The following is a 57,671-nucleotide window of genomic DNA, read 5'->3' as shown; positions in this document are numbered from 1 at the left end:
ATCATTATTATGCCTCCTCTTTTTTCTCTTTACTTAGGGAATTCTGTTCTTCTATCGTCTTTGTCATCTGTGTTTCAATAACAAAACGGGCCATATCGATATGCGCTGCCGCAAGGCGTTTTGCCGCCTCATATCGATATGCCGTACATACACCATATGCATCACTGCGGCGGGCCGGTATACTGACTTCATATATAAACGAATTTCCCTCCATTTTGACCAATCCGCCAACACTTGCACCTTCTTCATGTACATCCGATCGTTTCGAAACAACGCTCAGCGCTTCCTGCAGAACAGACAATACGACATCAGGATCTGCACTTTGGCTGACTCCGATACGAATCGTTGCGACGTACATTCCTTTGGTATAATTACTGACAATGTCAATCAATCCATTGGGAATCGTATGAATAACTTTGTCAGGAGAACAAATCTTAGTCGTCCGCAGATTCACATCGGTAACCGTACCGCTATATCCTTTTACCGTAACGAAATCTCCAATGGAATATTGGCCTTCCAATATAATAAAAAAACCAGCAACAAAATCCTTAACCAAGCTTTGTGCCCCAACGCCTATAGCCAGACCGATAATGCTGGCACCAGCCAATAGGGAGGTTGTATCGACACGGAGCTCATTCAAGATCATAATAACGACCAAGAAACAAAAAATGACAAAAATAACACTGTGTACCAGAGAATGAAGTGTCGTTGATCTTCTTTCCTGTTCTTTAGATAATTTAACAAACCGTATATCAAATAATCGTTCAATAAGACGTTGAATAATAGTATATGCAATATAGGATACAGCAAGCAGTAATATAATACGTACTCCCTTTTCCAAAAGGGTAAGCGCAATATCTCTTGTTAAGGAATCTGTGAAAAGATTGTCCATAAAAGCTCCTTACATTATAATATGTATTAAAATCTTAGTAATTTTCTCTATTTTTTACTACTATGTTCATATTACAGCAAAGATATGGGTTCTGCAAGTAATACCGCTTGTATAAATTTTTACGTGCATAAGAGTATCCCTGCAACATATATCGCGGTATATTCTTGTAAGAGGCTTGACACATGTGGTACTATAATGGCAACAGCCATATATTTCATAATTTTTATTACTCATTCATTTTAAAGGAGATCGTGGACAATGACCGTATCTCAATCTAACAATAAATGGCGATATATATACATAAGTTTATATACTATAGGCGGAATTTTTTCTCTTCTTACTCTCTGTCTGTTAGCTTGGATCGCATATTGCATTGCAGTGGAAGCTGAACCGCTAGCCGCTATTTCTTTTTTGCCGCCTATGCCGACCGCCGCCGTATTTCTTCTTGTTCTTGGAATTATGCTGATTAGTATCATCGCATGGCAGTTAGGTGCCAAATGTCAAGGACAATATGAACAACATTTGAAATGAAAGGTAGTCCTTTATGAGAAAAACTGAATTTATGGATCTTCTAAAATATTATTTTCGCAAAAGCGACAAGGATGATTTGAAAGGAATTCTTGAAGATTGTGAAGAACAGTTCCGTATTGGCGCAGATGGAGGGAAATCAGAAGAAGAAATATGTTGTAAATTGGGACATCCGAAGAATATATACCGATATTATATCGGAAAACCCGTTGTACCCGAAGATAACCCGAAAATGCCTTACGCATATGATGATCCATCTGATACCGAATATATGGATGACAGAACACTACAATACAACGTTCCGCCCCGTGAAAAACAAAACAGGGCGTACGATTGGGAAAATGATTCCCAGCATCTCCGCCGGCGGGCAGAATCCGAACAATATTATCGTCAGCCCTATCCTGCACCAAACCGGCATAGTCCGGGAGAAGATTCTCCTTCGTACCGAGACTCACATGGGTACAGAACTTATCCGCAATCACGATACCGTGCAGCTCATCCTTATCCCAATGAATCAGATGGCGAAGAGTTTCAATGGGGAAAGGACAGCACACTGTCTCCCGCATCCATAATTGTAAATCCATTTTTGCAGATTATAGGAACTCTGTTTCATATATTAGGAGGATTCCTTTTCATCTTTTTTGCAGTTTCTATTATTGGCAGCATTGCAATTACCAGTATGCCTCTATATTTATATTCTGACTTGCTGCCGCTTCCGACAATTACCCCCAAAACATTGATCTTTGCTAACTTGGCAATTCTTTTTGCTGCCATGTCCGCTATGTATGCCGGCTCCGCTTGCCAAAATACGGGTAAATCTAATCAGCGCAAGAAAGGCAGGGGATAGTAATGTCGAAGGTGATAATCTGTCTGGTGTTATCTTGTATATTTTCCTTTTTAAGTTATACTTCCTTTATGACAAATGATTATCAGCCACTGCAAAACTGGATTACTTATTATAAGGAATACCAAGAATTACAGGGAGCTTTACATAAAGGAACTGCTGAAAAAGCAGAATTATTTGAAAAGTTAAAACGCATGTATCCAGAAAAAGCAAAGGTCTGGGAATCGCAATTACGCAGTAAATATGGCGATCTTCAGGAGGATGTTCACTCTGCAGAAAATGCTGCCTCATCACAGACACGCAGTGAAGATACTGCCGTCCCTCGTAAGCAGCCGGCCGTTAGTGCTTCTCAGAAACAATCATATACGGATTCAGCCCGCTCTAACAGTCAAAACAATCAGAATAACAAACAAAAACAAGAATAACAAAAATTGACTGTATTGCACACTTGTTTTTTTATACTACATGCGTTATAATTTTATTAATAAGTAATTGTTATTGTTTACTTTGTAATTATGTCAAGGAGGTAGTCCGATATGCAATTAAAAGGCAGTAAAACAGAAAAGAATTTAGAAACCGCTTTTGCCGGTGAATCTAAAGCTAGAAATAAGTACACGTATTATGCCAGCGTAGCAAAGAAAGCTGGTTATGAACAAATCAGCGCTTTTTTTGAAGAAACAGCGGGAAATGAAAAAGAACATGCCAAAATGTGGTTCAAACACCTCATGGATGGTATGCCGGACATCGATAGTGCATTGAAGGATGCAGCAGCCGGTGAACATTATGAATGGACCGAAATGTATCCTTCTTTTGCGAAAGTAGCAAAAGAAGAAGGTTTTAATGATATTGCTTTTGAATTTGAAAAAGTAAGTGAAATCGAAAAACATCACGAAGAACGATATCTGGCACTTCTAAATAATATCCAAAAAAAACAAGTATTCAACCATACGGGGAAAACAGTTTGGCAGTGTCGTAATTGCGGCTATATCTGCGAAAGTGTTGAAGCTCCGCAAAAGTGTCCTGTTTGTGCTCATCCCCAGGCTTACTTTGAAGTCCGTAAAATTAATTACTAATTGATTAATTTTCATAAACTATACTATCTATTTTTTATAATTTTCAAAAAGATCCTGCCAATATATAAATTGGCAGGATCTTTTTTAATATTCTCTATGCATTTTCATTGGCCCGAAACCGATATCCATTTCCCCATACCGTTTCAATTGCCGTAAACTCCGGTTTTACTTCATTTAACTTATCCCTCAGTCGATTTACATGCACTGTAACCGTAGCTAATTCACCTAGTGCATCCAAGTGCCATATCATTTCAAATAAATATTTTTTCGAAAAAACCTGATTAGGATGTTGTGCTAAAAACAACAGCAGATTGAACTCTTTACCTGTCAGAGATATTTCTATTTTTCCACGAAATACCTGATGACGGCTAATAAAAATTCGTAAATCACCAATATGAACATCAGGAGTATTAACATCAGATACTTGTTTCCGCTTACCCAATAATCGGTTATGCACTTCCAAATGAGCTTTTAATCGAGCAACCATTTCCGTCGGACTAAAGGGTTTAACGATATAATCATCGGCACCCAAACTTAAACCTTTAATTTTATCTACATCTTCCCGTTTCGCTGTTACAAATAAAATTGGGACATCGCTTTTATCCCGGATTTTACGACAAACAGTAAAACCATCTTCACCTGGAAGCATGACATCCATTAACACTGCATCAATATCTCCTTTTTCAATAGCTTCCAATCCACCAAGACCATTACTGGCAATAGTAACAACAAAGCCATTGGCTTCCAAAAAATCCCGTTCCAACGCCGCAATCAATTCATCATCTTCAACAACTAAAATATGTGCCATTATATTTTCCTCCCTACTGTCTATTATTCGTCTATTCTTTGTATAAAGGTAACGTAATGCAAATCGTCAACCCTCGATCATTATACGCGCGTATTGTTCCTTTATGAGCTTCTATTATCTTCTTGACAATAGCTAAACCCAATCCGCTCCCTTGATCTGTATGCGTTCGTGCCGCATCCAAACGAACAAAAGCTTCAAAAATATAATCCGTGTTGCTGGCAACGATACCCGGTCCGTCATCACTAAATAAGAAAACAAGAATATTGTCTTCTTTTTCCAAGTGCAGTCGAATATGTGAAACCGGACATACTCGATATTTTACAGAATTGTTAAATAAGTTATCAAAAATACGATGGAATTCCGTTTTATCAAGATACACCTTATCTTCGTCCGTTTCCATATTCCATTCAACAACAATATTATCTTTTTCAAAACGTTCTTTCTCTTCTATTATATACGTCTGGAGTATTTCAGAAAAAGAACAAATTTCCGGTTTTGCCATAAACATAGATGTATCAAAGTGATTATAGAGAGATAAATTATTTACTAGTCGTTCCAAATCATCAGCCCGTGTCTGTATAGCTCGATAGTAACGCTGCTGCTTTTCCTTTGTATCGGCGATACCCGTAAGTAATCCTTCCGCATACCCTTTTATCGACGTCAAAGGCGTCCGCAAATCATGGGATATCCCCGCTAATAATTCACGACGGTACTTTTCATATTCAGCTTGTCTTGCCATAGAATTTTTCAAATATGTCTGCATATCAGAAAAATCATGGCATACTTGAAGCAGTTCCTCCGTCTGCTTTCCTTTTAGATTTACGGGAGTAGTCAAATCTCCGGAACGTATCGCCTTTGCCGCCCTACTGATTTGCTGCAAAGGATCAAGAATAAGTTCCTTGGATTTATTATACATGATTGTGTTAACAATAACCATCGTAATAAGCACAAAAAAGAACATTATAAATAAAAATAAACTTACATAAGTATAAAAAAACGAAAAATGCACCGGTTCCATATCTTTTCCAGGATTAATAGCTCTGATAATAGCAACGTCATTTCCATTAATCCACTGGGTTTTTATAATATGCACGTTTCCCTTGCTTGCGGTAATATAATCCAATTTGCGCGCTTCTTCTCCCAGTATGCCAATACCTATCTGATCATCTTCCGGAGTAATATTGTTGAATTGTTCTTCACCATTTAAAGTATATTGCACATGGTATCCCAAGTCAGCCATTTGAATAACAAGACGCCGCACTGCTGCATCACGTTGTTCCACATGAGCCGGATCCGTATCCGTCAATGGTCCCTGTTCTTCATAGAGTAAGCTTTGTGCATATACCAACTCATCTCGGTCGGAAAACATATTTTCTACGGGATTCCAATAGGCATCATGCATCATAGCCGCAGCAAACAAACCTACCAAGCTGGAAATAACAAAAGGCAGTACTATCATGATTAAATTTGAAATAAGCATCCTTTGCTTCAGCGTCATAGAAAACCTTTCTGAATATTATTCCTTAGCAATGCGCCGGAATCCATAATCAAGTATATTAGGTGCATCTGTCCAACGATCATCATCATTAAACAATACAACTATCAACGTATGTCCATCCCTGGTCGCCGAAGCAACCAAACAATCTCCCGCGGCATCAGTAAAACCAGTTTTAATGCCGTCGGCACCGGCATAACCGCTCGTAAGAAAATAATTAGTAGTAGTAACATATTTAGGTTTGCGGGAATCCATATATTTCATATTATATTCTTTTAAGCTGACAATATATCGAAATTCCGGATAATGTTTCATTCCATAAGCTGCCATCCGTGCCATATCAATCGCTGTTGTATAATGTTTTATCGCAGTGAGACCGTTGGGATTAACGAAATGAGAATGCTTAGCTCCCATTTTAACCGCTTCCTTATTCATCATATCAGCAAATTCGCTCACAGAACCTCCCAAGGTTTGTGCTACTGCTACAGCAGCATCATTCCCTGATACAACCATCATGCCGCGTAATATTTCTTTTAAACTAATGGAATCTCCCGGGGCAATACCTAAGCAAGATGGTTCTGTATCGGCCGCTTCGCTTGTTATGTGAACCGCGTCATTCATTTTATTTTTCCCTGTATCAAGAGCCGTAATTAATGTTACTATTTTCGTTGTACTAGCTGGATTCATCCACTTTGTAGGATTGACTTGATATAAAATCGTTTCTGTATCTGCATCAATCATGCAGGCAGCCTCTGCTCCCGTTGATGGTACCGCTGCCTGCACAGCATTGATCATAAACCCGCAGGATAAAATCGACATACTCCATAAACCAATTATACATATCTTTTTCAATAAACGTGTCAATACACTTCACCTCTGGTAATTGATGTAAACATATACAAATAACTATAACCGCATACATTTTTTATTATATTATTATTAAACACTTTTAATTTGATGTCAACGTATTGATCATGAATACCTTCTTGATATATGATAGATGATTGAATTTCATAGAAAAAAATAGTATTATGATTATAATAATTGTGTTATCTGATGAGGAGATGGAATTATGTTTAATGATATCATGTTTTACGGTTTATTATTTATAATCTGTTTGTTTGCAATATCTGCAATCCGTTCTGTTTTAGCGATGGGACGATATAAAGATAAAAACATGACAAAATCGAAGCGTCAAAAACTAAATTTAATTCGTACCTTAGGTGTTTTCTGCGTAGTTGCTTTCATTTTCTACATGGGATATATTTTCCAATAGTATCGCACTGCAACCATATAGCTGCATAGTCTAGCCAAAACTTATATTTATACGCATCTATATTACCTTTTGTACACAAAAAAAGCCAGCATATATTGCTGGCTTTACACATCTATGGTGCGGTCGACTGGATTTGAACCAGCACGAGTTTTCACCCACTACCCCCTCAAAGTAGCGCGTCTGCCATTCCGCCACGACCGCGTGTTTTTGGTGCTTAGGGACGGAATTGAACCGCCGACACGGGGATTTTCAGTCCCCTGCTCTACCGACTGAGCTACCTAAGCAAATATGGCGACCTCGATCGGATTTGAACCGACGATCTTCGCCGTGACAGGGCGACATGTTAAACCGCTACACCACGAGGCCGCATAGTTATATAATCAAGCCTTAATGGCTTGAACACTTGGATATTATACCATACGTAATTATCTTTGACAAGAGTGCTTTTATATAATTCTGTAAAATTACGGATAAAATAATCATATATATTACTATGTAATCTTTTATTAATGATGTATAATAGATAAGTAATATGTAAATTTTTTATTAATAAAAGGGGTATGGATGTATGCCTAGGTCAACAATTGCACGAAGGATTTTTTATTTATTCTGTATTTTTCTTGTCATTTATGTTCTCTGTTTTCAATGGGAATTATTAATATCTTTGGGGCTGGGTGAAGATAATATTAAAGAATTTACATTTGGATTGATTCCTGCCGTAGCAGCCGTCACTTTAGCGCTGGCACTGTATTGGGAGAATATCTCTATCGCCTCGGTCATTCCTACCGCCATCATTGGTATTTCCTGGATCGTAACAGGACCCTTACTCAATTTTTCAACATTAATCAAAAGCAATACGATTTATTTGAATAATATCTATGATGTCTATGTTGGTCTCTATGTATTTGCTATCGTTTTTTGCATCAACATGCTCATTAAACAGCACCTTCCTCAAAGAACAGGAATTTTCTTAATGACACTGGTACAGTTGGCAACTTTACTGGTTCCGGCTGTGCAATGGGTATATTATGCATTGTACCAGTCTTGCATCACTACTTCGGGAGCATTACTGATTTATCAAACCAATCCGGCAGAAATGCTGGAATATTTTCATTCTCTAGGTTATTCAAAATTGTTTTTTATTATAATTGCACTTGCGATCATTATATCTGTGTTTGCAAAAGCAAATTGTCACCGGATTCATTGCTCCAGACTTTCTTGGAAACCGAAAATAATCGCGCTGTTGTCGCTTATTATTATTTTTCCTTCTTTTTACGCTTTAGGCAGTGAAATTTTCCCAGAGTGTTTTCCTATCCGCTTATTTCTTGATACGCGAGACTACATGAATCGCTCTTCTCTGTATGCAGAAAACCACGATACCAAATTTGCCGGATTGCAAGCAGTTCAGCTTCACAAACCCGATCATCCGCACACCGTTATTGTAGTTATTGGAGAATCAGAAACACGAACACTCATGAATGCGTATAATTCTAGCCATGTAGAAAATACACCGTGGCTTACGGCAGAAAAAAACAATCCTCAATTTACCTTATTCAATAACGTATACAGTTGTGTTTGGTATACAGTACCGGTCTTAGAACATGCCTTAACTGAATCAAATTTTTATAATAATAAAGAATTCAATGAATCTATATCTATTATTGATATGGCAAAAAAAATAGGATATAAAACGTACTGGTTTAGCAATCAAGGTTCTGTTGGAGTCGCCGATACTCCGATTACCCTTGTGGCTAATACCGTTGACAACGCCGAATGGACTGACCGTGATTTAAAAGAATCTTGTCACGATGATGCATTATTAGGTTTTTTACAACGCGTCAACCCGAGTGAAAATAACTTTATCGTTCTTCATCTTATGGGCAGCCACATTGAATATCGCAACCGCTATCCAGCTGAATTTCAGCGTTTTAATGACGGAAAATTAAATGAAGAAGCTGATTTTGATAATACAGTATTATATACCGATTGGATTTTATCGCAAATATTTGACTATGGCAGAGAACATCTTAATTTAGATGCGATGGTATATTTTTCTGACCATGGCTCTGATCCTTTAGAAGGCCGAAAACCTGATGAAACGGGATTTAAAGTATTGCGAATTCCTATGTTTTGTTATGTATCTTCTGACTATATAGAACGTAACCCGGTTATTGCAGATACGTTAAAAGCCCATCAAAATTCTTTTTTTACCAATGATTTGGAATATGAATTTATTTGCGGCATATTAAATATTCAATCGCCTAATTACGATCCATCCTACAGTTTGGCTTCTCCCGCATGGAAAATGAAACGGCAGGATCTCGTCACCCGCTTTGGACAGACCAGTCTGATGGATGACAAAGAATTCTAACACAAAAAATCTCTGCATAAGCAAGTGGTATATATACCCTATGCTTGGCAGAGATTTTTACATTCCGCCTATATGTCATCCGTGATATGGTATATATATTTATCACTAATAATATCATCTACCAAATCAACTTCCCCATCTGTATCAATCAATGCTGCCAGTCCTTCTTCACCGGTCCGGATCCGCATAACATTCAACACCGATTCCACAAAAATCTTGCCATCACCTATATGGCCTGTATAACAAGCTTTACGAGCTGCTTCCATAATTTTTCGCACGGGAACATCTCCCACTATGATTTCTACTTTTATTTTCGGCAATAAATTAAGTGAAATTTGTGTATCCCGATAAAATTCCGTATATCCCCGGGAAATACCGCATCCATACACTTGGGTTACTGTCATTCCCGGTACACGAAGCTCATCCATGGCTTCCTTTAAATCTGTAAGCTTTTCGGCACGAGTTATAATTACAACCTTTAATAATTCTTTCATTCACACAATCTCCCGTCGTATATATCCCGTCCCCTAACAGGTAGATATCAAACAATTCAAGGAGGCGGTCCGGGAATGGTATTTTTTCATCCGCTCAACCATACCATTCCACCGACTCCAAGCAAGCATCCGAACAATGATAGAATAATCTTGTAGCCATACTTAGCTGTCGAAATAACAACAAAGATATCATCCCCCAATGATAGTTTGTTGTCTCCCTATATTTCAGGCAGCCGCCAAAACCACAATATTGTAATTAACACGCAAAAAGCCTCTGCAGCACATTGCAGAGGCTTCATTGCCCGTATTAAATTACAAGTAAATAGTACACTATCCGTGGGCATTTGTCAATATATCCTGCATTTTTTTATTATTACTAACTAATTCCCATATCATATATGTGTATATGTTATAATAAAAAAACAGTATGGTCCCATTAATTCGTAAAAGACAGGAGGTATCACAAATGAAATCAACGTGTATCGGTGCTGCATTATTTCCCCATCCCCCCATTATGCTGCCAGAAATCGGACAGGATGAGCTGGATAAAATAAAAGCTACTGTCCAAGCTGTTTCCCATGCTTCTCAGCTGATTATCGAACAACATCCTGAAACAATCATCATTATGTCACCGCATAATTATATCTTCAGTGATGGTGCCGCCATTTTTACAGAGCCTACCCTATGCGGCAACTTAGGAAAATTCGGATTTCCCGAATTATCTATGTCTCTTAACACGGATATGACACTTGCCAATGAAATTATCTATGAAACAAACAAAACCTTGCCCTTGCATCAACTTAATCAAAAAGACTGGGGCGACCGTTATGGTTATTCTATTTCCATTGATCAGGGTACCTTTGTCCCTATGTATTATTTGCAAAAAGCAGGCTTTCAAGGTTCCATCGTTTTACTTTCACCTTGTTTTTATCATTATAATATGATGACAACCCTGGGTGATATTGTCATGAAAGCCGCTGGAAAAATAGGCCGCCGTATTGCCGTAATTGCTTCCGGAGATTTATCACATCGTTTATTGCCTCATTCGCCTAATGGATATACTCCTCAAGGAGCCGTATTCGACAATACCGTCATGGACTCCTTAAAAAAACAAGATATTACGTTGCTGCGTTCTATGCCTGATTCTCTCATCGAAGAAGCTGGCATGTGCGGTCTTCCATCTGTTTATTTTTTATTTGGAATACTGTGCAGTTTTCAATCTCATATGCCGGTATATTCTTATGAAGGTCCGTTTGGTGTCGGCTATGGTGTTGCCTTATATTTAAACGAAAACAGGGCTCCGCAAAAACCAGTCGCAGAAAAAGATATCCGCATACAACTGGCCCGGCGAAGTATAGAATATTACTTATCCCATCATGCCATATTATCTACGCCTTCTTCACTTCCCGAAGAATTGACTGAAAAATCAGGCGTGTTTGTATCTCTGAAAAAGCAAGGGGAACTGCGAGGCTGTATCGGAACATATCTCCCCATACAGCTTACGGAAGCAGCCGAAATCATTCACAACGCGGTAGCTGCTGCTGTCCGTGATCCCCGCTTTTATCCTGTAGAATTAAACGAACTGAAGGATATTACTATTTCCGTTGATGTCCTTGGCATCCCTGAAGCTATATCATCTTCCGCACAACTTGATCCCAAAAAATACGGAGTCATCGTCATGAGTCATGCTAACACCGGACTGCTGCTGCCTAATTTAGAAGGAATTGATACGGTAGAACAACAAATTGCCATCGCAAAGCAAAAAGCCCATATCCCTGCAGCCGTTCACCCTGATTTATATCGGTTTACCGTAACCCGTTATGAGTAGAGGCGTTGATCATGGAAGCGTTATATTATGAAAAAAGACCGACCAAAGCTATATACTGCAAACTTTGTCCTCATCATTGCCTTATCCTTCCCGGACATTGCGGGCGCTGCCACACACGTTACAATGATGCGGGGATACTTCTGGCATTAAACTATGGACAATGCACATCTATAGCTCTCGATTCCATTGAAAAGAAACCGCTGCAGCGCTTTCATCCCGGCAGCTTCATTCTATCATTGGGCTCATGGGGCTGTAACTTTCATTGCTCTTTTTGTCAAAATTGGCAGATATCGCAAGATACGCCGTCTTATGAAGAAATATCTCCGCAAGATGCCGTGCATTTAGCTATACAACTGAAAGAACGAGGAAATATTGGTATTGCATACACCTATAATGAGCCTATCATATGGTATGAATTTCTCCGTCAGACAGCGCCGCTTGTCCATAAAGCCGGATTGTATAATGTTGTTGTTACAAACGGTTTTATAGAAGAAGCTCCCCTGCGAGAACTTCTCCCTTTGATAGACGCCTGGAACATTGATATAAAGTCTTTTGATGAAAATTTTTATCTTCGCCGCTGCAATGGTACACTTTCTCCCGTTAAACGTACCATTGTACTAGCTGCCGCCGCTGCGCATGTAGAAGTAACAACTCTGCTCATCCCCGGCGAGAACGATGGAATCGAAGAAATAGAAAAAACAGCGCATTGGCTCTCAAAAATTGATTCCCAAATTCCTTTTCACTTGACACGATACTTCCCACAGTATAAAATGAGTCTTCCCGCCACACCCATTTCTACGTTGCGCAGCGGTGCGGCGGCCGCCAAAAAATGGCTTGACTATGTATACATTGGAAATGTCCCTGATGACGATTTAGATCAAGTATAAGAAAAACAAAATTTCATTATACTTAAGTCGTATACTCGTTAAACGATATACCATTTTCTGTCCTCTGTAAAATCCGAGTAAATAGCGTTATAATATGTGCTAATACTTTAAAAGGAAGAGATGATGGAAAATGTCTTTAAGAGAATTTACATTTGGTATCGGAGATACCTTTCAAAAGGTATGTTTGCCGGAAGAACACATTTCCGACGTCATGGAAGGAAAAAGTGTCCCGGCCGTTGATATCAAAACGGCCACTATCGACTGTATGCGCAATCCGATAGGTAGTGAACCTTTGCAAAAAAAAGTAACACCAGGAGATTCGGTTTGTCTTGTCGTCGCGGATTGTACCCGCATCTGGAACCAATCAAATAAATTTTTAATATATATTATCAATGAACTAAACTTAGCCGGCATTCCCGATACAGATATCTGCATTGTATTTGCGCAAGGTTCTCATCGCGCTCATACGCCGGAAGAAAATATCAAGGTTTGCGGTGAAGAAGTGTGCCGGCGTATTAAAATGTACCAGCATGACTGTAACGATCCTACGTTGGTAGATTTGGGAAAAACAAAAATAGGTACACCGCTTTTCATTAATAAACATGTCGTCGATGCTGATAAAGTCATCATTGTAGACGGTATTACCGTACATTTATTTGCTGGTTATGGCGGTGGCCGCAAACTCATCCTTCCTGGAGTCTCCGGTTATAAAACTATCCAATGTAATCATTGTCACGCCTTGGCTCCCCAACTTGGCGAAGGTGTCAATCCGCTTACTCGTCCGACCTTACTAGACCATAATCCATTGAATGATGATATGATTGAAGCCTGCGCAAAAATTAATCCTTGTTTTCTTGTCCATTCCATCATCAATGCCGAAGGTGAGATCTGCCGTATGGTCGGAGGCGACTGGTATGATGCTTGGTTAGAGGGCACAAAGGAAGTACACCGCATCCAGCAGGTTCCCATGAAGCAAAAAACAGATGTCGTATTTGCCTGTGCCGGTGGATATCCAAAAGATGTAAGTTTGTATCAAGGCAGCAAATGCTATGATCCTGCTGAAATGGCCGTCAAAGACGGCGGCATTGTAATTGCCATCATGGAAGCCCGGGATATAAAAGAACCGCCTGCATACATGGATAGTTTTCGTTTTGACACAATGGAAGAGATGGAAAAAGCATTGCGTGCTGAATTTACTATTCCATTTTTTGTCGCTTATAATTTATTCTGTCTATGTCATCGTTGTACTGTAATTCTGGTAACTCGTCCAGAAAACTTCGAAGATATACGGCGCACCGGACAAATTCCTGCTGCGACAGTAAAAGAGGCTTGGCTTCTGGCACAGAAAAAACTTGAAGAACAAAAAAATAACGATTATACCATTAATATTATGACACATTGTACAACAGTAGTTCCTACCCTCGCACAATAAACCCAAACGATCGGCTAGTATCCTGCAATCACTATTTGTGGTAAAATAAGTATATTAAATTTTACACTGAGGAGTTGATTTCATGGAAATTATAAAGAAAGAACATTTTTTTGACGGCGCCGGTCATGTAATCTTCAAGCATTTGCTTACAAATGAACAACTGAACGAAAAATGCCGGGTTTATGCCGAAGTAACGCTGGAACCGGGTTGCGAAATCGGCTATCATGTTCACCACGGAGATGCCGAAACGTTTTATATTTTATCCGGCGAGGGTGAATTTAATGATAACGGAACAGTTCGAATCATAAAAAAGGGGGATGTCACCTATACCCCATCAGATATCGGTCACAGCTTGATCAACAGAGGCTCTGCCAATCTGGTACTTATGGCTTTAATCATTTACGATTGAACTAGTCCTGAATTTAATAAAAGAGGGTATCCATGAAAATAATACAGAAAGAACATGCTTCGGGCGGTAAAGGATATATTACAGTAAAACAGCTTCTCGATGCAAAGCAGCTGAACGAAAAATGCGGTTTATACGCAGAAGTAACAATTACTCCTGGTAATTCTCTAGGCTATCATGAACATCAGGGAGAAAGCGAAACCTACTATATTCTTCAAGGAAAAGGCGTATATGATGATAATGGCATAACACGCACGATTACCGCTGGTGATGTTACTTTTACTTCCCATGGCATGGGACACGGAATTGAAAACAAAGGAACGGAAGATCTTGTTTTTATGGCTTTGATAATTTTTGATTAACAGAAAGTAAAAACAAACAAAGACTGTCTAAATAGGCAGTCTTTATTTGTTTTTACGTAATTTCGGTAAAAATACGGCAATTTATACTTTATGCCAATTATTCATGTTTTTCAATTTTTCATAGATTTCTTCATGGTTTTCACATAGTCATAAATATAAGGCGCCGCATTATCTCCCTGTTTGGCAATAATACTAACAATAGCACTGCCAACGATAATTCCATCTGCATATGCTGATATGTCTGCAACTTGCTGCGGTGTATTAATACCAAAACCAACCGCAGCCGGCGTGTGGGTCTCTGTTCTGACAATATGAATAATTTCTTCTAAATCCGTCGCAATTTCCTTGCGCACCCCGGTAACCCCTAAAGATGATACGATATAAAGAAACCCTTCTCCAACAGCTGCAATTTCTTTGATGCGATCTTTTGAGGTGGGTGCAATCATAGAAATGATATCAATGCCATATCTATGAGTTGTTTCAGATATTTCCCGGCGCTCTTCATAAGGGAGATCCGGTATAATGATGCCATCTACACCGATCTTCGCACATGCAGCAAAAAATTTTTCTATTCCATACGTGAAGACAGGATTAAAATAAGTCAAAAAGACAAGGGGAATTTGTGTTTTTTTACGTACCATGGAAACTAAGCGAAAAATATCTTCCAACCTCGTATGCCCTTTCAGTGCCCGGATATTTGCTTCTTGAATGACGGGACCCTCTGCAATGGGATCAGAAAAAGGAATTCCTATTTCTATCAAATCAGCTCCCCCTTTTTCCATGGTTAAAATAAATTCACAGCTTTTTTCAATAGATGGGTCGCCGCCTGTTAAAAAACCAATAAACGCTTTTCCATTTTTAAATGCATTTCCAATATTACTCATCGCGCAAATTCCTCCCTTTATATCTGGCAATCGCCGCTACATCCTTATCTCCCCGTCCTGACAAACATACAATAAGAATATCCTCTTTACTCATTTTAGGGGCCATCTGCATGGCATGAAATAATGCATGTGCACTTTCAATAGCACAAATAATCCCTTCCGTACGAGCCAGATATTCAAAGGCTTCCACTGCTTGTGAATCGGTAACGGGTACATATTGTGCCCGTCCAATATCATGGAGATGTGCATGTTCCGGCCCAATTCCCGGATAATCCAATCCCGCAGAAATAGAATACACGGGGTCAATCTGCCCCTGATCATTTTGACAAAACAACGACTTCATGCCATGAAATACGCCTATAGAGCCTTTGGCAATTGTTGCCGCATGGTACGGGGTATCTATCCCGCGTCCAGCTGCTTCACAACCAATAAGCTGCACTTGCGCATCATCAATAAAATGATAAAACATACCGATAGCATTACTGCCGCCGCCTACGCAGGCAATCACAGCACGAGGTAATTTCCCTTCTTTTTCCAGTATCTGCTGTCGTGCTTCTTTACTGATAACACTTTGAAAGTCTCGTACCATCGTAGGAAAAGGATGCGGCCCCATAACCGATCCAATAACATAATGCGTATCCTCTACTCTGTTTACCCATTCTCTCATGGCTTCATTAACAGCATCTTTAAGGACTTTTGTCCCGCTCGTTACAGCATGAACCTTTGCACCAAGAAGTTCCATACGATATACATTAAGAGCTTGGCGAATCGTATCTTCTTCTCCCATAAATACTTCACATTCAAGTCCCATAAAAGCTGCCGCTGTTGCGGTTGCCACCCCGTGTTGTCCCGCTCCGGTTTCGGCTATGACCCGGGATTTTCCCATTTTTTTAGCTAATAAGCACTGCCCTAAGGCATTATTGATTTTATGAGCACCTGTATGATTAAGGTCTTCACGCTTCAAGTATACCTTGGCCCCTCCCAAATCTTCCGTCATTTTACCCGCATAATACAGCAGAGACGGTCGATTTGCATAATTGTCTAATAAATCCTTCAATTCCGCTTGAAACTGAACATCTTCTTTATAATGCGTATAGGCCTTGTCCAAACGTATAATCTCATTCATTAATGTTTCCGGTATATATTGTCCGCCAAAAACTCCAAATCGTCCCGTTGTCATTATAGTTCCTCCTATTGTGCAGTTCCGTAATGGACCTGCCTTATAAATTGTCTGATTTTATCCCTGTCTTTACATCCTTGTATTTCAACACCGCTGCTTACATCTAATGCAAAGGGGTGAAGGTGCCGTGCTTTTTCCACATTAGCCATACATATTCCTCCTGCTAAAAAGAAAGGCCGTTTTATATTTTCGATAAGTGTCCAGTCAAAACATTCGCCCGTGCCGCCTCTGCCATGGTCAAACAGAATATAATCCGCACTGCTCTGACACGCTTTCTGTACATCTGCTGCAGATTCTATGGAAAACGCTTGAATAATAGGAACTTTACTATGTTGCCGCAGCCGCTTTATATATATTTCATCTTCTTGTCCGTGAAGCTGTACCCATTGAATCGTTTCTAATTGAACCAATTGTTGTATATGTTCAAATGTTTCATTAACAAACACCCCTACTGCAGGAATATGGGGATTCAACATTTGTCGTAAAATACCTGCAGTCTTATCTTCTATGCGCCTTTTTTCACCTGCAAAAACAAATCCTACATAGTCAGGTAGTTCTTCATTGGCCCATTGAATTTCACACGGTTTTAAAATTCCGCAAAGTTTAACTTTAATCATAACTTCCACCTTGAAGTTCTTGTAACATTTCTTTTTTATTTCTACTTCGCATAAGCGTCTCTCCTATCAAAACAGCATTAACTCCATAGGTCTTCAGCCGTCTTATATCCTCAGCCGTTTTAATTCCACTTTCTGCGACAAACAGCACATTCTGCGGCACTAAACGCCGCAACCGGCAGCTCGTATCAAGAGATACCGTGAAATCCTTCAAATTACGGTTATTAACACCAATAATTCGGGCGCCGCAGCGCAGTGCCCTATCTATTTCAGCTTCATCATGCGCTTCAACAAGAACTGACAACCCCAGCCTATCGGCCAAGGAAAAGAAAGAGCATAAGGTTTCATCATCCAAAACAGCACAAATCAACAAAATCGCAGAAGCTCCCAATACCTTGGCTTCATAAATCTGATATGCATCAATAATAAAATCTTTCCGTATAATGGGAACGGAAACGGTCTCCGCAATATGCTGCAAATACTGTGGTGATCCTTTAAAATAATCACGTTCCGTCAAAACGGAAATAGCTGCCGCACCGGCTTTTTCATATTCTTCGGCAATCGCGAGATACGGGAAATCCGGCGCAATAAGTCCCTTGGAAGGAGATGCTTTTTTTACTTCACAAATAAAAGACATCTCCGCTGCAGACAACACGTTTTCAAAAGGAAATTCGCCATAGGATGTTATTGCAAGTGCCTGTTCTTTCATTTCCTGCAGTAAATTATGGGTTTTATCAGCTTCAACTCGCTGGCGCACGGCTTGTATGATATCATCTAAAATCATTTTCTTTTCTCCTTACGAAACAAACCGGCTTTGCGTTACAAAGGCATCCAATGTTGCTGCTGCCTGACCACTGTCAATAAGAGCTTCTGCCTGCCGCATGCCTTGTTCGAGCGTTGCAGCTTTACCAAAAATATAAAGGCCTGCGCCGGCATTCATAACAACAGCTGTTCGCCGCGGTCCTGCAGCTCCGCTTAAAACATCGCGTGTAATACGGGCATTATCAGCCGGTGTGCCGCCGCATAAATCGGCTTTAGCACAACGGGTAAAACCAAAAAGTTCCGGTGTGATAACATAATTTTTAAAATCATCTCCCTCAAATTCACAGATAGTAGTTGCCGCAGAAGCAGAAATTTCATCCAATTTATCCTGTCCATAAACTACCATTCCGCGTTTTACGCCCAGTCCCCGCAAAACATGTGCCATAGGTTCTACCAACGCTTGATCATATACCCCTAAAACTTGATGTGTAGCATGAGCTGGATTGGTTAGCGGTCCTAAAATATTGAATACCGTAGGAACTCCCATTTCCTTGCGAACAGGCCCCACATATTTCATGGATCGATGATAATATTGTGCAAAGAAAAAACATAATCCCACTTTATTCAATAATGCAATGCAGGCATCCGGAGTAAGAGAAATATTGGCCCCTAATGCCTCCAGCACATCTGCCGCTCCACTTTTAGAAGAAGCTGCCCGATTCCCATGTTTAGCAACTTTAGCTCCTCCGGCAGCACATACACAGGCTGCCGTGGTAGAAATGTTAAATGAATTGGAACCATCTCCACCGGTACCGACGATTTCCAATAAATCCATATGCGGCTCAATTTTCAATGCATGGTCACGCATGGAGGATGCACAAGCTGTAATTTCTGTAATGGTAGCTTTTTTTGCTTGTAAAGCAGTCAAAAAAGCGGCGGTCTGAATTTGAGTCGTCTGTCCATTCATAATTTCATCCATAACTTGTATTGTTTCATCCATTGCCAAATTTTCATGATTAATCAATTTTTGTATTGCTTTTTTTATCATATTAAATTCCTCCCACGCCGCAACATTTATTGTATTTTTAAAAAATTCTCAATAATAAGGGGCCCCATCGGAGTTAAAATAGATTCCGGATGAAATTGCAATCCATATAAAGGAAATTCTCGATGAGCAACTGCCATAACTTCATGTTCTTCTGTTTCAGCTATTATCGATAATTCTGAAGGCAGTGTATCCGGCTCCACCGCCAACGAATGGTATCGTCCGACTTCTACTTTTTCAGGTAATCCTTGAAACAAAGGATTTTCCGCAGCAAGATGTGCCCAGGATTGTTTGCCGTGCATAAGTCTTTTAGCATATGTAACAATACCGCCAAAGACTTCACAAATGGCCTGGTGCCCTAAACACACGCCAAGAAGAGGAATATTTCCAGCTTCTTTTTGGATTAATTCTTCACAAATCCCGGCAGATGAGGGGCGCCCCGGTCCGGGAGATATAACAATATGACTCGGCTTCATCATTTCTATCTCTCTCACTGTTCGTTGATCATTGCGGACAACTTGTATGTGAGAATCAAATTGTCCCAGCAGCTGATACAGATTAAAAGAAAAGCTGTCATAATTATCAATAAGCAATATCATGATCAATCCCTCCTTCTGCCTGTTCCAATGCAATTATCACTGCTTGTGCTTTATTTAAACATTCTGTATATTCCCGTTCAGGCACGCTGTCGGCAACAATCCCTGCCCCGGACCGAATGCATACATGATTTTTTATCTTATATGCCAGCCGTATCGCAATGCAGGTATCCATATTTCCCGTAAAATCAATATAGCCAACAGCGCCGCCGTAAACACCGCGTTTATTATTCTCTAATTCGTCTATAATTTGGCAGGCTCTAATTTTTGGTGCCCCTGATAAAGTACCGGCCGGTAAAACAGCGTCAATTGCATCAACAGCACTTTTTCCTTTTTGTATGCGACTGCTGATAGTAGATCCCATATGCATCACATGGGAAAATTTTAAAATATCAAGATAGGTGTCCACACGTACACTGCCGAATTCACTAATGCGTCCTAAATCATTTCGTCCCAAATCAACAAGCATATTATGTTCTGCCAATTCCTTGGGATCATGCAGTAATTCTTGCTTCAACTGTTCGTCTTCCTCTGCTGTCGTTCCCCTTTTGCGTGTCCCGGCCAAAGGGAAGGTATATAATTTATCTTCCTGCAGACGTGTCAATGTCTCCGGTGAAGAACCGGCAATTTCCACTTTATCCCCCGATAAATAAAACATATACGGCGACGGATTTACGGTGCGCAGTACTCGATAGGTATCTAAAAGACTGCCGGATGCTTCCGCTCGCAGACGATTAGAAAGCACTACTTGAAAAATATCTCCTTCCTGTATATAATGCTTGCCTTTCTCGACCATAGCACAATATGCGGCTTTATCAAATAATGCTTCAAACGAGCTATGCAGCACCAGCGGTTCCGATTCTGCCTTCACGCCGTTACAAATAAGAGCCGCCATAGATTTCAATTCACGTCGTGCTTTATTATAATTTTCCTCTGCATTATCAAGACGGACATTGGCAATAAGAATAATTTTTTGCTTAAGATTATCAAAAACTATCACCTTATCAAATAACATAAGATCAAAATCGTTGAATTCTTCATCATCGACAGACCGGATTTGAAGAGTAGGTTCACTATACTTAAGATAATCGTAAGAAAAATATCCTACCAGCCCCCCCGTAAAAGGAGGCAGTTCCGGAATGCGGGGAGACACATATTCTTTTAATATTTTTCGGATACAGTTATCTGGAGATTCTGTATAAATCGTAGTACCAGCTGCTGATTTAACATGAATCGTTCCATCCTTGCAGGTAAGTTCCATTTGGGGATTATATCCAAGAAAAGTATACCTTCCCCATCGCTTAGCATCCTCCATACTTTCTAAAATATAACAGCGCGAACTGGCATGTTTCAAAATACGCAGTACTTCAACGGGAGTACGCACGTCGGCACACATGCTGCAGCTGATCGGTACAACTTTGTAGCTTACTGCATACGTTTTAATTTCTTCCAGTGACATCATTTGCATCTGTAACCTCCTTCAATATTCAGATAACAAAAAAAAATCCGTCCACGACAATAAAATTGTCAAGGACGGATATAATTCACCCGCGGTGCCACCTTGTTTTAGGGTTTGATCCCTACACTCGACGGAATACCAACATATTCCCGGCAACTGACGTATGCCCCACGTTGCAGAATACTCAGGTCACCCTTTTCACTGCACCCTCGGCGGTCCATTTAACGCGCTGCGTCCGTCCGGCTCTCAGCTACCCGGCTCTCTGTACGTGCACGACATCGTTTTTACTTCCGCTTCACAGGTTTATATGGACGATGTTTTGTTGTTGCTATGTATCTTACTCCGAAATATCAAACTTGTCAATAAAAAATTGTAGCTGGTATGTATCAAGAATGTAGGTTTACCATAGATATGTTACAAAAACAGAAAAGAGAGAGCACCATTTTGTGTTATGCTTAAGTTGTCTATACCAAACCACAACAGAAAGGGTGCTCTCTCATGAACAGCATAACACAAGATGTAAAGTATCGTCTATCTATTCTTTCTTACGCCAGAAAATATGGTGTGACTATTGCTGCTATAAAATATCGTACGAATCGCCAGTTTATCTATCGCTTGCAATGGCGCTATGATGGGACCCCGGCATCGTTACAGCCCCGATCCAGACGCCCTCACCATCATCCCAATCAGCACACGTCTCAAGAGATAACGTTTATTCAGAATATGCGACGACGAAATCCGCATGCCGGGCTGGTCGTGTTTTGGATCAAGCTAAGAAAACGGGGATATACACGATCCATCACTGGCCTATATCGCTGTTTAAAGCGTATCGGACTCACACGGGAATCCGTACCGAACCCAAAGTACATCCCCAAGCCCTATCAACAAGCACTGTTCCCTGGAGAAAAAGTGCAGGTAGATGTCAAAGTAGTTCCTTCTGCTTGCATCGTGGGGCAGGCACATGCGCTGGGTGAAAGAATGTACCAATACACGGCTATCGATGAATGTACGCGCGTTCGGTATTTGGAAGCATTCCAAGAACAGAGCACCTATTCTTCCACGATATTTCTCCAACACTTGGTACGAAGATTCTCGTTTCCCATTTGTAAAATCCAAACCGACAATGGCTTTGAATTCACCAACCGATTTGGTCGAAGTAAGACAGCGGAACTCACGCTGTTTGAACGACAATTGGCAGCCTATCACATTATCCATCAAAAAATACGGCCGTATACGCCGCGGCATAACGGAAAGGTAGAGCGCTCTCATCGAAAAGACAACGAGTACTTCTATGCGGAGCATCGTTTTTATTCTTTTGCAGATTTCAAAAAACAGTTAGCAGTACGTAGTAGAGAATACAATAATTTTCCTATGCGTCCTCTGGCTTGGAAATCTCCTAACGAAGTCCTTCGTTCTTTTCTTGCTACTGTGTAACATATGTTTGACAAACCTACAAAATTGTAGCTGGTATGTATCAAGAAGTTCTCGGTAAATGTATGGTAAATTGCAATAGCAGTTAGGGCACCTGTACGATATACGTTTGAAACTTAGCATCAGCACAGTCATAATCCAGAATCTTCCGAGGTAATTCTTCCATCCATCATTCAATATGGGCAATGGTATCTGGGATAAGGTGCTTAACTCTATTCCTATGGAAATAAAACGACGAACCAAGCGATTCTGTTGTTCATTGGTTCCTCATTCAAACTAAGAATATGGGTGCGCGCAATTATTTCGAGGTTTAAATTGTAAACGAACCTATAATAGTAAGTCAATAATTTTTAACGCAATGAGCTGCTTGTCAATGTAATTGCACAGTATCTTAGCACTACGCTCTATTTCTTTTAAATTGCGTTTTCTATCTACTATAATAAAAAATCTCCGTATAATGTAATTTTATTTTACACTATACGGAGGTTTACACAAAATTTGGAATTGATCCATTTCTGGATTTAGTTAGTTATCAGCGTAATTGTACTTCATAATCGGTAACGATTTTTCCATCGAATTGAATTATCTGGCCATTATGATTTTCGGTATCAAGTGCAAGTTTCGCTATAAGTTCACCCGCTTCTTTAGGTGATTTGAAGTAGCCATCAAGTGCCCCAGCAGTCTGACCGTTAAGATCCGTTGCTACCCCACCGGGCATTATACTAAAAATCTGTTTGCGACTACCCATATTTTTGAACTCAAGTGCGTAAGTCATCGCCATAATATTTTGGGCAGCCTTACTGGTTTGATAAGCAAGTGGATGCCAAAAATTATTAGGTTGAATCGGAATGGTGATATTTACGATTTTCCCATTTTCAACGAGTTTCGGCAGAAAACTTTTAATTATCTCATGTGTTCCGAAAAAATTGACTTTCATTGTCTCAATAAGGTCATCGGTCGTATAATCAAATGTCGTTTTCCTCTGGTCAAGATCAGGGCAGTCAGCCTTATAACTATCCGGAATTCCCGCATTATTAATAAGTAGATCAAGCTGATCGACTTCTTTTGCCGCCTTATGAATTGTATCAAAATTATTTAAATCAATTTTGATACAATGGGCTATAATACCTTGCGCTGATAATTTTTCAACTGCTTTTTGGCCACGACTTGCACTGCGTACACCAATCAAAATCTCAATGTCTAATTTTCCAAGTGTTTCTGCAACAGCAAAGCCAATGCCCTTATTCGCGCCTGTAATAAGTGCTTTCATAAAATCATTTCTCCTTTTATCAAGCTATATTTTGTTAATTTATAACCAGTTGTTTCCCCATATAGCTTCTTCAATGCTTCTGCTACCCAATCAATTATACCTGCTGTAATAGTACGTAATGTCTGAACATCATCAATTACAAGATAAGAAATACCTTGAGAGTTTAAACTTGTCCGAGCAAATCTTCTACGTTCAAAAGTTGATCCATCGACTTTCGCACAACTATCTTTTTTACGCTCTGTCAGGCAGTCTACTCCAAAGAAATATAGCGGCTGTATATTCATCCAAAACCGGGATAGTCAATAATATTTAATTAACTAAAGGAACCTTTATATTATCAAGCACTGTTGAGGGACAAACAGCAACACACTGACCACAGGTAATACAAAATTCCACACTTAGTACATTTTTCTTGCTCTGCTCATACCAAATCCATATTTTTTATCTCGTTGATTAGATTGTATCACCCACCAAATTTAATTACAAGAAATTAAATTTTTAAGTATATGTCAAGAAGTTCTCGATAAATGTATCGATCTAGATAACCGCGAGGTTCATTGACTTCCTGTTTCTACAAAAATGCAGGTGTTGAAAAATTTTTAGCCAGTTTCCCCCATCACATACTTTCTTCACTAATCTGTACCCGATGAACTTTCTGCTGCGACTTTCTTGTCTTTTTACGAGCATTCCGTCTCAAAATATCAGATTCCCTATTATTTTTAGTATTTCTGTTACAATCTACCTTCAATTTGATATATTTTGCTGGTTAGGCAATATACTTATATATTTTATCCTTTTCTTTTTTTTGCAATACCTTATCGAGAATTATTTACCATGAAAACAAAAAACATGATATTTACACTAAAATATAGTTATATATGCAAATCTACTCTCATTATATTTTTTACCTAGATAATAGCGGGTCTTAAAGACTTTTTTTACAAAAATTTATGCACTGAAAATTTTTCAAATAATATTACACTAACACTGCGCACCGCATTTCAAGCAGATCACTTGAATCACAGTGCGCAGAATCGCCTGAACTATTAACTTATCTCAAACTATATCGATGCAGACCATCGATTCCTCGACATTGTATCATACCTTCATCCAATAGATATTCAAGATGGGACAAACATTCTCCAAGAGCAAACCACTTTTGAGTAATAGGAAAATCTTCCCAGCGTTTCCCTCTCATAGACCATGTCATATGCGCTGCAATTTCAAAAGCAGTTGCTTCCGGCATTGACCTTACAAGCTGGTAAACTTCGGTTAGACGATGCCGATGATGTGCCTTAATATTATCGATCCGTTCCATAATAGACGTATCACCCTTGCGATGTCCCGGAAGAGCCAGTTTTACCGGAAAGTTCCGTACTTTATCCAAACTTTCCAAATACGTATGGAGAGCATGCTGCATATTACTCCAAATCGTAATATTAGGTGTAATATCAAAAAGAATATGATCACTGGAAAAAAGGACCTCATGTTCCGGAATATATAAACAACAGAGTCCTTTTGTATGACCTGGTGTATGAATAACGTGAATACGCTGATCGGCAAGATACAATATTTGTCTGTCTTGCACAAGTACTGCCGGAAAATGGGGATCTGGCGCAAACTTACGTGCCTGATTTGCTGCTTGCGTCCGAATAACATCGTCCGGCATGCCCTCCCTGGCATATCTTTTCTCCGTTGCAGCCCACGTAGCGCCATCAACCCCATCTTGCAGGTATTGATAATCAATTTGATGCATATACACGGTCGCTCCAGCAGCTACAAAATCGTTGACAAGTCCACTATGGTCCGCATGCAGGTGTGTCAAAAATAAATCGACCTTCGGTAAATCAACCGCCAGCTCTTTCAAGCCTGACATCAACGCATTCCGGCATTCCGGGCGTTTGAATCCCGTATCAACAACAAGTGTCCGTTCTTTACCCGGAAGCACATACGAATTAAGATACTGTAAAGGATTATCTGGCAGCGGTACTTGAATTTGAAAAATATCTGGTTGTTCATGTAGTTTTTGTATCATAGTCATGTTCCTTTTTTGGTATTAAGATTACTGTTTTATTATACCTCATTCAGGCTATAAACAAAAACAAAAAGATAAGATTCCGCTTTATTCCCATTTAAAACGTGTACTATACGCGAGAGAAGATCCTTTATTTTGTATATCTTGTTTCAATTTTGTATATATATTATTCATTATTTTTTTACAGCGTAGTATTATTTTGAATACACTCCAAAACAATTATTTAAGATAGCTTATAAATGGGAAATCTTCATTGTCATACCAAATTATTATTATTATTTTTAAAAAATTTTACACAAATATTATATTTATTTCTATCATTCATTTCCATTCATGTCTATATATTGTCCCTCATCTCTTTTTTTCCTCCATTGGCACGAATTTGCTTGTACCTTTTTCGTAAGCATAGTATATTACAACCCGTCACATATAAAGACGGTCAGATTATAAGCCGTCACATAAAAGGGGGAATTATATATGGTAATGAATGGTGTTTATATAGTTATAATCACCGCGTGTTTCCTAATATTAGGATATCGTTTTTATGGCACATTCATCGCTACTAAGGTTTTAATGTTAGATCAATACAAAATCCCTCCATCTATCCGCTTGGAAGATGGACATGATTATGTACCAACTAACAAATGGGTCGTATTCGGTCAGCATTTTGCTGCAATAGCAGGTGCCGGTCCGCTCGTCGGTCCTGTCATTGCCGCTCAATTTGGCTATCTTCCTGGAATGCTCTGGATTTTATTTGGTTCTGTTTTTGCCGGAGCTGTTCATGATATGGTTATCTTGCTGGCTTCTGTTCGTCATGATGGCAAATCGATTGCCGAAATCACAAAGGAAGAAATCAGCGGCTTGGCTGGCATGAGTGCCTTGCTTGCCACTTTATTTCTGCTCATCATAACAGAAGCAGGAATGGCCGTTGTTGTAGCTAACTCTTTATTTAACAGCCCTTGGGGAACTTTTACAGTTGCTTCTACTATTCCTATTGCAATTTTCGTCGGTTTATACTTAAAATACTTACGCCCGGGTAAAATTCAGGAAGCTACCATTATCGGTGTCGTTCTTGTATTACTTGCCGTATTTTATGGCTCAGAAGTTCCTGGTTCTGCATTAGCTCCGTACTTCACATTTAATTTAACTCAACTAGAAATTATACTTGCTGTTTATGGTTTTATTGCATCCGTTTTACCTGTATGGTTACTTTTAGCGCCGCGAGGCTACTTATCGACATATATGAAAATAGGCACTATCGGTGCTCTGGCAATCGGTATTATTGTCGTTGCTCCCAACATCCGCATGCCCGCACTTACTCAGTTTTGTGCAGGGGGAGGCCCTGTTTTAACAGGTTCTGTCATTCCTTTTGTTTTCATTACTATTGCATGTGGAGCTGTATCTGGATTTCACTCACTGATATCTACTGGTACGACTCCAAAAATGTTAACAAACGAACGTCAAATTCTTCCCATTGGATACGGAGCAATGCTCACGGAATCTTTTATTTCAATGATGGCACTTATTGCTGCTACCAGTCTCCATCCGAATGATTATTTCGCTATTAATTCCACACAACAAGCTTTTGCTGCTTTAGGAGTACAAGTACAAGATCTCCCTGCACTTGCTCAGCAAGTTGGAGAAAATCTTATGCATCGTCCCGGTGGTGCTGTTTCCTTGGCAGTCGGCATGGCTGATATATTTAATCAAATTCCAGGCATGAGCCAATTCATGGGATTTTGGTATCATTTCTGCATTATGTTTGAAGCATTGTTTATTTTAACTTTAATTGATGCCGGATCTCGTGTCGGCCGCTATCTTTTACAAGAATTAATTGGTAAATTTTCACCAAAATTCAAAGATGCTGAATGGTGGCCCGGCATCATTATTTGTTCCATTGTTATCAATGTTTCCTGGGGTTTTCTCGTATTACAGGGTAATATAGGAGTTATTTGGCCGTTATTCGGGGTATCTAACCAACTATTATCGGCTGTTACGTTAGCTATCGGAACCTCTTTCATTTACCGTCATGGTCGTGGCCGATATGCTTGGATTACTATGATTCCTTGTATTTTTATGAGTTTCATTACCGTCTACGCAGATTATGATAATATTTTCTATAATTACATTCCTAACGGAAAATGGCTTCTTATTGCGATTAGTGTCATCATGTTGATTCTTGATGCTGTTGTCATGATAGAAGCTGTCAAAAGCTGGATTCGATACGCCAAGACGATCCCACAGGATATGCGTACATGTGCTGAAATTGAAGCAGAAACAAAAAAACAAAATGAAAAAGACGGAATTGAATTTCCGGCTATGCATTAACATCAAGATTAAAAATAAGACGCACCGATTCTTTTCGGCGCGTCTTATTTTCATATGATACATTTTAGAACGATATAATATGCTGCATTTGCTTGCCTTATTCAAAATAATAACGCATACACATGTCATCCGCAGTCGATTATTTATCAGCTAGTTTTTTATACGCTTCCAACCGCTGTTCCATGTCTTTAGCGGTTTTGTCAAAAAACGCATCGGCAGTATCAGGGAACAGGGTCTTCAGCGACGAATAGCGTACTTCGCCCATGAGGAAGTCCTTGATATTTCCTACGGGATCTTTAGAATCCAGGCTGAATCCGTTCTTTCCGGCTTCTTCCTGCGTCGGATTGTAACGGTATAAATGCCAATATCCGGCATCTACCGCCTTCTTCGCTTCCCGCTGCGCACAGCCCATCCCCGCTTTGATGCCGTGGTTGATACAGGGTGCATAGGCAATGACAAGAGAGGGGCCCGGATACGCTTCGGCTTCCTGGATGGCTTTCAGACACTGCGCCTTATCCGCTCCCATGGCCACCTGGGCTACATAGATATATCCATAGCTCATGAATATGCGCCCGAGATCTTTCTTTTTCGTCTTTTTGCCTCCCGCCGCAAATTTAGCCACGGCCGCGGTAGGGGTCGCTTTCGAGGACTGCCCGCCCGTATTGGAATAGACTTCCGTATCAAACACCAGGACGTTGACATTGGCACCCGAGGCCAAGACGTGATCCAATCCGCCATACCCGATATCATAGGACCAGCCGTCTCCGCCAAATATCCACTGGCTTCTCTTTACCAGGCAGTCGCGGCGCTCATAAATCCGCCGGCAGACAGGGCATTGCTCCTTAGCGGCTTCTACGACTGCGGTTACTTTATCTGCCCGTTCCCGCGTTCCTTCTGTCTCCTCTTTATGATCCAGCCATTCCTGGAGTACCGCTTGGGCCGCGGCCGGTGTGTTTTCATTAGCAATCGCTTCCCGTACATCCATGGCCGTCTTTTCCCGCAGCTGTTCGGTCGCTAATACCATCCCCAGACCAAACTCCGCATTGTCTTCAAACAGAGAATTCGCCCAGCCCGGTCCATGTCCTTTTCGATTTTTTGTATACGGCATGGACGGTACACTCCCGGACCAAACAGAAGAGCAGCCCGTAGCATTCGCTACCATCATCCGATCCCCAAACAGCTGGGTAACAAGTTTAGCATACGGTGTTTCTCCACATCCGGCACACGATCCGGAGAATTCCAGCAAGGGTTGTTCGAACTGGCTTCCTTTCACAGAAAACTTGTTCATCGGATTGTCTTTACCCGTTACTTCTTTTATGGCGTATTCCCAAAGTCCTGCCTTGCTTTCCTGCGAAGCAAGCGGCTTCATGACCAGTGCTTTTTCCTTAGCCGGGCAGACATCGGCACAACTGCCGCAGCCCAGACAATCCAGCACACTGACGGCTATACGGAAGTTCAATCCTTTCGCACCGACAGCCGGTTTCGTTTCAAATCCCACCGGTGCCGCTTTTGTTTCTTCCTCCGTAAGCAGAACCGGACGGATCGCTGCATGCGGACAAACAAACGAGCACTGGTTGCATTGTATGCACTTATCTTTATCCCATTCCGGCACACGGATCGCCACCCCGCGTTTTTCAAAACAAGAGGTACCTACCGGGAATGCCCCATCTTCCAAGCCAATAAAGGCACTGACCGGCAGACTGTCGCCTTCCTGCTTGTTGATCGGTTCCAATAGGTGGGTGATAAATTCCGGTACCGCTTCTTTTTGCTGCGGGACTTCCGTGGCATCCGCCCATATGGCGGGTACGTCGATTTTCACGATGCCTTCTACCCCTTGATCAATGGCATCCTGGTTCATCTTTACCACTTTTTCGCCTTTCTTCCCATACGAAGAGACAACGGCATCTTTTAAATACAGCACCGCATCCTCTACCGGAATGATATCCGCCAGTTTAAAGAACGCGGCCTGCATAATCATATTGATGCGCCCGCCCAATCCGATACGCTGGGCTATCCCTACGGCATCAATCGTGTAAAAATGGATATGATTCTTGGCCAGGTACCGTTTCATCACGGCCGGCAGTTCGCGGTCCAATTCTTCCGGCTTCCAAATACAGTTCAACAGGAAGGTACCGCCTTTCTTCAATCCCGCTAAGACATTGTATTTATAGACATAGGATTGATTATGGCAGGCAACAAACGCCGCTTTATCAATGAGATAGGTCGACTTAATGGGATGCTTGCCAAACCGCAGATGAGACACCGTAATGCCGCCTGATTTTTTGGAATCATAGGCAAAGTAGGCCTGCGCGTACATATCCGTATGGTTGCCGATAATCTTAACGGCGCTCTTATTGGCGCCCACCGTTCCGTCGGAACCGAGTCCCCAGAATTTGCAGGCCGTCGTGCCTTCCGGCGTCGTATCGATATCTTCCCCGATAGGAAGCGACATATGTGTCACATCATCCACAATTCCCAAGGTGAAATGATTCTTCGGCTTATCTTTTTTCAGGTTTTCAAACACGGCTAAGATATGACTCGGCGTGGTATCTTTGCCACCGACACCGGCCCGGCCGCCAATGATGCAGACTCCCGGCCGCTGTGCAGCAAATGCGCTCTGTACATCAAGAAACAGCGGTTCGCATAGGGATCCCATTTCTTTGGTCCGATCCAGGACCGCTACTTTCTGTACCGTTTCCGGCATATATTTAAAGAAGTATTTCAAGGAAAACGGACGATAGAGATGAACCCGCAACAGGCCGACCTTTTCACCGCGGGCATTCAGGTAATCCACCGTTTCTTCCGCCGCTTCCGTAAGAGACCCCATGGTAATGAGGATACGGTCTGCGTCGGCGGCTCCATAATAGGTAAACGGATGATACACCCGCCCGGTCAGCTGCGTGATTTGTTCCATATATTCTTCTACAATATCCGGCAGGGCTTCATAAAATCCGTTCGCCACTTCCTGCTGCTGGAAGTACACATCGGAATTTTCCAAGGAGCCTTTAATGGTCGGATGATCCGGAGACGTGGCACGGTCACGGAATTCCTTGATTGCCTGATGGTCCGCCAGCTTAAACAATTCATCATATTCCAGCACTTCGATTTTCTGTACTTCATGCGACGTGCGGAACCCGTCAAAGAAATTCAGGAAAGGCACCCGGCCTTTTATCGCGGACAAATGGGCGACTGCCGACAAATCCATGGTCTGCTGTACGCTTCCTTCTGCCAGCATGGCAAAACCCGTTTGGCGGCAGGCCATCACGTCCCGCTGATCACCAAAAATACAGAGGGTATTGGTTCCCAGTGCGCGGGAGGCTACATGGAATACGCCCGGCAATAATTCTCCGGCTATTTTATACATATTAGGAATCATCAGCAGCAATCCCTGCGAGGCCGTATACGTCGTTGTAAGTGCACCGGCCTGCAGTGACCCATGCACAGCTCCGGCAGCTCCGCCTTCAGCCTGCATTTCCATGACACGGACCTTTTGTCCAAACATATTAGTAATTCCCTGCGTTACCCATTCATCCATATGTTCTGCCATTGCCGACGAAGGTGTAATCGGATAAATAGCTGCTACATCCGTAAATGCATAGGATACATAAGCTGCCGCCGTGTTGCCGTCCATCGTTTTCATTGTTCGCTTTGTCATTAAAAAACTCCTCCATTCTGTTTTATAAGTTTTTAATTACGTATTTTTCCGCTCCTTTCCTTCAAAATATCCTGCTGCAAAGTATTCCCTAAAAAGACAATCAGCATTTTTTTCAATTACATTACACCTTGAAATACGACACGTATCATAAAATACAATTCGTAATTTTTTATATTTCATTACTAATTGTCATTTAAAAAATTACTTTCTGTTCAGTATAGGGGAGTATTATTAAAATTAAATTAAAATTTAATATTTTTTGTTATTTTTTTATTATTTTAATTTCTTATTTAGCATGAATTATATTCCTTTAATGAATATAATAATAAGTAGCAAGCAATCATGCTCGTGTGTCTCTTCATAATGTACATTCTAATATTTCTGCATTATTCAAAAGTATTGCATGCTTTATATTTATGTAATACTGTCCATATATCGCCGCAGTTTATGCGCCAATCTTCCAATGTGTATACCATCAACAAAGGAATGATGCACTTATACTGCAAAAGGAAGTAATACCTTGTTGTTTTGATAATAATACTTTCCCCAATCAAAAAGTGGAACTGCATTGTCTTTTTTTCCTGAAATAGTATGTGAAATATGTCGAAATGACACCCATGGCATAGGAGAAAATACAAAAACATTATTTTTAGGCGGACTTATAAAATAAGCAGCTTGCGCCTCTGTTATTTTTTTGGTTTCATAAATATAGGCTGTCAGAGAGAACTGCATCGGAGCCTGAACAAATTTAAACAGTTCCGTGTTGTCATGTAAATAGGCTACAATAAACTGGACAGATTTTATAAGGTCATGTAAAAATAGAACAAAAGGAATCGGAAGAAAGATTTACATGACAAACAGAAACGCGCTGATTATCTGTAAGTAATCAGCGCGTTTCTGTAACGGGACAATCCCAAATTTTGTGTAAACCTTCGTGTGGTGTAAAATAAAATTACATCATACGGAGGTTTTTATTATGGTAAAAAGAAAACGCAGTCTAGAAGAAAGGGAACGTCGTGCCAAAATTCGTGAATTGTTGCAAATGAGCAACATCACCAGCATGGATGATATCCAAAATTTATTCAAAGATACGATTGCTGAATTTATGGAAAACGGATTGGATGCTGAACTGGATGATGAATTAGGGTACAGCAAATATGACTACAAGAACAAGGATACAAGCAACAGTCGCAATGGGCATAGTCCTAAGACACTGCGTACCAGTTTCGGGAATGTGGACATTGCGGTTCCTCGAGACCGCAACGGAGATTTTGATCCGGTGATCCTGAAAAAGAATCAAACCAGTATCAGCCACGACGTAGAAGAAAAGATTATATCGATGTATGCTAAGGGCATGACGACTCGTGATATGGAAACACCTATTCAGAATATTTATGGATTAGAGGTATCGGATACCACCATCAGCCGTATTACGGATAAAATACTTCCCGTTGCCAAAGAATGGCAACAACGGCCATTGGAACCGCTGTATGCCGTTGTATTTTTGGATGCGATTCATTACCCTGTCCGCAGTGAAGGACAAATCATCAAGAAAGCAGTGTATATTGCCATTGGCATCAATCTAGAAGGCCGAAAAGAGGTACTTGGCATGTGGGTGGGTGAAAATGAGAGTGCCAAATTCTGGGCGACCATTCTCAATGGCATCAAACATCGTGGGGTAGACGATATTTTGATTGCGTGTACCGACAACCTGACGGGATTTTCCCAAGCCATCGAAGCCGTTTATCCACAAACAGAAATCCAGAATTGTATTATCCATCAAATTCGGAATTCGACAAAATATGTATCGTACAAAGACATCAAAGCGTTGATGCACGATTTAAAAGCCATTTATGCCGCAGTGGATGAACCGGCAGCGTTAGAAGCGCTGGAGCATTTTTCCGAAACTTGGGATGCTAAATATCCATCCATTACGTTATCTTGGAGGTCAAACTGGGCAAATTTAAGTCCTTATTTTAAGTATCCAGAAGAATTACGCCGACTGATTTATACTACCAATGCCATCGAAGGATTTAACCGGCAGCTGCGAAAAGTAACAAAAGCAAAGTCTGTATTCCCAACAGATGACAGTTTGCTCAAAAGGCTGTATTTAGCCATGATGGATATTACTAAAAAATGGACAGGCCGACGGCCTGATTGGAGCAAGATTCATGCACAACTCGCGGTGTATTTTGCAGATCGGATGCCGAATTGATTGACAGGGGCATGCCCTTGTTGTTATATTGAAAACGAGCCAACGATATAACCGCTGACTCGTACGTTCTTATTATTTTGCACCACTATATGGAGTTTACACAGAATTTGGCGCGCTCTCTCTGTAACTATTTTTTTGCAACTTTGCAAAAAACAAATTTATTTTTTTTTCGAATTAAAGCGATTCATGCCTTTACTTATTCCTAGCTCTAAACATCCTTCTACAGCCGCAGCCGCCGCTTTTATTCCCTTTTGATACGGCTCTTGCAGTTCTATAGGAAACGGAGTCAAAACGTGATCAATCACATCATGATGCGGGAGCGGTCTGCCAATACCTACTCGGAAACGAATAAAATCCCGCACGCCATTGGCAAAAAGGCTCTTAATTCCATTATGCCCGCCATCACTGCCAGTGGTACGAATACGTAATTTTCCCACAGGTAAATCCATATCATCATAAATAACATAGACATCTGTTTCCGCCAATTTATACCAGCGCATAAGAGCTCCCACCGCATCTCCGCTATTATTCATATACGTCTGCGGTTTAACAAGCAGTATTTTTCTTCCATCCATCGGAACCGATGCAACCGCTGCATTCATTTTGCTTTGCCATACAGTGACATGCCATTGAGCAGCTAATTCATCTACAACGCGAAAACCCGTATTATGTTTTGATTTTTCGTATTCATGTCCGGGATTTCCCAGACCTACTATCATATTCAATGCTATACCGCCTATACTATTTATCAAAAAGGCGACTCACAGAAACATCATGAAAAATACGCATAATGGCTTCTCCAAGAAGAGGTGCAACTGAAAGAACCGTAATTTTGTCAATATTTTTTTCTTCTGCCAAAGGAATCGTATTGGTAATGATCAATTCCGTAATAGGAGATTTACTAATACGTTCAATAGCCGGATCTGTTAATACAGCATGAGCACAACAAGCATATACTTTATTTGCGCCCATGCGCTTCAATGCATTGGCCCCTTCACATAAGGAGCCTGCTGTATCAACAATATCATCAACAATAATGCAGGTCTTACCTTCTACACTACCAATAATATTCATCACTTCTGCTACCCCCGGACGAGGACGGCGCTTTTCTATAATAGCAATCGGAGCCCCTACACGGTCTGCTAAGTCTCTGGCACGTGTCACACCGCCAAGATCGGGAGATACAACAACAATATCGCCCATATCACTTTCTGATTTTTTCTGATTAATATATTTTGCAATAATAGATGCCGAAGCCAAATGATCAACAGGAACATTGAAAAATCCTTGAATCTGACCGGCATGAAGATCCATCGTAACCATACGAGTTACCCCAGCGGTGCTCATCAAATCTGCTACCAGCTTGGATGTTATAGGTTCACGACCACGAGTCTTGCGATCCTGACGTGCATAACCATAATAGGGAACAACCGCCGTAATATGTCTTGCTGAGGCGCGCTTTAACGCATCCACCATAATCAGCAATTCCATAATATTATCATTTACAGGTTCGCTCGTCGGTTGGACAATAAATACATCCTTACCGCGAACGCTTTCATCGATCATGACCTGAATTTCACCATTATTGAATTTACCAACAAACGCTTTTCCTAATTCTAAACCCAAATAATCGGCGATTTCCTTGGCCAATGCCGGATTGGCATTTCCTGTAAAAATTTTCAGCTTTTTCCCATCTTCATATGACATGATAGATCCTCCTCAAATTAGTTGTCTTCTATATGTATTCTATCATTTATTGTTTTATACGTACATAATAGTATTTCTATTTTTTATATGTATCGTCCTTTACCCATTGTTCTATATTGCGCTGTCTAGCCCGCCCTACCGCTAACGATCCGGCAGGAACATCTTTCGTAATGGTAGATCCAGCTCCTACATAAGCGTATTCTCCAATACGGACCGGTGCTATAAGATTACTATTGCATCCCACAAATGCATGATCGGAAATTGTTGTACGATGTTTAACTTTGCCATCATAATTTACAGTTATCGTGCCACAACCAATGTTAACACCACTGCCTACATCACTATCTCCTATATAACTCAAGTGCGGCAGTTTTGTTCCATCTCCTATAACGGAATTTTTAACCTCCATATAGTTGCCAACTTTTACCTGATTGCCAATAACAGTATTAGGGCGAAAATGAACAAAAGGTCCCACTTCACAGCCGTTCTTAATCTGACAATCATGGGCATAGGTAAACTGCAGATGATCCTCATTTCCCATCTGCACATTAGTCAAACGAACATATGGACCTATCTGACAACCTTCACCGATAACCGTATCTCCTTCCAATATAGTTCCCGGATAGAGTATGGTATCACGGCCAACAACAACAGACACGTCAACGTACGTATTCCCCGGATCAATAACGGTAACCCCATCGGTCATAATTTGTTCCAGTTTTCGCTGCCGCATAACACTCTCAGCCTCCGCCAACTGCATCCGAGAGTTAACTCCCAATGTTTCCTTATAATTCGACGAAGCAAACGCACTAACGGTCTTACCTTCAGCAACAAGCATTCCGATAATATCAGTCAAGTAATACTCTCCCTGAGCATTTTTATTGGTTACACGATGCAGCATATCCCACAGCAACGGCATATCAAAACAATAAATGCCGGCATTAACTTCCGATACCGCCAATTCTGCAGGTGATCCATCTTTTTGTTCTATTATTTTCACAACCTGCCCGCTCTGATTGCGAATAACTCTGCCATACCCCGTAGGGTCCGGCATAATTGCGGTAAGCATCGTAGCCGCCGCATGTGTTTGTTCGTGGCAAGCCATGAGAGCTGTAAATGTTTCCGACGTAACCAACGGAGTATCACCACAAGTAACCAGCAGTGTTCCCTGTTCCTCTTTCAATAGTGCTTCTGCCTGAAGAACCGCATGTCCTGTTCCCAATTGTTCTTTCTGCATAACAGTTTCTGCTGTATCTCCTAAATACTCCTGTACAGCCTCGCCGCCAAAACCAACGACGACAATTTGCCTTATTGTCCCCGCGCTCTGTACTGTACGGCGCACCTGTTCTACCATAGGCAGTCCGTCTACCTTGTGCAAAACTTTTGGCAACTTGGATTTCATTCGTGTTCCTTTTCCGGCCGCCAATATAAGTGCAATGGTTTCTTTCATTCCAAATCCTCCCCAGAAATCAAAACTACAACAATTTCCTTATCAGGATACCACAAAACCGCCTTAAAATATATACTTTTTTTAAGCTTACTGCAGAAATACCTCAACTATCTTATGATGTTAACCACTTACAACCTGTTCATATATACAATACTATTCGTTGTTACTGATACAATTTTCACCTTAGCACATATAAAAGGAGAGGCTGCAGCCTCTCCTTTTATATGTGCTCTTATCCCAAGATGTGAACTACCACATCTCTTCTGCCAAAATTCATTGCTTCTGAATTAGAATTCATGCCCAAATCAATGCGCGTACCAGTAATATCACCGCCCGTATCATCTGCTACCGCATAGCCATATCCTTCAATATATAATTTTGTACCTAAAGGAATAACGCTGGGGTCCACAGAGACAAGCCCATGAATCAATGCATGTCCGCCTGCGGTATACCCGCTATTCCCAGGATCATGTGCCGAATAGGCTGTTGCCTGCATGACAATTTCCTGTCCGCCCGCACTAGTATTAGAAGACAACGGAGTACTATTCCCTAAAGCATACAAAGCACGTTCTGTCCGAACATCGAGAACCCCCGTTGCAGATAGTCCCAAACTGGACTGAAAAGCACTAACAGCATTTGCCGTACCCTCGCCATAGATACCATCAACAGCACCTACACTATACCCATTATTGGATAAACGTGTCTGAATATCTCGAACGGCATCACCAGAATCACCGCCACGAAAAACAACAGATGTCGCCGAAGTATCAGCTTGTACCAATGCAGCCAACGTTTGATTGCCAACAATACCATCCGCGGTTAAGCCATGATCGGACTGGAATTGCTGAACAGCTGCTAGTGTACCACTGCCAAATACTCCATCCGCACCATCACTTAAGTACCCTGTATCCATCAACATATATTGCATATATTGAACCTCCGGGCTATTCATTCCTTGTTCAAGTTTCGCAAATGAGACAGAGGATATCGACAAAATAAACAACATCATCAATATCGTTATCATACGTTTCTTCAAATTACCACCTCTTTGAAAAATGACGCTCTAACAACAAGCAATTACATTTTAACAAAATTTCAGCAATAAGTCAAAAAAGTGTATTTTTATTCATCATTTTATCAATTTTTATTCCATGTTCTTGCGCTCTGTTTTTATTGTTATGCAGTCTGTATCTAAGTTTTATAAGTTGATTTTAGTACCTGGTACTAATTTTTATAATTATTATACATTTGTTGTATCACCATATTTCTAACGTTTTCTGCCGCACCTATATGATCCGTTAGCAGATAAATATAATCTCCCGCTCGCAACCGCACTGCCTGATCCGGCAATATCTGCTTATCACCACGCTTAATATCTACTAATACGGTGTGCATAGGCCATGAAATACTGCCAACACTCTTACCATCGACAGCACTGCCGCTTTCGACCGTCAATTCTATAATATTACGCCGTTCATTATCAGGAATATTAGTTTTTTTAAATTCCGGTAGCCGATACAGTAGAGAATCATAAATAGGTTCGCCTTTACAAAGTCTTGCTGACACTAACGCTACCATAGAAGCAATACATAGTACCAATAAGTGGTCATAGGAACTAGTCATTTCCATAATAAGAATAGTTCCGGTAACAGGTGCATGCACAGATGCCGCAAAAAAAGCAGCCATGGAGATAACGATAATATCCGATAAATACATCGCTGGAATAAGATTTAGTTCTATAAAAACGATGCCTAAAACACCTCCTGTAAGTGCTCCGATAACTAACATAGGTAAAAAAAATCCGCCCGGAACACCGCATCCATAACTAATTAATGTAAACAACAATTTTCCCACAAGCAATAGACCAAATAAGGATATGGACAAGGGCATTTCTGATAAATGATTGATCAATTCATTTCCGCCGCCCAATACCTGAGGCAGGCAGTACCCCAACACTCCGCCCGTAACAAGGGCAAAAGCAATCTTAGTATACGGATGAAAAAATACAGGAAGCTCATAAAAAGAACGTACGCCCAGCAACCCTTTGTTAAATATATTTCCTGCCACACCATTGATAATGGATAGTACAACAATCAACCATATATAATTCATGGGAAACAACGGCAAATTTCCAAAATGAAAAATTGATACCGGGCCAAAAACAATACGGGATATAATAGTCGCCATAAGAGCAGCCATCATAGCCGGTACCAATACTACTCCGGAAAAATTCCGATGCAATTCCTCCAAAGCAAACATAACTCCCGCTAACGGGGCATTAAAGGCTGCCGCCAAACCGGCACTGGCTCCGGCAGTAATAAGATAACGTTCCTCCATTCGCAGACGTCCCAGCAAGCGGCTTAACCCCTGCGCCGTAACTGCTCCAATTTGAATAGAAGGTCCTTCTCGTCCTAAGGATAACCCTAACCCGATTCCCACAATTCCCCCAATAAGCTTTACCCAGAGAATCCGCAGCCACCGCATGCGAATCCGTCCTAAAATAACTCCTTTTACTTGAGGTATGCCGCTTCCCGACGCCATGGGTTCGTACTGGCTGATACTATACAATAGAAATGCTGCCAGCAATAAAACAAGAAACCATATTAAGTTAGCTATTATTCCCGCATTCGGCAGCATATCATAAATCGTTTCTCTCCAATGAGTTGTATACTCTAATACCCAACGAAAAAAGCTAATGATACTGCCGGAAATGGTTCCGACAACAATTCCTTCAAAAAACAACCGCAGACGAAAACGAGGCCAATGATTCAATGCCTGGATTGTTGAAATAAGCGGTCCTTGTATCTGCATAATTAATTACCCCATCCTATCAAACAAAATTTATTTTATTATAACACACATTCATAAAAATCGTGTTGACAATAGTGCTTCTTGCCGCTAAAATTAAGATTGTTGTTATTTATATGAAACGGGAATGAATGTCTCCCGCGGCACTCTGTCGAAACTGCCATTTGGCTGATGACTTCTACTATTACAGTAGGAGTATCAGCATTTTTTTATACTTAATTTTCTAGGGGGAATCTGAATTATGGAAAAATTATTGGCTGTTGCCATCGGCGGCGGAATCGGATCAGCATTACGTTACGGAGTCACGCTTCTGGCAAATCAGCATGGAGGTATTTTATTTCCTTACGGTACTGTATTTGTTAATGTTGTCGGCTCATTTCTTATTGGTTTTCTTATGATGTATTTTAATTCTCACATGAATTTGCCTGCTGCTGTAAAGCTTTTTGTCGTTACCGGTATTCTTGGTGGTTTTACCACATTTTCCACGTTTAATATGGAACTTCTCACTTTTATTCGTGCCAATGAAATGGCTTTGGGATTCCTATACGGTGGTTTGAATGTTGTCGGTGCTTTTTTATTTTGCTGGCTTGGCATTGTTGCAGGTGCATTATTATATTAAATATAACTTGTATCCACAAATATAACCGCATGTTATATTTAAATAAAACTTCTAAGCATCTTAAATATTAAATTATTTTTATATTTAAAAAATTAACATTTTAAAAAAATTACAAATATTTACAAATTATGAAGAATTTATAATCCATATAAGGTATACTATCTGTATAATAGATAGTATTTCATTATTAGGGGGATTCTTCATGTCGTCATTTCAATTACCACACCAAGTATTAAAAAGTAAACGTAATAAATTAATTGCTTTTGGTATTACCTTACTGCTTGCTTTTACTGCAATCTATATGTACAGTCATTATAATACTGCAACTAAAGTAAAAGGTGACCTCATGGAAGCCTCCGTACAAGCATATCGTGTTTCGAAAAAAGATATGTTAAAAAAAATTTTATTCTCTGGAGAAACCGTACCTATTGCCCAAATTGATTTATCTCCAAAATACGCCGGCAAAATTGTCGAAGTAAATGTAAACCTCGGTGACAGCGTCGACGCCGGGCAGGTCCTTTTGGTTCAGGATACAATGGATTCAGAATTAACGATTGATCAAGACCAAGCTGCTTACCAACAAGCTGCCGCCGATACCAGAACAGCTGAATCACAATTTTCTTCAGAACTGCAGAAAGCACAGGTAGATTATGAAGTTGCTCAAATGAATTATAACCGCTATATTGTATTAAAGAGTGAAGGGGCTATTTCCCAAAAAGATCTGGACACGGTGTATCAAGCTCTTATTGCTGCAAAATCAACGTTAGATAACTTACAAACCCAAAATGTCGGCGATACGCCGGCTGCAATTGTCAGCAAACAGGCAGCACAAGCGAAAGCGGCGTATGTCATCGATAGCATGAAGAAACAACGTGATGACTTAATTATACGTGCACCTCGTGCCGGAATTATCAGTTACCGTAATGCCGAAGTCGGCAGCATGGCCTCTGCTAACACGAAGGTTTTATCTATTACAGATAACAGCGGCATTTATATTGACTGTCCCTTATCGGAAGCTGATGTAGCTTCAATAAAACCCGGGATTCCTGTATCTGTCTCTATTGAATCGCTGGCAAACACGTATACCGGAACAATCACCTATGTCAGTCCGACAATGGATACATCAACAAAAACGTATATTATACGCATTACATTGGATAATCCAGATAATTCTTTGCGCGGAGGCATGTTTGCCCAATCTTCAGTAAAGGTTTTACAACGCAGGAACACGCTGTACGTACCTAAAGACGCCTTATTGGAAATTAATGGCATCAGCAAACTGTATATCATTACTACTAATAATAAAATTGAAATACGTCAAGTGAAAACCGGTTTGCGAAATGATGAATATGTAGAAATTCTGGAAGGATTATCCGACGGCGATCTCATTGCGACTTCCAATACAGCTCGCTTAAAAGACGGCACAAACGTGACTATAGAAAAGGAAATCGGGTGATAGGATATGAATTTAACTAAATTTTCTATCAATCGCCCAATAGGCATTTGTATGGTTGTCGCTTTTTTTGTCGTACTTGGGCTTTTCAGTTTTTACCGCATTGGTGTCGAACTCCTGCCAGCTTTGAATACGCCTTATGTAACGGTATCTGTCAATTATCCTGGCGCTAATGCCGAATCCATTGAACAACAAGTTGTAAAACCGATTGAAGATGCCTTATCTTCTGTATCTAACTTGAAACATATAACTTCCGTGGCATCTTATGGTCAAGCTCGGATCACGTTAGAATTAGATTTTTCAGCAAATGCTGACTATGCCGCTATTGATGCCACAAAAAAAGTTAATTCCATACGCAGTAAACTTCCAGACGACATCGACGACCCCGTTGTCATAAAGCGTGATATAAATGCCACTCCTATCATGTTTATTGCCGTACAGTCCAACCATTCTTTAGATGATATATATACAAAAGCTGAAAATGATTTTCAAGATGTCCTGCAGCAAGCTGACGGCGTCTCAGAAATCGAATTGAATGGCGGCCGTGATAAAGAAATTGCCGTTGAGATTGATAAAGATAAATTGGTCCATTATGATATGACGTTGACAGAAGTCGTCAATGCCCTGCAAAATGAAAATGTTCTTATGCCAGCCGGTTCAATTTATTCCAATGATACAACAACTGATGTTCGTGTAAAAGCACAATTTATGGATGAATCGGAACTTTCTCATATTCAAATTCCGAACGTCAAGGGGACTAAAATTCCACTGAGTTCGGTAGCATCCATCAGACGGCAGGACCAGCGGGTAACCCGTTATGCCCGGGTCAACGGCGATGACGCGGTCGTCATGGTAGTTTATAAAAACAGTGACGCAAATGTTGTTTCTACCGTTGATAATGTCAATAAAAAAATTGAGACGCTGCGACAGGATAACCCGGATTATACATTTACGGTTACCAACGAATCAGCTTCTTATGTCCGCAATTCTTTAAATAATACGCTCCACACTCTTATAGAAGGTCTGATTACTACTGGTCTCGTATTATTTTTCTTCTTGCGCGGATGGCGTTCAACAGCTGCAGTTATGATAGCCATTCCAACTTCACTTATTTCTACTTTTTTCGTCATGTATATCGCAAATTTTACTTTCAACATGATGTCTCTTATGGGTATGGCCTTGTGTATCGGTATATTAGTAGACGATTCTATAGTCGTTTTGGAAAACATTCACCGCCATCTCATGAAGGGAGAAAAACCTAAAGAAGCCGCCCTCAACGGCCGAATGGAAATCGGTATGGCCGCAATTGCGATTACCCTGTGTGATGTTGTCGTTTTTATGCCGATTGCTTTTATGACAGGTATGGTTGGTCAGTATTTTAAACAGTTTGGCTTGACCATTGTTTTTGCTACGTTATTTTCTTTATTTGTTTCCTTTACATTGACGCCTATGCTGGCTTCGCGTCTTTTCCGCTTAGGTTTGAAAATACCAGATAAGCCTATATGGCATAAAATGGATGCGCTAGAAAAATGGGCCCGCGATAATTATACTCACCTACTGGTATGGACGTTAGATAACAGCAAAAAACTTTTTATTCCTGTATTAATATGTTTTTTTGGAGCCGTTGCACTAATTCCTGCCGGATTAGTCGGCTCAGAATTTATGCCTCAAACAGATGAATCCGGTTTTCGCATTTCTGTTCAGCTGCCCACAAATGCAAATTTAGACCGTACCGATAAAGTTACACAAGAATTGGAAAAATATTTATCTTCCATCCCCGAGGTTACATACTATACCTCTATGGTCGGAGGAAAAAATTTAAACGAATCCAGCATTCAAGTTACACTTCAAAATCGTCAAGACCGTTCCCGTACCATTTGGCAAATCACAAATACTATACGACAATTTGCTGCTAAACATATTTTAGATGGAGACGTACGGGTTCAAGAAAACCAAGCTTCTGTCTCCGGTGTATCCGGAGGATTCGGCGGCGGCAGCGGAAATCTCCGCTTAGAGTTGCGGGGTAAAAATGATGAACAGCTTACCAATACCTCCTATGCAGTCATGGATATGATGAAAAATAACATTTCCGGGGTGCGCGACGTAAGCAGCAGCTATGAAGAAGGTATGCCGGAATACCGACTTGTCGTTGACCGGGAAAAGCTAAAACATTATGGTACCTCTATCAACGACCTTACAAATACGTTTTCCAATGCCATCAGTGGTAAAAAAGCTGGTGTACTAGCCAACGATATTAAAAACGACAATAATGATACAGATATCTATGTTCGTTTAAAAGGCTCTGACGGGTTCCGCATTTCTGACTTGGAAAAAATTCCGCTTAACGCCGCTGGCCATATCATCTACATCTCAGATGTAGCCAATGTCAAAGCAGAAACAGGTCCTGTTACAATCCACCGGACCGACAAGGAACGCAGCATTACTTTAGGCGGCAGCCTGATAGATAGACCGATGAGCGAAGCCATGAAAGATATACAAGTCCACCTATCTTCTATAGATATGACCGGTGTTTCTTATCGTTTTACCGGTCAAGCCGATCAAATGCATGATACGTTTCAGGATTTAACAATGGCTTTAGGTTTGTCTTTGATTTTGATTTATATGATTTTAGCTATCTTGTATGAATCAGTAAAAACGCCTTTTATCCGTATGTTTTCCTTACCACTGGGTCTCATCGGTTCTCTGTTTTTATTATTTTTGACAAATAACTCCTTGAATCTCTATTCTCTTATTGGCATACTTGTTATGGATGGTCTGGTTGCCAAAAACGGTACACTGCTGCTAGATTATACCTTAACCTTAATGGAACGGGGCATGCCGGCAAGACAGGCAATCATTGAGGCAGGACGGGTTCGGCTGCGACCTATTTTCATGACAACACTGACAATGGTCGTCGGTATGCTGCCAACTGCGCTTTCCATGACCGCAGGTTCCGAAACCCGCTCCAGTATGGCCGTGGTTGTCATCGGAGGGCTTTTAACGTCGACGGTATTTACACTGCTCATTATTCCTATTATCTTTTTATTCTTTGAAAATCATAAATTCCGTCTGCCACTGCTAAGAAAAACAAACTCCATTAATCGTTGATTCTTTATTCCACAATAATAAAAAGCACAAACTGCTTATTTATTATTTTCAGCAGGATATTCATAAAACAATATAGAATTATATAAAAACAGCGATTTACTAAGGAGGTACATCCATGGATAGTTTTAAACCAACATTCCATATTGAAGAAGCTGTACGCAAGGTTCTGCCATATATGATGGAAATGCGTGAATATTTCCATGCTAACCCGGAATTGAGTGATCAGGAATATACTACGAGTAAAATGATTTTCCAAGAGTTATCGCTCATGGGAATAGAAGATGCAAAAATTATAGCCGGCACAGGAGTTACCGGTCTTATCCGAGGAAAACTCCCCGGTCCGGTTATTCTTTTACGCGCCGATATCGACGCTCTGCCTCTTACGGAGAAGGCTGACATTGCCTATGCTTCTTTAAAAAAAGGAGTCATGCATGCCTGTGGTCACGATGGCCACGCAGCCAATCTTCTCGGTGTCGCTAAGATTCTTACACAACATCGGGATTGCCTGCGCGGGACAATCCGTTTGGCTTTCCAGCCGTCTGAAGAAGGATGCGGCGGAGCCGCTCGCATGATAGATGCCGGTATATTAAACAAACCAGCCGTGGATTATGCGATAGGTCTCCACGTAGCCGGTGGACTTTCTCAAGGAAAAGTAAGTATCCGCAGCGGCGGCATTACTGCCTCCTGCGATGATTTCACAATTATACTGCACGGAAAAGGGGGCCACGGTTCCCAGCCATCTCATTGCATCAGTCCTATTCAAATGGGCACCGATAGTCTCCAGCAAATACAGTCTTATGTATATAATTGCCGGCAGGACGGTGATGGTATCGTACTTTCCTTTGGACAATTCCAATCCGGTTTTAATCCCAATGTTATCCCCGATACTGCTGAACTTAAAGGAACACTGCGCACCTATAATGAGTCCAAACGAGCTCTTATTTTAGAAAAGATGAAATATATTCTGAATGCTGTCACAACCTGTTACGGCGGCACTTATGAACTGCAAATTGTACCATTTGCGCCAGTATGCGTAAACGATGCCCGTACAACAACCAAAGTCGCTGCTATTTTAAAGGATAAATGTACTCCGTTTATACAAGTAGTTCCGCAGGACAGAAGTTCCGGCTCAGAAGACTTTGCCTATTTCAGCGCTGCGGTTCCCAGTGCGTTTTATTATGTCGGTGTAAACAGCGGGACAGTTGAACTTCATCATTCATCAAATTTTCAATGGGACAGTGCCGCATTAAAATACATGTGTACTACAATGATCAATATCATATATTATTTCACATCCTATTAACCCGTTACACTCTCAAACCCTATTTATATCATCTATTATAGAAATATCCTCCCACATGTTGGGAGGATATTTCTATATTTTACATATCTTTTTCTTTGCCGCCGCTGGGTTTTGTATAAACTTCTTCTATTCCTTTCAATGCCAATAAATCTAAAATAATTTTATTTTCATGTACATCGCGAAAGGTCGATACACTTACTATAAGTTCTGCACGAGGCTGTTCTTCCGCCGCAATAGATTGAAAAGACTTAACTTGAATATCTTCTTTCTTAAAAAAATCAGCAAGTCGCCGAGACTGCCCCACCGTATTCCGCATAATAATATGAAATGTATATTGTCGTTCCCTGCGGCGACGCACCAAATCATCAACACGGACAAAAATAGTTAATACAATAAATACCAAAAAAGTCGCAGCCATAGCCGTTACAATATACCCGGCTCCAACAACAAGACCAACAGCGGCAACAGCCCAAATACTTGCCGCTGTCGTCAGTCCTTTGACATTACATTCCTTTTGATTCGCTAATATAGTCCCGGCCCCTAAAAATCCAATACCGGTAATAACCTGTGCTGCAATACGTTCAGGATCTGAATTGGTAATACCATATTGAAAATACATATCCATAGCAATATTAATAGAAATAATCATACACAAGCAAGACCCCAGGCAAACAAGAATATGTGTACGCAATCCAGCAGACTTACTCTGTGCCTGCCGTTCATATCCAATGATGCCTCCCAGGATTACGGCTATGCATAATCGAACAATACTTGCTATAGTCGTTACCATCACCGTCTCCCCCCTTTCTAACTTTTTACAGCCTTATCCTGCATCTCATAATTTGTATTATAGCCCAGCAGTATAATAACTGCAACCTACGTAAAATCAGCAACGTTTTACTTTTTTTAAGAATTGCTTATAGAGTTGTAAAGTTTATATTTTATACTTTTTATATCAATTGATTTTCCTATAAGACATTTAAACGATTTTATGTTATAACTAAATTAATAAATTACAGAAAGGAACTGTACCTATGGGAAAACGAATTTTTTATTTAGATAATTTACGTTCCGTTATGATTATATTGGCTTTATTGTATAATGCAGCATCTGGTTTTATGATTTTTTTACCAAACCAGGTGTATGTTGTAGAAAGTGAACGCAGCATAGGTTTTGATATGTTTGCACTTTGGGCAGAATCCCTTATTCTTCCCGTCTTATTTTTTATCAGTGGTTATTTTGGTGCCTCTTCGTTACGTATCCGGCTTTTTAAACCATTTTTCAAAGAAAAGTGGCACCGTATCGGCTTGCCTTGGCTTTTTGGCTGTCTTTTTCTAGCTCCTGAACTAGCCTACCTGGCGGCACTGCAGACTACTCCGAATATGAATTTTATCACCTTTTATACCGTACACTTTTGGCAGGAATATTTTCAGCAAGGTCCCTTTTGGTTTCTAAGTCTTCTGCTGTTATTTTTCATACTTCTTATGGCCGCCAAAAAGCTTCGTCCGCACATTCTTCAACGAAATACCGCTGCCGCTCTATCTCCGGCTATCGTGATACTGATTATTTCCATTGACATCGCCGCCGCCTACACTTCACATTATTTTTTTGGAAATCACTGGATTCACATAGCCTACATACTAAACTTCCAGCCTATCCATTTAGCCGATTGCGGATTATATTTTTTATTAGGAATATATGCCTTCAAACACCGCTGGTTTACAGTACAAGGATATATCCCATCTTTGCATTGGCTAATTCCCTTTTCAATAGCTACACTGTTTTATGTTTTATGTTTTTATCCCAGAACAGCGGTATTTTTACCATTTTTATTCTTTCAGACTCTTCCTGCGATTGAAGCGATTTTATCAATGACAGGTCTGCTGGCATGTATCGCCGTTTTTGCTTCCTGGGGCAATCAGAATAATAAACTTACTCTTACTGCCGCTTCTCTCTCTTATCCCGTCTATTTTCTCAGCCAAACATTGCTGCAAAATATGGCGTGGTTTATCCGTCCGCTTACACTTCCCAACTATCTGAAATTTATTTTTCTTTGCAGCCTAGTCTTAGTATATGCGTATATGTTGGCAAAATATGTATTGATACATCTTCGCTGTTTTAACACAAAGCATTATTTTCAGTGATCATCGCTTGCTATATACGTATAACGCACATAGTTATTTTATTTTATCTAATGTCTTAAATGTGCTATGATAGTATTTGTTAAATTTGTTCAGTATGAATTATTTTTTGAACAGGAGTGAATCGAATGGATGTATTATTGGAAATGATGGAATCGTATGGCTATATTGCTATGTTTCTTTGCATGGTTGCCGAAAATGCGAATATTCCCATTCCCAGTGAAGTAGTACTTGGTTTCGCAGGTTTTCTTATTTCACAAAATATTTTTGAGTTCTGGACTACCTTTTTTATTGCCTGTCTCGCTGGTATCACCGGTTCTGTTTTAAGTTATTGGCTCGGTGCATACGGCGGCCGTCCGCTCCTTTTAAAATACGGCAAATATATATTTTTTAATGAACATAAATTTATTATGGCGGAAAAAATGTTCAATACTTATGGCGGAATAGCAGTATTGATTTGCCGATGTCTTCCGGGAGTACGAACATTCATTTCATTTCCCGCCGGAGTCGCCCGGTATCCTTTTATAAAATTTGTAGTATATACCGTTATCGGAACCATTCCTTGGACTTTCCTGCTTGTTTGGGCCGGTTCCGTTTTGGGTAGCCATTGGCGTGATTTAATTCAATATAATCACGAACTGCTTATCGCAATGGTCATTATATGCGCGTTGATTGCCATAGGATTACTTTGGAAGCATTATCGGCATCGGAGGCAGTCCTAATGAAATCTTGGATTAAAGAAAACAAATATGGTCTTTTTTTATTTTTTTTGTCAGCACTATTACTGCTCTCTTTCCTAGGAATGTCGCCTTTAATTGATCCTGATGAGCCCGTATACGGTGAGACTGCAAAAGAAATGTTGCTTGCTGGTGATTGGCTTTCTCCTCGTATTTTCGGAAATTTTTGGTATGATAAACCACCTCTTTTTTATTGGTTGGAAATGATATCCTATAGTATATTGGGAATTTCCGATTATACATCTCGGCTGCCAAGTGCACTTGTAGGAATGATTACCGTAGGTTATGTGTATATTCAAGGGAAAAATATTTTTAATAAACAAATCGCGTTTACTTCTTCTCTGGTACTTTTAACCAGTCTAGGATTTATTTATATTGGCAAAGCTTCCATTACGGATATGACACTGCTTTTTACCTTGACCGTTGCTATGCTATCTTTTTATCAAGAAAAATATTATTTGGCTTATGCCTTCTGTGGATTCGCTTTATTGGCAAAGGGACCTATCGGTTATGGATTTCCAGCTTTAATCATGCTCTGCTATATTATCTTTTGCCGCCATTGGTCTCTCTTGAAAACCATGAAAATTCCACAGGGAATTTGTATCGCGTTTTTGATTGGATTACCATGGTACATACTGATGTACCATGTTCACGGTGAAGCTTTTCTGGATACTTTTATCGGTTATCACAACATTGCACGTTTTACTGCTCCGGAACATCCCGGGCAAAATAATTACTTTTTCTTTTTCCCGATTTTATTAATAGCCATGATGCCGTGGAGCGGTGCTATCATACCAGCCGTTGCCAGATGTATAAAAAAACAGGATCCATTCAAAGATATTTTATCTTTTTGCCTTATCTGGGCATCTTTTATTTTTATATTTTTCTCTATTTCTAAAACCCAGCTTGTTACCTATATTGCTCCTATGTTTCCACCAACAGCATATATTATCGGTTGGTATATATACCGCACCCGAATTGAAAATCATCTCCCCAAACTATGGATAGGAACTATGATTTTTTTCTGCATCTTATTTATATCCTGCAATGCACTTCCACTGCATCAGGATGCCGAATTTTTTAAACCAGCTATACTATGGGGTTCTTCATTTTTTGCCGTATTAACTATCGTTCCTGCTATCTTGTTATATAAAAGAAAATGGCAGGCAGGGATAGGAGCTGTCGTAGTTACTATGCTGCTATTCGTCATCAGCGCCTTCGGAATCGTATTGCCCTCTTTGGAAGAATATATTACAATACGTCCCATGGCACAAAAGACAGTAGAAATATACGATGGATTTTCTACTATATATATAGACAAATTCGTCCGTCCCGGAATGGCTTTTTACAGCAACATATACGGAACCGAATGGAATCATGCCAAAGCAGAAGATTTTGCTCATCCTGACAAAACATACTATTTGATGACTAAGTCTTATTATAGACAGCTATGCTTACGATATCCGACGTTACAACAGTATCCTGTACTTGCCGAAACATCAACACAAATTCTTGTAATTAACCATCCTTAGGAGGTTTCATGCAAAGACGTTATCTATTTATATGCCTGGCTGTCATCAGTCTGGCATTTTTTCTCTCAGGAAATTCCGCCTTGCCGGTCACCGATCCGGTTGAATCAAACTATGCATTAACAGCCAAAGAAATGGTTATGTCGGGCAACTGGATTTCTCCCCAAATTTATGGAATTTATTGGTATGATAAACCAATTGCCATCTATTGGCTGCTCAGTTTAGCCTATACCGTTTGTGGATTCACCGATTTTGCTTCACGTCTTCCGGGGGCCATATTTGGAATGGCCTCTGTTGTTATTACATCCTGGTATGTGATGCGCCGTACCCAGAATAGGGTATTAACGGTATTAACTGCTGCTATGACTGCTACCTCTCTGGAAGTATGGGCTATCAGCCACGCTATTATTACAGATCAGATACTGTTTTTCTTTACTGCCGGAACCATGTTTTTCTCTTACATCGGCTTAACCGAGGGAAGATCACGTTACATGATTGCTGCGTATGCCATGGCAGCGGGTGCTGTTCTCACAAAAGGCCCCGTAGGTATTGTTCTGCCTGGCCTATTCCTTCTTATTTTTGCAGTACTGCGTCATAATGCTGTATATGGCAAAAGAATTTTTAATCCCTGGGGAATTATTATATTTTTCATATTGGCTCTGCCTTGGTATGGAATTATGTACAGCTTACATGGTCAAGCTTTTATTGATGGCTTCCTTGGTCTTAATAATGTCGTTCGCGCCACAGTATCCGAACATCCACAAATGAATGTATGGTATTATTATCTGGTTCTCATTCCTGTGAGTCTATTACCGTGGACCGGTCCCTGCCTATATGCTTTGTGGAAAAGGCGAAGTTTTTCTGATGAATATGTTTTTATGACCGTATGGACGTTGGGAACGCTCCTTTTTTACTCCTGTATGGCTACTAAATATCCTACATATTCTTATATTGCAAATATACCGCTTATTTTATTGGGTACACTGGAAATTCAGGATATATATAATAAAGATTCCCGCAAATTATGGACTATTCTTACAGGTCCGGCCATTTTCTACTGGCTTCTCCTGCTTACAGCTTCTTTTTTCGTTTCTTGGGGCAGTTGGTGGGGGCTTTACATAAGTATTCTTTTAAGTATACTTATGGTAGTATTTTCACAATGGCAACGGGCTTATCCGGCAATACCGGCTTTGATCACGATAAGTACTATCATTATTTATGGTATTATCATGCAGCAGGGATTGACTTCTTTTTATTCTTATCGTTCTGCTGATAATGCGCTTGCAGCTACTGATCACATTAAAGGAAAATTATTTTTTTATGGAGAATTTCGAACATCTTTTGTTTATTACAGCGGTATTCCTACCACTTTTGTTGAAAATCCGGGAACAGATCAAAATGCCGCATTGCATCGCAGTAATGTCTGGTCAAAAAAACATTTATATAAACAAGAAGATCCGTATGCACTGCTCCAATCTTTACAACACAAAGAATCTATATCCATTTTAGTCCCTGAAAAGTTTTATACAGAATACGAACATTCTATTTTCTTTGACCAAACACGCTTTATCGGTCAATTTGGAAACTATCGTTTATATATGAATCTCTAGGAGTTATCATGTTACTTTCTACCTTTATGGAAAACCTGAAAAAATATAAACATGATCAAGTGTTCAATCCTTGGTCTTCTTATGATGATACATGTGACATCAGCTCCGATGCCCCGCATATTCGCAGCTGTCAACTGGAAGAATATATAATGCGCCGCATAAATCGCGCTAAATATCTTTTTATTGCTGAAGCTGCCGGTTATCAAGGTTGCCGTTTCACAGGGATTGCTCTTACTTGTGAACGAATGCTCTTAAACAAGCATAAGCAAATCACCAGTACAATGATATTAGGCCATACAGGACGCCGTACAAGTCATCCCGACTGCCCGCTTATGACAAGTCTTCCACAGCACCGTGATGGAATGAATGAACCGACAGATACTTATATCTGGGGTTCTATTATTGATAATGACCTGTCTCCTGAAGAGGTGCTTCTATGGAATATATTTCCTTTCCACCCCCATAAAAACTCGTCTTTTACAAACCGTACGCCAACGGAAGAAGAATTAATGGACGGGTTAAGGTATACACATCAATTACTGCATATGTGTCCGCCAAATATCACCATTGGCACTATCGGTAAAAAAGCGTTTACTACTCTTAAACAAGCGGGTTTTGATGTTTCTTTAATGCGCCATCCCGCAAATGGCGGTGCTGGTAAATTCCGTCAGCAATTTACTGAATGGATAGGACAAAATAGGCATGATTAAAATGCATGTATTTAATTACATTTTTAGCTTTTAATGATAAAAATCTAAAAATAATCTATTTTGTTTGTTGTTTTATTAAAAAATGAATGTATACAATATTATTTCCCTAAAAACGCTTGCATTTATAGCAATAATTGCTTATAATCAGTACTACGTTTAAATAATAAAATTATTTTTTCCAAAGAAGGGGAATACCATGGTCGGACGACCGTCAGCCGTAATGCTGCCCCGCGTCCGGCTATTTTTTTACCATCAAAAGGAGGTACGGATTCCATGTATAAAAAAATGCGCGATTTACCAGCCCCGCAAGGGCTTTATGATCCCTCCTATGAACATGATGCCTGCGGCATCGGTTTTGTCGTTAATATTAAAGGAGAAAAAACATATGATATCATTGATGATGCACTGTCCATCTTAGAGAATCTAAAACACCGCGGTGCCGAAGGTGCCGACGCAAAAAGTGGTGATGGTGCTGGTATTTTGGTGCAGATTCCGCATCAATTTTTTTGTCGTGAATGCGAAGTCCTAGGATTTTCCTTGCCCGCCGAAGGCGAATATGGTGTGGGAATGATTTTTGCACATCGATATGAGAATTTCCGAAAAAAACAAATTGCCGCATTCGAAAAAATTGTTCGTTCCGAAGGACAATCTATTCTGGGCTGGCGTGAAGTTCCTATTGACGAAAGCTTAATCGGAAATATTGCAAAAAATGTTCGACCTCGCTTTTTACAAGTATTTATCAAAAAAAGCCCAGAAATACAAACACAAATGGATTTTGAACGAAAATTATACGTTATCCGCAAATTAGCAGAAAAAGAGATTATTCCGGAAAGCCAGTCAATGGGAACTGATTTTTATATTGCCAGTTTATCCTCCCGGACTATTGTATATAAAGGAATGCTTACCTCCTTGCAATTGCGTCATTTTTATCTGGACTTATCTGATTTAGACTTTACTACAGCCATGGCTCTTGTCCATTCACGTTTTAGTACTAATACCTTCCCCAGCTGGGCCCGGGCTCATCCGAATCGTTATATTGTTCATAATGGTGAAATCAACACCATCCAAGGTAATATCAACTGGCTTAATGCCCGCGAAAGCAAATCACAATCTCCGCTTTTTCCAGACTTAGAAAAAGTGTTCCCTGTTGTTGATGACAGTGGCAGTGACTCTGCCATGTTTGATAATTGCTTGGAATATCTGTATATGACCGGACATTCTTTGCCACACGCTATGATGATGATGATTCCTGAACCTTGGGAAAAAGATTCTCTTATGAGTCAGGAAAAACGAGATTTTTATCGTTATCATAATTTTATGATGGAACCATGGGATGGACCCGCAGCTATCGCTTTTTGCGATGGTGTCGTTATTGGTGGTATGCTCGACCGAAATGGTCTTCGCCCCACTCGTTATTATGTAACAAAGGACGATCGGGTCATTGTAAGTTCTGAAGTAGGAACTGTCAATATTGATCAACGCAATATTCTTTATAAAGGGCGCTTGGAACCCGGAAAAATGTTGCTGGTTGATACTCATCAAAAACGTATTATTGACGATGATGAAATCAAACATCAAATTGCTTCAGAACATCCATATGGGGAATGGTATAAGGATCATATCGTCGATTTGGATAAACTGATGGAAGACCGTGACATGGCCGACAACGATAATTTAATCCCCTATGATATTAAGGAACAGGAAAAAGTATTCGGATATACACAAGAAGATATGGACAAAATTATCTTGCCTATGGCCCGCGACGGAAAACATGCTATTGATTCTATGGGCGTAGACGTCCCATTAGCCGTGTTGTCCGAACAACCACAGCTTTTATATGACTATTTTAAAGAAAATTTTGCGCAAGTAACTAATCCGCCTATTGACGGGGTACGTGAAAATACGGTTACATCACCCATCGTCATGTGTGGAAATGTTGCTAATATCATGGATCCCAATGAATCTGGAACTGCCGCGCTGTTTATGAAACAACCCATTTTAACAAATGAACAAATGTCGATTATTAAATCTCTCCTTACACCCAAACTTCGTTCAGCCACTATTTCTATGCTTTATCCTGTCAACGGCGGGCCCGAAGCAATGGAAACAGCCATTGAATCCTTGTGCATTGATGCATTAAAGGCCATTAAAAACGGAGCCAACATCTTAATTTTATCAGATCGCGGCGTCAATTCCCGTATGGCGGCTATTCCCGCTCTTCTAGCCTCTGCTGCACTGCACAATTACCTTATTAAAAAAACGGTACGCTCCGACGTAGGTCTTATATTAGAATCCGGTGAACCGCGTGAAGTCCATCATTTTTGCGCCCTTATCGGATATGGTATAACTGCCATTAATCCATATTTAGCACTAGAAACAATTAAAGAATTAATGCAAAAAAAGAAATTACCAAAGATGGACTATTCGACAGCTAAGAACAATTATATCAGAGCTGCTGTCAATGGTATTCTTGCCGTTATGTCTAAAATGGGTATTTCTACGATTCACAGCTACCACGGTGCACAGATATTTGAGGCTGTGGGAATCAAAAAGGATCTTATCAATAAATACTTTGTGAATACTCCTTCTCGCATCGAAGGAATCGGAATTGCGGAAATCGCTAAAGAAAATGAAATCCGTCATGCTAATGCATACGAGGAAAACACCAATACTCTTCCAACCGGCGACTTTTATATGTATCATAAAGGTGGACAGCCGCATATCATTGATCCGGAAACTGTCCAACTTTTGCAAAAAGCATGTCAGACCAACGATTACGGACTTTATAAAGAATATTCTCATAAAGTAAATGATGCAGCCATGTTCCGCCTGCGTGACCTTCTTGAATTTGACTATCCTACGGGTTGCAGTATCCCTATTGAAGAAGTAGAATCAGTAGATACTATAGTAAAACGCTTCCGTACCGGTGCCATGAGTTATGGCGCTCTCAGTAAAGAAGCCCATGAATGTATTGCCATTGCTATGAATCGTCTCGGCGGTATGAGTAATACGGGTGAAGGCGGCGAAGATCCCTCTCGATTTGAACGGCGGCCAAATGGAGATAACACGAATGATCAAATCAAGCAAGTTGCTTCTGCACGTTTTGGCGTCACCAGCAATTATTTGGTTCATGCCCGGGAATTGCAAATCAAATGCGCACAAGGAGCAAAACCTGGAGAAGGTGGTCACCTACCGGGAAATAAAGTATACCCTGATATTGCCAAAACTCGTCATGCTACAACCGGGGTATCCCTGATTTCTCCACCGCCTCATCATGATATCTACTCTATCGAAGATTTAGCAGAGTTGATTTTCGACTTAAAAAATGCTAACCGTTTGGCTCGCATCAGTGTAAAACTAACGTCTGGAGCAGGTATCGGAACTATTGCTGCAGGTGTAGTCAAGGCCAAAGCAGATGCGATTCTCGTCAGCGGTTATGACGGAGGAACAGGCGCTTCTCCACGTACCAGTTTACGTCACACCGGACTTCCTTGGGAATTAGGTCTTTCAGAAGTGCAACAAACATTACTTCTTAATCAGCTGCGTGACCGCGTTATGTTGGAAGTGGACGGTAAATTACTTACTGGCCGTGATGTAGCTATTGCCGCTTTATTTGGTGCTGAATTATTTGGTTTTGGTACCGCTCCGCTCATTGCCATTGGCTGTCATATGCTTCGTGTCTGCCATATGAATACATGTCCCTACGGAGTCTGCACACAGAATGAAAAACTGCGCAAAAAATTCAAAGGAAAACCCGAATATATTATTAATTTCATGCGATTTATTGCCCAGGATCTCCGAGAAATTATGGCTCGACTCGGCTTTCATACTATTGGTGATATGGTGGGACGATACGATCGTTTAAAACAAAAAGAAAATATAGCAAATTGGAAAGCTGCTACTATCAGTTTAGAAAATCTTTTATTTCGTCCCTATACCGATAGCAGTGTAGGCCATCATTTTACCAAACCACAAGATCACAACATAGATAACACACTAGACATGAGTAAACTTGTTCGTATGTGCCGCCCTGCGCTGGCTCAGCAAAAACATATCCGTTCACGTTTGCGTATCAAAAACACAGACCGTGTCACTGGAACCTTGTTAGGAAGTGAAATTTCCCGCCGTTACGGGGAAGCGGGGCTTGCAGAAGATACCATAAAACTATCTTTTGTTGGTTCTGCCGGTCAAAGCTTTGGAGCTTTTATCCCTAAAGGTTTGACACTGGAATTGGAAGGTGATGCCAATGATTATCTAGGAAAAGGCCTTTCCGGTGGAAAAATTATCGTTTATCCGCCGCGGGAAGCTGAATTCCTTGCTGAAGAC

Annotated in this window: 48 protein-coding genes, 3 tRNA genes and 1 riboswitch (2 of these 52 running past the window's edge); of the genes, 23 read left to right on the top strand and 28 right to left on the bottom strand. The window is 40.4% G+C overall.

Annotation, left to right across the window (positions count from 1 at the left end; genetic code table 11):
- Together NXG62_RS11365 and NXG62_RS11360 are read right to left on the bottom strand one after the other, a co-directional pair.
- A protein-coding gene (locus NXG62_RS11365; protein WP_091650218.1) for a DUF951 domain-containing protein crosses the window boundary here: on the bottom strand, positions 1–5 show its 5' portion. Its footprint begins 211 nt before the window's first position; the window shows 5 of its 216 coding nt (coding positions 1–5); its start codon is at positions 3–5; its stop codon lies beyond the left edge, outside the window.
- 2 nt (positions 6–7) lie between these two features.
- Positions 8–892, bottom strand: a complete 885-nt coding sequence (locus NXG62_RS11360) for a mechanosensitive ion channel family protein (protein WP_427112521.1) — start codon at positions 890–892, stop codon at positions 8–10.
- A gap of 258 nt (positions 893–1,150) precedes the next feature.
- Here NXG62_RS11360 and NXG62_RS11355 point away from each other — a divergent pair, with 258 nt between their 5' ends.
- From NXG62_RS11355 to rbr, 4 genes are all read left to right on the top strand, one after another.
- Positions 1,151–1,423, top strand: coding sequence for a hypothetical protein (locus NXG62_RS11355; RefSeq protein WP_427112520.1), 273 nt, complete (start codon positions 1,151–1,153; stop codon positions 1,421–1,423).
- 13 nt (positions 1,424–1,436) lie between these two features.
- Positions 1,437–2,267: a DUF1700 domain-containing protein gene (locus NXG62_RS11350; RefSeq protein WP_427112519.1), complete on the top strand. Its 831-nt coding sequence runs from the start codon at positions 1,437–1,439 to the stop codon at positions 2,265–2,267.
- Positions 2,268–2,269: 2 nt separating this feature from the next.
- Positions 2,270–2,689, top strand: a complete 420-nt coding sequence (locus NXG62_RS11345; RefSeq protein WP_427112518.1) for a hypothetical protein — start codon at positions 2,270–2,272, stop codon at positions 2,687–2,689.
- Positions 2,690–2,800: 111 nt separating this feature from the next.
- Entirely contained in the window at positions 2,801–3,337 is a 537-nt protein-coding gene (rbr, locus tag NXG62_RS11340) for a rubrerythrin (RefSeq protein WP_427112517.1), read from the top strand.
- A 94-nt stretch (positions 3,338–3,431) separates the two neighbouring features.
- On the opposite strand, the gene NXG62_RS11335 is transcribed toward rbr, so the two are convergent.
- The 6 genes from NXG62_RS11335 to NXG62_RS11310 form a co-directional block, all read right to left on the bottom strand.
- Entirely contained in the window at positions 3,432–4,145 is a 714-nt protein-coding gene (locus NXG62_RS11335; protein ID WP_427112516.1) for a response regulator transcription factor, read from the bottom strand.
- 31 nt (positions 4,146–4,176) lie between these two features.
- Complete coding sequence (locus NXG62_RS11330) at positions 4,177–5,643, bottom strand: ATP-binding protein (RefSeq protein WP_427112514.1); 1,467 nt, start codon at positions 5,641–5,643, stop codon at positions 4,177–4,179.
- Between the two features lie 18 nt (positions 5,644–5,661).
- Positions 5,662–6,459, bottom strand: a complete 798-nt coding sequence (locus NXG62_RS11325; protein ID WP_427112513.1) for a D-alanyl-D-alanine carboxypeptidase family protein — start codon at positions 6,457–6,459, stop codon at positions 5,662–5,664.
- Between the two features lie 572 nt (positions 6,460–7,031).
- Positions 7,032–7,117 (bottom strand) — tRNA-Leu (locus tag NXG62_RS11320).
- Positions 7,118–7,124: 7 nt separating this feature from the next.
- Positions 7,125–7,200, bottom strand: a tRNA-Phe gene (locus tag NXG62_RS11315).
- A 5-nt stretch (positions 7,201–7,205) separates the two neighbouring features.
- Positions 7,206–7,282 (bottom strand) — tRNA-Asp (locus tag NXG62_RS11310).
- A gap of 202 nt (positions 7,283–7,484) precedes the next feature.
- On the opposite strand from NXG62_RS11310, the gene NXG62_RS11305 reads away from it, so the two are divergent.
- On the top strand, positions 7,485–9,287 hold the full coding sequence (locus NXG62_RS11305) for a phosphoethanolamine transferase (RefSeq protein ID WP_427112512.1): 1,803 nt from the start codon (positions 7,485–7,487) through the stop codon (positions 9,285–9,287).
- A gap of 68 nt (positions 9,288–9,355) precedes the next feature.
- Here the strand turns inward: NXG62_RS11305 and NXG62_RS11300 are convergent, their stop codons facing one another.
- The gene (locus NXG62_RS11300; protein ID WP_427112511.1) at positions 9,356–9,781 is read right to left on the bottom strand and encodes a P-II family nitrogen regulator; all 426 of its coding nucleotides are present in this window, start codon (positions 9,779–9,781) and stop codon (positions 9,356–9,358) included.
- 466 nt (positions 9,782–10,247) lie between these two features.
- On the opposite strand from NXG62_RS11300, the gene amrA reads away from it, so the two are divergent.
- The 5 genes from amrA (at position 10,248) to NXG62_RS11275 (ending at position 14,696) form a co-directional block, all read left to right on the top strand.
- Positions 10,248–11,609: an AmmeMemoRadiSam system protein A gene (amrA, locus tag NXG62_RS11295; protein ID WP_427112509.1), complete on the top strand. Its 1,362-nt coding sequence runs from the start codon at positions 10,248–10,250 to the stop codon at positions 11,607–11,609.
- Between the two features lie 11 nt (positions 11,610–11,620).
- On the top strand, positions 11,621–12,496 hold the full coding sequence (gene amrS / locus NXG62_RS11290; protein ID WP_427112508.1) for an AmmeMemoRadiSam system radical SAM enzyme: 876 nt from the start codon (positions 11,621–11,623) through the stop codon (positions 12,494–12,496).
- 130 nt (positions 12,497–12,626) lie between these two features.
- Entirely contained in the window at positions 12,627–13,928 is a 1,302-nt protein-coding gene (gene larA / locus NXG62_RS11285; protein ID WP_427112507.1) for a nickel-dependent lactate racemase, read from the top strand.
- 82 nt (positions 13,929–14,010) lie between these two features.
- The gene (locus NXG62_RS11280; protein ID WP_427112506.1) at positions 14,011–14,337 is read left to right on the top strand and encodes a cupin domain-containing protein; all 327 of its coding nucleotides are present in this window, start codon (positions 14,011–14,013) and stop codon (positions 14,335–14,337) included.
- A gap of 32 nt (positions 14,338–14,369) precedes the next feature.
- Complete coding sequence (locus NXG62_RS11275) at positions 14,370–14,696, top strand: cupin domain-containing protein (protein ID WP_427112505.1); 327 nt, start codon at positions 14,370–14,372, stop codon at positions 14,694–14,696.
- A 110-nt stretch (positions 14,697–14,806) separates the two neighbouring features.
- Here the strand turns inward: NXG62_RS11275 and trpA are convergent, their stop codons facing one another.
- From trpA to trpE, 7 genes are read right to left on the bottom strand one after another with little or no spacing between them, the layout of a single operon-like run.
- The gene (trpA, locus tag NXG62_RS11270) at positions 14,807–15,580 is read right to left on the bottom strand and encodes a tryptophan synthase subunit alpha (RefSeq protein ID WP_427112504.1); all 774 of its coding nucleotides are present in this window, start codon (positions 15,578–15,580) and stop codon (positions 14,807–14,809) included.
- Positions 15,573–16,760, bottom strand: a complete 1,188-nt coding sequence (gene trpB, locus NXG62_RS11265) for a tryptophan synthase subunit beta (protein WP_427112503.1) — start codon at positions 16,758–16,760, stop codon at positions 15,573–15,575. The genes trpA and trpB overlap by 8 nt, the downstream gene beginning before the upstream one ends.
- 11 nt (positions 16,761–16,771) lie before the next feature.
- Entirely contained in the window at positions 16,772–17,377 is a 606-nt protein-coding gene (locus NXG62_RS11260; RefSeq protein WP_427112502.1) for a phosphoribosylanthranilate isomerase, read from the bottom strand.
- Complete coding sequence (gene trpC, locus NXG62_RS11255) at positions 17,370–18,158, bottom strand: indole-3-glycerol phosphate synthase TrpC (RefSeq protein WP_427112501.1); 789 nt, start codon at positions 18,156–18,158, stop codon at positions 17,370–17,372. The genes NXG62_RS11260 and trpC overlap by 8 nt, the downstream gene beginning before the upstream one ends.
- A 12-nt stretch (positions 18,159–18,170) precedes the next feature.
- Positions 18,171–19,184 (bottom strand): anthranilate phosphoribosyltransferase, encoded by a 1,014-nt coding sequence (gene trpD, locus NXG62_RS11250; protein WP_427112500.1) that lies wholly within the window; start codon positions 19,182–19,184, stop codon positions 18,171–18,173.
- Positions 19,185–19,210: 26 nt separating this feature from the next.
- On the bottom strand, positions 19,211–19,780 hold the full coding sequence (locus NXG62_RS11245; RefSeq protein WP_427112499.1) for an anthranilate synthase component II: 570 nt from the start codon (positions 19,778–19,780) through the stop codon (positions 19,211–19,213).
- Positions 19,764–21,245, bottom strand: coding sequence for an anthranilate synthase component I (gene trpE, locus NXG62_RS11240; RefSeq protein WP_427112498.1), 1,482 nt, complete (start codon positions 21,243–21,245; stop codon positions 19,764–19,766). Before trpE ends, NXG62_RS11245 begins: the two co-directional genes overlap by 17 nt.
- A gap of 489 nt (positions 21,246–21,734) precedes the next feature.
- Between trpE and NXG62_RS11235 the strand changes: the two genes are divergently transcribed.
- On the top strand, positions 21,735–22,670 hold the full coding sequence (locus tag NXG62_RS11235; RefSeq protein WP_427089594.1) for a DDE-type integrase/transposase/recombinase: 936 nt from the start codon (positions 21,735–21,737) through the stop codon (positions 22,668–22,670).
- 529 nt (positions 22,671–23,199) lie between these two features.
- On the opposite strand, the gene NXG62_RS11230 is transcribed toward NXG62_RS11235, so the two are convergent.
- The 4 genes from NXG62_RS11230 to NXG62_RS11215 all read right to left on the bottom strand — a co-directional run bounded on the left by NXG62_RS11230 (position 23,200) and on the right by NXG62_RS11215 (position 25,972).
- Positions 23,200–23,937: an SDR family NAD(P)-dependent oxidoreductase gene (locus NXG62_RS11230; protein WP_427112497.1), complete on the bottom strand. Its 738-nt coding sequence runs from the start codon at positions 23,935–23,937 to the stop codon at positions 23,200–23,202.
- Positions 23,934–24,221 (bottom strand): hypothetical protein, encoded by a 288-nt coding sequence (locus tag NXG62_RS11225; protein ID WP_427112496.1) that lies wholly within the window; start codon positions 24,219–24,221, stop codon positions 23,934–23,936. Before NXG62_RS11225 ends, NXG62_RS11230 begins: the two co-directional genes overlap by 4 nt.
- 25 nt (positions 24,222–24,246) lie before the next feature.
- Positions 24,247–24,369, bottom strand: a complete 123-nt coding sequence (locus NXG62_RS11220) for a 4Fe-4S dicluster domain-containing protein (protein WP_427114278.1) — start codon at positions 24,367–24,369, stop codon at positions 24,247–24,249.
- A 619-nt stretch (positions 24,370–24,988) separates the two neighbouring features.
- On the bottom strand, positions 24,989–25,972 hold the full coding sequence (locus NXG62_RS11215; RefSeq protein ID WP_322351620.1) for an MBL fold metallo-hydrolase: 984 nt from the start codon (positions 25,970–25,972) through the stop codon (positions 24,989–24,991).
- Between the two features lie 477 nt (positions 25,973–26,449).
- Here NXG62_RS11215 and NXG62_RS11210 point away from each other — a divergent pair, with 477 nt between their 5' ends.
- Positions 26,450–28,300, top strand: a complete 1,851-nt coding sequence (locus NXG62_RS11210; protein ID WP_427112495.1) for a carbon starvation CstA family protein — start codon at positions 26,450–26,452, stop codon at positions 28,298–28,300.
- A 139-nt stretch (positions 28,301–28,439) separates the two neighbouring features.
- Here the strand turns inward: NXG62_RS11210 and nifJ are convergent, their stop codons facing one another.
- Positions 28,440–31,955, bottom strand: a complete 3,516-nt coding sequence (gene nifJ, locus NXG62_RS11205) for a pyruvate:ferredoxin (flavodoxin) oxidoreductase (RefSeq protein WP_427112494.1) — start codon at positions 31,953–31,955, stop codon at positions 28,440–28,442.
- A 495-nt stretch (positions 31,956–32,450) separates the two neighbouring features.
- Positions 32,451–32,741: a CatA-like O-acetyltransferase gene (locus NXG62_RS11200; RefSeq protein WP_427114277.1), complete on the bottom strand. Its 291-nt coding sequence runs from the start codon at positions 32,739–32,741 to the stop codon at positions 32,451–32,453.
- A 190-nt stretch (positions 32,742–32,931) separates the two neighbouring features.
- On the opposite strand from NXG62_RS11200, the gene NXG62_RS11195 reads away from it, so the two are divergent.
- Positions 32,932–34,170 carry an IS256 family transposase gene (locus tag NXG62_RS11195; protein WP_427112192.1) on the top strand — a complete coding sequence of 413 codons (1,239 nt, stop codon included), beginning with the start codon at positions 32,932–32,934 and terminating at the stop codon, positions 34,168–34,170.
- Positions 34,171–34,328: 158 nt separating this feature from the next.
- On the opposite strand, the gene pth is transcribed toward NXG62_RS11195, so the two are convergent.
- From pth to NXG62_RS11170, 5 genes are all read right to left on the bottom strand, one after another.
- A complete protein-coding gene (gene pth, locus NXG62_RS11190; protein ID WP_427112493.1) occupies positions 34,329–34,895 on the bottom strand; it encodes an aminoacyl-tRNA hydrolase in 567 nt (188 codons plus the stop codon).
- 16 nt (positions 34,896–34,911) lie between these two features.
- Positions 34,912–35,877 (bottom strand): ribose-phosphate diphosphokinase, encoded by a 966-nt coding sequence (locus tag NXG62_RS11185; protein ID WP_091647732.1) that lies wholly within the window; start codon positions 35,875–35,877, stop codon positions 34,912–34,914.
- 76 nt (positions 35,878–35,953) lie between these two features.
- On the bottom strand, positions 35,954–37,327 hold the full coding sequence (gene glmU, locus NXG62_RS11180) for a bifunctional UDP-N-acetylglucosamine diphosphorylase/glucosamine-1-phosphate N-acetyltransferase GlmU (protein WP_427112492.1): 1,374 nt from the start codon (positions 37,325–37,327) through the stop codon (positions 35,954–35,956).
- A 232-nt stretch (positions 37,328–37,559) separates the two neighbouring features.
- Positions 37,560–38,363, bottom strand: a complete 804-nt coding sequence (locus NXG62_RS11175; RefSeq protein ID WP_322351558.1) for a peptidoglycan-binding protein — start codon at positions 38,361–38,363, stop codon at positions 37,560–37,562.
- Between the two features lie 188 nt (positions 38,364–38,551).
- Positions 38,552–40,138 carry a ClC family H(+)/Cl(-) exchange transporter gene (locus NXG62_RS11170; protein WP_427112491.1) on the bottom strand — a complete coding sequence of 529 codons (1,587 nt, stop codon included), beginning with the start codon at positions 40,136–40,138 and terminating at the stop codon, positions 38,552–38,554.
- 111 nt (positions 40,139–40,249) lie between these two features.
- A riboswitch (Fluoride riboswitch) is annotated at positions 40,250–40,323 on the top strand.
- Positions 40,324–40,376: 53 nt separating this feature from the next.
- On the opposite strand from NXG62_RS11170, the gene crcB reads away from it, so the two are divergent.
- The 4 genes from crcB to NXG62_RS11150 all read left to right on the top strand — a co-directional run bounded on the left by crcB (position 40,377) and on the right by NXG62_RS11150 (position 46,618).
- Positions 40,377–40,754: a fluoride efflux transporter CrcB gene (crcB, locus tag NXG62_RS11165; RefSeq protein WP_322351559.1), complete on the top strand. Its 378-nt coding sequence runs from the start codon at positions 40,377–40,379 to the stop codon at positions 40,752–40,754.
- Between the two features lie 202 nt (positions 40,755–40,956).
- A complete protein-coding gene (locus tag NXG62_RS11160) occupies positions 40,957–42,210 on the top strand; it encodes an efflux RND transporter periplasmic adaptor subunit (protein ID WP_427112489.1) in 1,254 nt (417 codons plus the stop codon).
- Between the two features lie 6 nt (positions 42,211–42,216).
- The gene (locus NXG62_RS11155) at positions 42,217–45,315 is read left to right on the top strand and encodes an efflux RND transporter permease subunit (RefSeq protein ID WP_427112488.1); all 3,099 of its coding nucleotides are present in this window, start codon (positions 42,217–42,219) and stop codon (positions 45,313–45,315) included.
- A gap of 115 nt (positions 45,316–45,430) precedes the next feature.
- Positions 45,431–46,618 (top strand): M20 metallopeptidase family protein, encoded by a 1,188-nt coding sequence (locus tag NXG62_RS11150; RefSeq protein WP_427112486.1) that lies wholly within the window; start codon positions 45,431–45,433, stop codon positions 46,616–46,618.
- 79 nt (positions 46,619–46,697) lie between these two features.
- Here the strand turns inward: NXG62_RS11150 and NXG62_RS11145 are convergent, their stop codons facing one another.
- A complete protein-coding gene (locus NXG62_RS11145) occupies positions 46,698–47,408 on the bottom strand; it encodes an MgtC/SapB family protein (RefSeq protein ID WP_427112485.1) in 711 nt (236 codons plus the stop codon).
- A gap of 244 nt (positions 47,409–47,652) precedes the next feature.
- Between NXG62_RS11145 and NXG62_RS11140 the strand changes: the two genes are divergently transcribed.
- The 6 genes from NXG62_RS11140 to gltB form a co-directional block, all read left to right on the top strand.
- Complete coding sequence (locus NXG62_RS11140; protein ID WP_427112484.1) at positions 47,653–48,762, top strand: acyltransferase family protein; 1,110 nt, start codon at positions 47,653–47,655, stop codon at positions 48,760–48,762.
- A gap of 125 nt (positions 48,763–48,887) precedes the next feature.
- Positions 48,888–49,481, top strand: a complete 594-nt coding sequence (locus tag NXG62_RS11135) for a DedA family protein (protein ID WP_427112483.1) — start codon at positions 48,888–48,890, stop codon at positions 49,479–49,481.
- Positions 49,481–51,028, top strand: a complete 1,548-nt coding sequence (locus NXG62_RS11130) for an ArnT family glycosyltransferase (RefSeq protein ID WP_427112482.1) — start codon at positions 49,481–49,483, stop codon at positions 51,026–51,028. The genes NXG62_RS11135 and NXG62_RS11130 overlap by 1 nt, the downstream gene beginning before the upstream one ends.
- Before the next feature lie 8 nt (positions 51,029–51,036).
- Positions 51,037–52,635 (top strand): ArnT family glycosyltransferase, encoded by a 1,599-nt coding sequence (locus tag NXG62_RS11125; RefSeq protein ID WP_427112481.1) that lies wholly within the window; start codon positions 51,037–51,039, stop codon positions 52,633–52,635.
- A gap of 8 nt (positions 52,636–52,643) precedes the next feature.
- Entirely contained in the window at positions 52,644–53,345 is a 702-nt protein-coding gene (locus tag NXG62_RS11120; RefSeq protein ID WP_427112480.1) for a uracil-DNA glycosylase, read from the top strand.
- Between the two features lie 273 nt (positions 53,346–53,618).
- Positions 53,619–57,671 carry the 5' portion of a glutamate synthase large subunit gene (gltB, locus tag NXG62_RS11115; RefSeq protein ID WP_427112478.1) on the top strand. Its footprint extends 516 nt past the window's final position, so only the first 4,053 of its 4,569 coding nucleotides appear in the window; its start codon is at positions 53,619–53,621; the stop codon falls past the right edge of the window.

Origin of the sequence: Megasphaera sueciensis (assembly GCF_050219315.1) — a bacterium.
GTDB lineage: Bacteria > Bacillota > Negativicutes > Veillonellales > Megasphaeraceae > Megasphaera_A > Megasphaera_A sueciensis.
This window is presented reverse-complemented; position numbering and strand designations above follow the sequence as displayed.

What these genes read in the sequence shown, in the direction of transcription:
- NXG62_RS11260 (WP_427112502.1), bottom strand. Translation starts at nt 17,377, where the DNA reads ATGATTAAAGTTAAACTTTGCGGAATTTTAAAACCGTGTGAAATTCAA.
- amrS (WP_427112508.1), top strand. Translation starts at nt 11,621, where the DNA reads ATGGAAGCGTTATATTATGAAAAAAGACCGACCAAAGCTATATACTGC.
- trpD (WP_427112500.1), bottom strand. Translation starts at nt 19,184, where the DNA reads ATGATAAAAAAAGCAATACAAAAATTGATTAATCATGAAAATTTGGCA.
- NXG62_RS11345 (WP_427112518.1), top strand. Translation starts at nt 2,270, where the DNA reads ATGTCGAAGGTGATAATCTGTCTGGTGTTATCTTGTATATTTTCCTTT.
- NXG62_RS11225 (WP_427112496.1), bottom strand. Translation starts at nt 24,221, where the DNA reads ATGAATATACAGCCGCTATATTTCTTTGGAGTAGACTGCCTGACAGAG.
- NXG62_RS11125 (WP_427112481.1), top strand. Translation starts at nt 51,037, where the DNA reads ATGCAAAGACGTTATCTATTTATATGCCTGGCTGTCATCAGTCTGGCA.
- rbr (WP_427112517.1), top strand. Translation starts at nt 2,801, where the DNA reads ATGCAATTAAAAGGCAGTAAAACAGAAAAGAATTTAGAAACCGCTTTT.
- NXG62_RS11245 (WP_427112499.1), bottom strand. Translation starts at nt 19,780, where the DNA reads ATGATATTGCTTATTGATAATTATGACAGCTTTTCTTTTAATCTGTAT.
- NXG62_RS11350 (WP_427112519.1), top strand. Translation starts at nt 1,437, where the DNA reads ATGAGAAAAACTGAATTTATGGATCTTCTAAAATATTATTTTCGCAAA.
- amrA (WP_427112509.1), top strand. Translation starts at nt 10,248, where the DNA reads ATGAAATCAACGTGTATCGGTGCTGCATTATTTCCCCATCCCCCCATT.
- NXG62_RS11235 (WP_427089594.1), top strand. Translation starts at nt 21,735, where the DNA reads ATGAACAGCATAACACAAGATGTAAAGTATCGTCTATCTATTCTTTCT.
- trpA (WP_427112504.1), bottom strand. Translation starts at nt 15,580, where the DNA reads ATGAGTAATATTGGAAATGCATTTAAAAATGGAAAAGCGTTTATTGGT.
- trpC (WP_427112501.1), bottom strand. Translation starts at nt 18,158, where the DNA reads ATGATTTTAGATGATATCATACAAGCCGTGCGCCAGCGAGTTGAAGCT.
- NXG62_RS11155 (WP_427112488.1), top strand. Translation starts at nt 42,217, where the DNA reads ATGAATTTAACTAAATTTTCTATCAATCGCCCAATAGGCATTTGTATG.
- NXG62_RS11210 (WP_427112495.1), top strand. Translation starts at nt 26,450, where the DNA reads ATGGTAATGAATGGTGTTTATATAGTTATAATCACCGCGTGTTTCCTA.
- NXG62_RS11330 (WP_427112514.1), bottom strand. Translation starts at nt 5,643, where the DNA reads ATGACGCTGAAGCAAAGGATGCTTATTTCAAATTTAATCATGATAGTA.
- NXG62_RS11120 (WP_427112480.1), top strand. Translation starts at nt 52,644, where the DNA reads ATGTTACTTTCTACCTTTATGGAAAACCTGAAAAAATATAAACATGAT.
- NXG62_RS11325 (WP_427112513.1), bottom strand. Translation starts at nt 6,459, where the DNA reads ATGTCGATTTTATCCTGCGGGTTTATGATCAATGCTGTGCAGGCAGCG.
- NXG62_RS11215 (WP_322351620.1), bottom strand. Translation starts at nt 25,972, where the DNA reads ATGATACAAAAACTACATGAACAACCAGATATTTTTCAAATTCAAGTA.
- NXG62_RS11335 (WP_427112516.1), bottom strand. Translation starts at nt 4,145, where the DNA reads ATGGCACATATTTTAGTTGTTGAAGATGATGAATTGATTGCGGCGTTG.
- NXG62_RS11145 (WP_427112485.1), bottom strand. Translation starts at nt 47,408, where the DNA reads ATGGTAACGACTATAGCAAGTATTGTTCGATTATGCATAGCCGTAATC.
- NXG62_RS11150 (WP_427112486.1), top strand. Translation starts at nt 45,431, where the DNA reads ATGGATAGTTTTAAACCAACATTCCATATTGAAGAAGCTGTACGCAAG.
- NXG62_RS11355 (WP_427112520.1), top strand. Translation starts at nt 1,151, where the DNA reads ATGACCGTATCTCAATCTAACAATAAATGGCGATATATATACATAAGT.
- NXG62_RS11360 (WP_427112521.1), bottom strand. Translation starts at nt 892, where the DNA reads ATGGACAATCTTTTCACAGATTCCTTAACAAGAGATATTGCGCTTACC.
- NXG62_RS11230 (WP_427112497.1), bottom strand. Translation starts at nt 23,937, where the DNA reads ATGAAAGCACTTATTACAGGCGCGAATAAGGGCATTGGCTTTGCTGTT.
- NXG62_RS11280 (WP_427112506.1), top strand. Translation starts at nt 14,011, where the DNA reads ATGGAAATTATAAAGAAAGAACATTTTTTTGACGGCGCCGGTCATGTA.
- nifJ (WP_427112494.1), bottom strand. Translation starts at nt 31,955, where the DNA reads ATGACAAAGCGAACAATGAAAACGATGGACGGCAACACGGCGGCAGCT.
- NXG62_RS11300 (WP_427112511.1), bottom strand. Translation starts at nt 9,781, where the DNA reads ATGAAAGAATTATTAAAGGTTGTAATTATAACTCGTGCCGAAAAGCTT.
- trpE (WP_427112498.1), bottom strand. Translation starts at nt 21,245, where the DNA reads ATGCAAATGATGTCACTGGAAGAAATTAAAACGTATGCAGTAAGCTAC.
- NXG62_RS11160 (WP_427112489.1), top strand. Translation starts at nt 40,957, where the DNA reads ATGTCGTCATTTCAATTACCACACCAAGTATTAAAAAGTAAACGTAAT.
- larA (WP_427112507.1), top strand. Translation starts at nt 12,627, where the DNA reads ATGTCTTTAAGAGAATTTACATTTGGTATCGGAGATACCTTTCAAAAG.
- trpB (WP_427112503.1), bottom strand. Translation starts at nt 16,760, where the DNA reads ATGACAACGGGACGATTTGGAGTTTTTGGCGGACAATATATACCGGAA.
- NXG62_RS11135 (WP_427112483.1), top strand. Translation starts at nt 48,888, where the DNA reads ATGGATGTATTATTGGAAATGATGGAATCGTATGGCTATATTGCTATG.
- NXG62_RS11170 (WP_427112491.1), bottom strand. Translation starts at nt 40,138, where the DNA reads ATGCAGATACAAGGACCGCTTATTTCAACAATCCAGGCATTGAATCAT.
- NXG62_RS11185 (WP_091647732.1), bottom strand. Translation starts at nt 35,877, where the DNA reads ATGTCATATGAAGATGGGAAAAAGCTGAAAATTTTTACAGGAAATGCC.
- NXG62_RS11275 (WP_427112505.1), top strand. Translation starts at nt 14,370, where the DNA reads ATGAAAATAATACAGAAAGAACATGCTTCGGGCGGTAAAGGATATATT.
- NXG62_RS11140 (WP_427112484.1), top strand. Translation starts at nt 47,653, where the DNA reads ATGGGAAAACGAATTTTTTATTTAGATAATTTACGTTCCGTTATGATT.
- glmU (WP_427112492.1), bottom strand. Translation starts at nt 37,327, where the DNA reads ATGAAAGAAACCATTGCACTTATATTGGCGGCCGGAAAAGGAACACGA.
- crcB (WP_322351559.1), top strand. Translation starts at nt 40,377, where the DNA reads ATGGAAAAATTATTGGCTGTTGCCATCGGCGGCGGAATCGGATCAGCA.
- NXG62_RS11195 (WP_427112192.1), top strand. Translation starts at nt 32,932, where the DNA reads ATGGTAAAAAGAAAACGCAGTCTAGAAGAAAGGGAACGTCGTGCCAAA.
- NXG62_RS11305 (WP_427112512.1), top strand. Translation starts at nt 7,485, where the DNA reads ATGCCTAGGTCAACAATTGCACGAAGGATTTTTTATTTATTCTGTATT.
- NXG62_RS11130 (WP_427112482.1), top strand. Translation starts at nt 49,481, where the DNA reads ATGAAATCTTGGATTAAAGAAAACAAATATGGTCTTTTTTTATTTTTT.